Here is a 43,869-nt window from a genome sequence, read left to right on the forward strand (position 1 = left end):
TTTTACGCTTTACCCTGAGATTAAGCTTTAATTCACAATACACCCGATATACCCGTTTATGATTCCATTGATAGCCGAGCTTTCTGATACGATTAAAACATTTAGGAAAGCCCCAGCGTAAATGCCTATCTGTAATAGCATTCAACACCGAAACAATCACCGAATCATCCTACAACTTAGGTTGATAATAGTAAGCACAACGGCTTAAACCAACAATGGCACAACTCATTGCAATAGTAACCGAATGATTTTGTTGTAGTTGCTGTGCCCATGTTTTACGCGCCTTTGTGGGCACTAAAGCTTTTTTATGATTTCTTCCTGAAGCTGGGATTTTAAGCTCAGTTCGGCAAACATCTGTTTAAGCTTACGGTTTTCCGCTTCTAGCTCTTTTAAGCGTTTAATATTCGACGTTTCCATTCCGCCGTATTTTTCTCGCCATTTATAGAAAGTTGAATTACCCATGCCATATTTACGGCACAGTTCTTTAACAGGAATACCCGCTTCAGCTTCTTTTAAAATAGCGACGATTTGATGTTCAGTCATTTTTTTCATCATTAAATCCTCTTTTACTTTTATCATAGAGAATTTTCTACTTTTTAGTTGTACTATTTTAGGGGGTAGTTACAAGGTGGTTTATATCCCGTTTATCTTACTGATAAAAAGATTATTAATTCCCCTAAAGGCTAAGTCACCTCATCATTTAATTAATTAGGTTTTAACTATTAAGAAAGTACCCTTTGGGTGCTTTCTTCTATCTATTCCAAAAGAACCTCATGATTTGTAATACGACGAGAGAAGTTATGTTTGGTGTGTAAAACAAATATAACTAAGTATTTTTTTAATACCTAATTAGGTATATAATTAAATGAGTTAAATTTCCAATAAGGAGTCTATGATGCAATTAAGTGGACAAGTTAAATCTATCACGTATTTGAAAAATAATACAGGCGAAGTCATGAGCAAGTTAGCAGAGGAACGTCAACCCTTTGTTATTACACAAAACGGTGAAGCTAAAGCCGTTTTAATGGAAGTTAATGATTATGACGAGCAAATGCACAAAATTGCAATGTTACAACGGTTGCTTGTTGCTGCTCAAGAAATGGAACAAGGGCAATATCGTTCAGTCGATGAAGTCTTTGATGAAATTTTAGCGGCAGACAGCGAGAATTAACGATGACGGTTAATTATAGCGTAGTCATTGTTAAAAGTGCAGAACGAGACATTAAGCATATTTATAATTACATCAAAAAAAATGATTGTATTGAAAATGCAAAATATGTGTTTAATCAACTTTTAAAAACTATTAAAACACTTGAAATGTTTCCTCAACGAGGTGCTAATCTAGCAGAGTTTTATGGTACTCAGAAGGTTAGTTATCGGGAAATTAGTTTTAAAGTCTATCGAATCATTTATCAAATTAATGAAAACAAAAAAATAGTAGTTATTCAAATGGTGATAGATGGTCGTCGAAATTTAAAACCAATACTAGAAGAACGTTTCAAATAACAATCAATTTATATAATACTAATGCTCACTTGTGGGCATTAGTATTATAACTCCATTTTCACATATAAAAATAAACATTCCCTATTTTCTATTTAACCTCGTTCAAAACGCCTAATTCCGTTTAAATCTCATGCATTGCAATTACATTGAAGGCAATCCATGAGAATCAACCCTATATTACTTATCATCAGCTTACTGCTATGCAGCTTAAATGCTTACGCTTCAGTCACTATCGTGACGGACAGTGTACATCCTCTGCACAATATCCCCGATAATGCCAAAATCATTATGCTGGATGACAGCATCAAGCTTCATGCTTCCTTATCTGACAATCTGCCAAATGATCCTGTACAGGCTGAACAACTCGTCAAAGAACGATTAACGACGTTAGGAAGCAGCTACCAAAAAAACATGAAACAGACTTTACAAGATGCGTTAGCGGCTTATCAATTAGGTGTTATTAAAATTCCCGCGGTGATTCAAGATAATCGCTACGTGGTTTATGGCAAGTCCGATGTTTCGATTGCTTTACAGCTTATCAAGCAGCGAGGTCAGGATGAACCTTAAACAGACCTCAATGATGTTATTAACGGCCCTTTTTGTGACCTCTAGCGTTAATGCCAAAATTAACACGGTCAGTATTTCTGCCTCAATACTGTCTCCCGATTGCATTGGACAGGCTACACTAATTAGTACCAGTTTAATAAGGTCATTGTTATGATAACCAAAAAACAAAAGGAACCAACAATGACAAATCTCATTTCAAGAAGAGAAAAACGCAGTTTTAGTAATGAATTTAAAAAACAGAGGGTAATGTTATACCAAAATGGCAAAAAACGAGCGGATATTGTCACCGAATACGACCTGACTAAATCCGCATTAGATAAGTGGATAAAGCAATATCAAACTATTGGTGAGTTTACAGCTCAAGCTAATCGTAGTACTCAAGAAAATGAGCTCATAACCCTACGTAAAGAGAATAAGCGATTGTTAATGGAGAATGACATCCTAAAGCAAGCGGCGTTGATAATAGAACGAAAATCAAATTAATCACCGAGAATCAACATCGATATAGCTTACGTGCGTTATGTCGATGTTTACAAGTGTCAAGAAATCGATTTTATTATCAACAACCATTAACCAGTAAAAAAACAGACAAAGAGCTTAGTAAAAAAGTGAAAGCGATATTTAACGATAACTATCAAGCCTATGGAACAAGGCGACTACAAGCAGAGCTTAGGGAGAAAAGCATACTATTATCCCGTCGCCGAATTGGTAGAATCATGCAAGAAAACGGATTAGTATCAAAATATACCTGTAAAAAATATCGTGCTAATACAGAACAAAGCAACGAATCAACAGTAAGTAATCAACTTAATCGTGAGTTTACCGTAGGCCAACAACGAAAAGTGTTAGTGACTGATTTAACTTATGTGAGAGTAAAACAACAATGGCATTACCTTTGTGTGATTATTGATGTAAGCAATCGAGAAATCGTGGGACGAAGTGCTGGAAAACATAAAAATGCTCAACTGGTTATGGATGCTATCAGCCAAATCCCTATTAACTTAAATTCAGTTGAGTTATTTCATTCAGATAGAGGAAAAGAATTTGATAATCATCTCCTTAATGAATGTTTAAAGGAATTTGGCATTGAGCGTTCATTAAGCCATAAGGGATGCCCTTATGATAATGCTGTTGCTGAAGCAACATTTAAAGCGGTGAAAACTGAATTTGTGTCAAACACGATTTTTGATTCACTTGAACAACTCAGGTTACAATTTAACCACTATGTGGATTGGTTTAATTACAACAGGCTTCATTCGTCTTTAAATTACCAGTCACCCATTGAATATAAAATGAATCTATGACCTTATCTTTTTGGTACTAAAAAGTGTGGACATACCAGGACATACCACACTGTAAATACTTTTTTACACGTGAGATTAATTTTTTGGATATTATCTGGAACAAGTCTTCATTGAGTTTTAGGGGAAGGAGATAATATGCCCTTCAATTATTTCCACGCTGTGCCCAAATAAAAAGGCTATTGTTTTTAGTTAACCGACAAACCAAATGAAAATAGCAACCCTAAAATTGATGCCTTTTTATCCTTAACACCGAAAGGTGAGGTATCTATATCAAATTCATATAAAAGCTCGTTTTTTTTTAATAAAACAAAATTATTAGAAGATAGTATATCCATTAAGTTAGTAAATAATTGATAAACATCATCATTGCTATCAATAACTTTATCATCATAAAGTAAAAAAGCATATGTTGACACTAAGGACAAATATAAAAACATTGATTTATTTAGATAATCAAATTCTAATGATATGCAAACATCATAATTTAAATCGGTATTATCTTTAACTTTAAATCTAAATAAAGAATAAATATCATTTATTACCTCTTTATATTTTAGTGAATTATATGTTTCCATCACGAAATGGAAATCTGTTTTTTTTAAATCATGATATGCATTTAGAATATCACATAAGATCCTTTCTTTTTTTTGTTTATACATTAATGTCAAAGCTCCCTTCTTGCAGGATGTCCATGTGCTTCGCCTTTAAAGTCGATATGAACCCTGACTTTAGTTTGGCTCCTTTATTAGGGCCCGTTCCAACATGACTACCAGTTTCCAAATCGTAGCTTACGCAGTTGATTTGGTATTGGAGGAGTACCTTGGATATGTCACGCTTGTTTTTGAGGATTAATTCTTGTCGCCTTAGCTGATTCGGCTCTAGAAATAAATCGACCATTTTCCCCATAAAATCTTTGAGCTCTACCATTCCATTTTACACAACTCAATCCCCACGGATCTATCCAAGCCAACTCAACCCATTGAGGCACATACTGATAAAGATTAATGCCACCGGCTAAGCCTATCGGGTTGGGTAAACCTACCTATATCCGGATCATAGTACCTGAAAGTATTGTAATGTCAGCTGGTTTCTCTGCCTAAATATTGCCTCTGATATCTGAGGTTTTGCTCTATTGATTGGCGTTCAGTTTCCTGAATCTTCTTACCTCAGAGCTGATAACTACATTCTCAGACGATGTCGCCGTTTGCATCGGTAAGTTCTTCCGAACAGCCGTTCAGGTCATTTTGGAAGTAGCGGATATGTTGTTCATGGTTGCCGTCTGTGTCTATACTTGCTAGCGGCTCGTAGCTACTCTGGTTGGTATAGATATACAGGCTGTTGATGGTGCGCCTATCTAGCAGGGGGCGATGTGGTTGACGATTAGACAATCACGTAACGTTAATATTCTGATTTTATTTTAATACGGCTACTAGTGGCAGTAATTGAGAATGGAAGAAACATTTATTATGCCCTTTTGGTTAGGAAAAGCTTAATTTTACAATTGTGCTAATAACTTTTATTGTTTTTTTAAACTACCGTATTTTATATAACCATAATGACTCTTTTTTTGTTTTAAAAAAATTAGAGGAAGTCAATATCATTCTTTTTTGCATATGAAAGTAATAGATCATAGGTAACCCTATCTCTAATTCGTTTTTTATTATATTGTTCTTTGTCTTCAAACCATAAAAGATCACCTTTTTCATAGAAAAGCCATTTATCTTCTTTCATTGCTCTAACTAAGCGGACAGTTTTTCCAGAATCGATAAAACTCATCTCTACTAAGGGGTAAGCTCCAAGTAGTATCCTAAATGATAGATAACTTGAATGGTTTGCTTCCGTTATACAATAGAGTAAGGAATCCCAACCATCAGATAAATTAGATACAAAGATTAGTTTATTATCATTCACACATGAATAATAAAAAGCGCCTACTGGTGGTAAAGCGCTGCCTTTTTGAACATTCAAATGTATTTCTTCAATTCGTTTTCTACTTTTTTGCGGTTCACACGACCAGTTTAATCCATTTTGAATAATGCTTTCAATCTCGGTGAGATTACTATTAACTATGGAAAACGCTAACATCTTATTAGTATCTTGAAAAGCCATTTAAAATATTTCCTAAATTATCAATTAATCAAAATGTATTTCTGGCATTAGGATCAAGTCTTGGAATTATATTTTTGATATCCAAAACTCCCCCTTTAATGTTGTATCCAATTAAATATTATAGTGTTTTAAATATTATAGTGTTTACCATCTAAATCAAATTGAATATCTGGCTTATTTTTACTAACTTCATTACCTTTTATATCTACTTGGCGTTGATTTTTTCGGATGTTTTCAGCACTTTATTTTTTAGCATTCTAATTTAGTTTTTCTTTTTATATTCATCTAATTGATTAATTGCCACTTTGACCGCATCTCTTATATCAATATTTTTAGATTGCAAAGATACTTGAAGTCCATATTCTTAATATTTCATCACTAAAAGCTGCGGCTATTTGTGTAACCCAATATCTAATACTGTCTGGTATTGTTATATCTTCAAGAACTTTTTGGATTTCTTTTTTTACATCAATATTACAGCATTGATAAAAGAAATCTTCTACCAACTGATATACGCCCCATCCATCACCTTCACCAAAAGATCTTAAAAATAACTCAATTGCTTTTCTATCTGGATTTTTAATAAAAAACTTTCGTACGTCATCATATTTGTTAATAATATCTTGAGTTAGATCTTTATCAGAAGGCATGGGTTGATGTCTTAATAAGAAATTTAATGCGTCATCTTTAGTCATAGTTTTAATCATTCCAAGATTTTTGTTTTGCCTAATTATTTCACTTAATTGTCTGTTTATTACCTCACAACTATATTCAGCATTGTTTAATATTTTTTTAAGGTCACGAATATCTCTTGTTAAATATTCTCGATTGTTTAATCTTGAAATAATAGGCTTTCTATAAGCCCAAGTTAATTCATGAAGATATTTTGTTAAATCAATAGTTATTCCTTTTCTATGAGTTGTTGGGCTTACTGCATTTTGAACTACATGATGTGGAGTATGAGTTGGATTAAGTCCGCTTTTTATATTAGCTGCTCTAGATTTGCCATATGTTCCGATGTATAAATCTTGGACAGGTTTAGCTAATTTTGTGAATCAGAACCACATCCTGCGGATAATCCCCCCACGGATCAATCCAAGTCAACCCACTAAGCGCATAATGATACAGATTAAATCTAATCGTATCAGACTAGGTAAATCTATCTAATTCGCCGTTTGCAGCGGTAAGCTCTTCTGGTTCTTTCTAGTATTAATGAATAAGCTTTTATTTTGTTAACTATTTATTGATTAAGAATTTTTATTGATAAATAACATGGTAATAGTATTTCTAAATACCAATTCAAGACATATAAAGGTTTAGATCTAATATTATTTATATCTTTACTTATCTGAACTTGTATTTTTTCTAAAATCATCTAGTCCATCACTTGAGAAGTCATCAATATACATTAATGTTGGTATACTGGTTTTATTATTTACTTCTATTAACCATTTACAAAAATTATCAAATATAATATCGTCACTTTCTTCTTGGAATAAAAATCCATTACCTCCCGTATGAGAGTCAGATAATTGCTCTAAAGCATGAATAAATTCGTCTTTATTTTTAATGAGCCAACTCATAGGTAGTTTAGTCATAATGCTTATTAGTTTTATTTCATCGTCATAATCTAAATAGGAGGGTTTATTTTTCAAAAAATTGTATAGTATATTTTCGTTCATAAATTAATATCCTGATCCACCTAATGGAATATAAGCTGCATTTCTATCACTGTGAAATTTTCCCCATGTTCCATCTGTTCTATAATTTTGCTTATTTGTAGTATTTGTAATTCTAAATATTGTCCCTGATAGCTGAGGTTTTGCTCTGTTGATTCGTGCTCAATTTCATGAATCTGCTTTCCCCATAGCTGAAAGCTGCATTCCCAGAGTAATTCGCTGTTTGCATCGGTAAGTTCTTCTAAACAACCGTTCAGGTTGGTGTGGATGAGCATTACCCTTTCGGGTTCATTACCTGGTTTATCTATCCGCGCCAGTGACTCATGAATATGACGATTTTTATATTAATTAACTATTCGGATATTTATCTAAATAACCCCTACTTGAGGGGTATTTTGTAAAAAAAGAAATTTTATTTTTATCAATAAATTCAATATCAAAAATTCTAGAACAACTGTTTTCTAAACCAATATCATAAGAATATAATTTTTCTTCAATCTCATCCAAAAGGGATATCGCCATATCATTAATAATCAAATTACATTCATTAATAAAAAAAGTTACTGCTTTCGGAAAATGAGATTCAATAATCACGCCTTCATAATAATGATCAAACTTTTTAATTTTTTTATATTCTATAAGAGCATATCTCTGTTTATCTCTAAATGAAACAATATAGTCTTTCACCATTACCCTTTACATCCTTTGAAAATGCCCAATAGTTTACTTTTATAGCTTCTATTTATCGAGGATTGAAATCAAATCCGTACTCATTCTATAAATTTTAGTAGCATCAGAAAGTGGTAGGCTCTTTTCTAGACGGCGGGCAGTCCCCCCACACAATCCACCCAGGTCAACTCGTTTAAGCGCATACTGATACCGATTAATCACCCAGCAATCTAATCGGGTGTAGCTAGGTAAAGTAGCCTATATCCAGCTCATAGTACCTGAACGTATTGTAATGTAAGTCGGTTTTTCTGTCTAAATATTGTTCCTGATATCTGAGGTTTTGCTTTATTGATTGGAGTTCAATTTCCTGATCCCGTTTTCCCCATAACTGAAAGCTACATTCCCACAGTATGTTACCGTTTTCGTCGGTCAACTCTTCCGGATAGCCATTCAGAGATGAGGGGGGGGGGTAAGACGCTATAGGCATCGTAGTTAAAGCCGAGTTTGCGTCAGGTAGCATCAATGCGGGTGTGCACTAGTCCGCAAGGGGCGTGCTGGTAGTGGATGCAGTGGACGCGGGGGTCGGTATAGGTCAGTAGCTGTTTAGCAGTATTAAATAATATATAACAAAATTTTTTATGTGATTATTGTACTTTGTACTAAGTATGGGATATTTACAGTTTTTATTGACATTAAAAACGTTGCCGTCTTCTACAATAGATATGATATTTTGCTCTAAATCAGGATCTACATTCGAAAGTTCTTTCATACTTATCTCACTTTATTAAAATTATTAAAAATAGGCTGATTTTTCAGCTTGGCCAATAAAATATTCAGTTTTTATGTGGTTGCCCTCATTTTTTTTGTGACCGATTATGTGTAACGTATTCTAAGTCATAATTATTAGGCGCTCTTATAAAACCGCTAGTTGATTCTCGCCAAAATATTAGACAGTACTCGCTTCTATAAATATGTTATTAACGTAATACTGCTTTTTATATTGTTCAGGCGATATCTAACCATGAGTTAAATGTCAGCAAACTTGATTATAATCAGTTTCAATATATTCAAATAGCTTTTTATTGGCTGCTTCCTGTGTTTTGTCATCATGAATAATACGGTTTTTCACGTATGAAAAACTTTCGGTAATGGCATTATCCTAACAATTGCCTGCTCGGAGCATACTTTGGCTAAGTCCATGTTGTAACACTCACTGCTTAAAATTAGCACTGCAATATTGGGTTTTCTTGGTCACTGGTAATAATATCCCTTTAGGAAATCGACAACAAAATAAAGTATTTTTGAGCGAGTTACAAATTAAATACTTATTAATATACTTTATGTATTAGCCAGCACATCATAATAATAGGTTTGTAGCAAAAGGATTAATGTGATTATTTTTTATTATGTCACAAAATAAAAACTTGAATAAAATCAATGACTTTTCTGACTGATTTTTATCATACTCAACTAACCTTTCTGTATGATACATCCTAGCCCTTGCCCCCTGATATCATGTACTAAGCTTGGTGCATCTAAACGGGCTTCATGTTGCCAATAAAGTGCTTTGATATTCTCAAATAGCTCATTTAATTTGGTTCATGCTTTAGCCAAACAGAATAACCTGATACGCTAACTTTTAACTGACGGCAGATTAGCGGTAATGGGTATGGTAACAGATGTTGCTTCATATATTGGTACTTCTATTGGTACCTCGCCGACTTGTGCACTAAATTTTTTGATACATAATGTGTTCTCCTATAATTGTTAGTTATATCATAAAGGTGACATTTGTCCGTTTTTTGGGCGAGGATCACATGATAGAAAACAATCATTAATGTTGGACAAATTGTTGAGAACTGTTCATTGATAATGACAATAGGTAACGACGATGCACCCGATTATTATCGTTGTGAAAGCAGTGATGGTTCAACATATCGAAAAGATAGGGCTGGTAATATTATAAAATAAGGTCGATGTACATGAGTATTTTAGTCTGTATGAGTTATTATTTTTTATCTATTATTGGATTTTTTATTCGGTATTATTTTTCGGGATATATTGCAACGGTCTATACTAATGATAAAACGTTAAATCGTAAACGACATTGGGCTCTTTTAATTCTTATTTTGTATATTTATTTCATCGATTTTCTCGTTCGACCGAAACGCTATAAAAAAAGAAAAAAATGGAACTAATATTATAATTATTTTACAAAATAACAAAAAATTATATTAAATCGATTCGCAATTAAAAGTATTCCGTTAAAGTTTAGTTTTTTTAATTAAAGATATTATTGTTTATAAATTGAATGTTTATTTTAAGTTATATCTCTCTATGTTATGCTAGCATTAATATTTGAGCACAGGATATTCCCTTATGATAAAAGATCCCTTTTATGCCCGCGAAGCCGAAAAGTACGATTCCCCCATTGCCAGCCGTGAACTTATTTTAGATTACCTTAAACAAGAAGCGAAACCCGCAAGCCTAGAAAAAATTGCCCAAGCGGTAGCAATTAAAAACGAAGAACAAAAAATAGCGTTACATCGTCGCTTACGGGCAATGGAGCGTGACGGTCAAGTGGTATTTACTCGACGTAAATGTTATGCGCTGCCTGAAAAATTAGATATGGTCAAAGGTAGCGTGATTGCACACCGTGATGGTTTTGGTTTTTTACGAGTAGAAGGCAACCCTGAAGACTATTTTTTATCACCAGAACAGATGAAAAAAGTGTTACAAGGAGATGTGATTTTAGCACAGCCAATGGGAACACAATATCGTGGTAAAATGGAAGCTCGTGTTGTGCGGATTTTAGAGCCACGCAATAATCAAATTGTCGGGCGATATTTTATCGAACAAAGCGTAGGCTTTGTTGTTCCTGATGACAGCCGTTTAAACTTCGATATTTTAATTGCAGGTAAACCCAATCGTACAGTTCGAATGGGAACCGTGGTCGTCGTCGAGTTACAAAAGCGCCCAGAACGCCATCAAAAAGCTGTTGGTATCATAAAAGAAGTGCTTGGTGAAATAATGGGTACCAATTTAGCTATTGATATTGCCTTGCGTAATCACGAAATTCCTTACGAACTACCTAAAACAGTCGAAAAAGAGGTAAGTAAATTTACTGAACACGTACCAGAAAGCGCTAAAAAAGGGCGAAAGGATTTACGCCAATTGCCTTTAGTTACTATTGATGGCGAAGATGCACGTGATTTTGATGATGCCGTTTATTGTCAAAAAAATCGTGGTGGTGGCTATCGTTTATGGGTTGCCATTGCCGATGTCAGTTATTATGTCAGATTAGGCAAAGCGTTGGATAAAGAGGCCTGCTTGCGTGGTACATCGGTTTATTTTCCATCACGAGTTGTACCTATGTTGCCAGAACAGCTATCAAATGGGCTGTGTTCGTTAAATCCACAAGTTGATCGTTTATGTTTAGTTTGCGAAATGACCGTATCAAATAAAGGACGTTTAACAGGGTATGAGTTTTACGAAGCCGTGATGAATTCACATGCTCGATTAACTTATACTAAAGTGGCTAAAATTTTAGACGGTGATGAGCAATTGCGTGAGCATTACCACGAATTGGTACCGCATCTTGAGAACCTTTATGGCTTATATCAGGTGCTTGATAAAGCCCGTATCACTCGCGGTGCGATAGGTTTTGAGTCTGAAGAGCCGAAATTTGTTTTTAACGCCGATAAGCGCATCGAAAGTATCGAAATTGCTCAGCGAAATGTGGCACATAAAATCATTGAAGAATGTATGATTTTAGCTAATGTTTCGGCAGCAAAACTGGTGATTAATGCTCAAGTACCTTCATTATTTCGAGTGCATGACAGACCAGATGAAGACAGAATAAATAACTTGCGTAGCATTCTAAGTGAACTTGGATTATCACTTGGTGGCGGGGTTAGCCCAAAACCTAAAGATATTGCCGAATTAATGGCGATAGTTGAAACTCGCCCAGATCATGACATGTTGCAAACGGTAATTTTACGCTCTATGAAGCAAGCTATTTATGATCCAGAAAACCGTGGTCATTTTGGTTTAGCACTTGAAGAATATGCACATTTTACCTCGCCAATTCGTCGTTATCCTGATTTATTATTACACCGAACGATTAAATGGATTTTAGCAGACAAACAGCATAAAACCAGTAAAACTGGCGGGTATTGTTATACCACAAATGAAATGCTCTATTTCGGTGAACATTGTTCAATGACTGAACGTCGTGCTGACGAAGCGGTGCGTGATGTGGTCGATTGGCTTAAATGTGATTATATGCAAGATCATGTTGGTGAAGTATTTAATGGTACCATTTCAAGTGTCGTTAATTTTGGTTTCTTTGTTCGATTAGATGAATTGTTCATTGACGGTTTAGTGCATGTTTCGTCGTTAGAAAACGACTATTATCTTTTTGATGCTGCGCATAATCGCTTAATTGGCGAAAATACCCGTTTTACTTATCGCTTAGGCGATAAAGTGCAAGTTAAAGTCGATAATATTAATCCTGAAGAGCGTAAAATTGATTTTTCTTTAGTTGGCAGTAATAATAAGCCAAAACGCCAAGGCAAGACTGCCAAGGATAAATCAAAACAAGTAAAAAACGATCAGAAAGTTGATTTGCCTGTTAAACGAAAAAGCAAAAAATCAACCAATAAAAATAGTGCAAAACCGCTTACTAAAAAAGTTAAAGATAAAAGCAAAAGTAAAAGCAAAAAACGAAGTAAACCAAAATCAAGTAATAAAACAAAATCAGTTAATAAAATAAAAGAGTAGAACATAAATGAGTGAAACAGTTTACGGCTTGCACGCAATTGAAGCATTATTAGCTCGCTCGCCAGAAAGAATTATTGAAGTATTTATTATTAAAGGCCGAGAAGACAAACGTCTTATCGCTATTGTACGTCAATTAGAGCAACTAGGTTTGCCTGTTAAAGTTGCTCAACGTCAATGGTTAGATGAAAAAGCGAAAAATGGAGTACATCAAGGTATTTTGGCTATGGTTAAGCCTAATCGAGGTTATCAAGAAAATGATATTCCTCTACTTATGGAACGGCAGCCAAATCCTGTTATTTTAATTTTAGATGGCGTAACCGATCCACATAATTTAGGTGCTTGCATTCGAACGGCTGATGCAGCGGGTGTGGATTTTATTATTGTTCCCAAAGATCGCTCAGCACCACTCAACTCAACAGCCCAAAAAGTGGCGTGTGGCGCGGCAGAAAGTGTATCTGTGGTTAGAGTGACCAATTTGGCACGCACCATGCGAATGTTGCAAGACGAATATCAAGTTTGGATTGTTGGGACTGCTGGTGAAGCTAATAAAACACTTTATCAAACAAATTTTTATAAAACATCAAAAACAATTTCACTTGCGTTAGTTATGGGAGCTGAAGGTGAAGGTATGCGCCGTTTAACTAAAGAACACTGTGATGAATTAGTTAGCATTCCAATGGCGGGGATTGTCTCATCACTCAATGTCTCTGTTGCAACGGGGGTTTGTTTATTTGAAATTGTTCGCCAAAAAATAGATACCAAAATGTAAACTAAATAGCCTTAACTATAGTAGTTCAAATTTAATCAGACAAGCGCTAATGATTTATTAGGTTCGATTTTAGCAAATTGAGGGTTAACGAATAAAATAAATACTATAGTTAATGGCGTTGATAAAAACTAACAGTTAGTGCAATGTAAATTATAGTGCAATGTAAATTATTTCAATTAAAACATTAAGTAATGCTACATACCTAAAACCTCTTTTTAAAATACATATAATATTCCAGCTTATTCAATGGCTTTATTATCTCTTGTTAAAGTGATAATAAGAGATAAGTTTGAAACAAGCCGAAAACTGTATTTTAAAGGCAATTAAGTATATAATGTTACACAAACTTAACTAATCTCTATCAAAATATATTTTTATGAAACCTTCAATTATCAATAAGTTAGAAACACTACAAGAGCGTTATGAAGAGGTTCAAGCATTATTATCTGATCCTTCAGTTATAGCAGATCAAAATCGCTTTCGTACGCTATCTAAAGAATACTCACAATTAACTGCGGTGGTTAAGTGTTTTTCCGATTGGCAGCAAACCCAAGAAGATATCGAAACGGCTAAAATGATGCTATCAGATCCTGAAATGAGCGAAATGGCACAAGAGGAATTAAACGAAGCACTAAGCCAAGTTGAAGAGCAAGAAAAGCAATTACAAGTGTTATTATTACCTAAAGATCCTAATGACGATTATAACTGTTTTGTTGAAGTTAGAGCGGGAACAGGTGGTGATGAAGCCGCTATTTTTGCTGGTGACTTAGCCCGAATGTATACACGATATGCTGAATCACGCAATTGGCGCGTTGAAATTATGAGTGCGAGTGATGGTGAGCACGGTGGTTATAAAGAAGTCATTATGTTAGTCAGTGGTGATGGAGTTTATGGCAATTTGAAATTTGAATCAGGTGGTCACCGAGTTCAACGCGTGCCAGAAACTGAATCACAAGGGCGCATTCATACTTCGGCTTGTACTGTTGCTGTTTTACCAGAAGTTCCCGAGGCTGAAATGCCAGAAATCAACCCTGCTGATTTAAAAATTGATACCTATCGTTCATCTGGGGCTGGTGGTCAGCATGTTAACACGACGGATTCAGCGATTCGTATTACGCACCTTCCAACGGGTATTGTTGTTGAATGTCAAGATGAGCGCTCACAGCATAAAAATAGAGCTAAAGCAATGTCTGTATTGGCTGCACGAATTCAAGATGCCGAACTGCGCAAACGCCAACAAGAAGAAGCCTCAACAAGGCGTAATCTATTAGGCTCAGGTGATCGTTCTGACAGAATTAGAACATACAATTATCCTCAAGGACGTGTTACGGATCATCGTATTAACCTAACACTTTACCGATTGGATGAAGTCATGGCAGGAAAATTAGAGATGCTAATCGATCCAATTGTGCAGGAATATCAAGCAGATCAACTAGCCGCTTTATCGGAACAAGATGAATGACCTATTTACAATGGCTTAAAAGTGCATCTCAAACTTTAACTGATAGTGAAAGCCCAAAGCGTGATGCTGAAATTTTGCTGAGTTTTGTTACACACAAAACACGCACATTTTTAATGGCATTTAGTGAAACATTGCTTACTGATGATGAGCTGATTGCTTTATCTGAATGTTTAAAGCGCAGGCAAAATGGTGAGCCTATCGCTTATATTACTGGCGAAAAAGAATTTTGGTCTTTAAAGTTTAATGTCTCTAACGCTACATTAATCCCAAGACCGGATACTGAAAAATTAGTTGAATTAGGTTTAGAGTATCTACCTAAAGTGCCATGCGAAGTGTTGGATCTCGGTACGGGTACTGGTGCAATAGTTATCGCCATGGCAACGGAGCGTCAAGACTGTTTATTTACCGCAATTGAAAAAAATAAAGATGCGTTGATTTTAGCGCAACAAAATGCAACCCAAATAGGGGTCAACAATGTTTATTTTTTACAAGGTGACTGGTATAAGCCAATAAAAAATAGAAAATTTTCAATGATTATCAGTAACCCGCCTTATATTGAACCAACAGATATTCATCTAGCACAAGGCGATGTTCGTTACGAACCAAGAAGTGCATTAGTTTCAGAAGATGACGGTTTAGCCGATATTAAACTCATTGTCTATGGCGCAACTAAACATCTAAATCAATATGGTTGGTTACTGATAGAACATGGTTGGAAACAGGGTGAGGCAGTACAAACTATTTTTAAACAACACGGATTTCAATTAGTCGAAACCTTTGCAGACTATAGCGGTAATGATAGAGTTACTCTTGGTCGCTGGTTTAAACCCTAACTAGGAATATTTTATGATACAACAAAAAAAAGTAAATATTGGTGATATTACTGTCGCCAATGACCTACCATTTGTATTATTTGGTGGTATGAATGTGCTCGAATCTCGTGATTTAGCAATGAAAATCTGTGAACATTATGTTTCTGTCACCAATAAACTAAATATCCCTTATATTTTTAAAGCTTCATTTGATAAAGCTAATCGCTCTTCTGTTCATTCATATCGTGGACCAGGTTTAGAAGAAGGGCTTAAAATTTTCCAAGAACTTAAACAACAATTTGGCGTTAAAATTATTACTGATGTACATACCGAAGCACAATGCCAACCGGTCGCTGATGTAGTTGATGTTATTCAATTACCCGCTTTTTTAGCAAGACAAACCGATCTTGTTGTTGCAATGGCTAAAACTGGTGCGGTAATTAATGTTAAAAAACCACAATTTGTCAGCCCAGGTCAAATGGGTAATATTGTTGAAAAGTTTGAAGAAGCTGGTAATAACCAAATAATTCTTTGTGATCGTGGTAGTTGTTTTGGCTATGACAACTTAGTGGTTGATATGCTTGGTTTTAATATTATGAAAAAAGCAAGCAAAGGCTCTCCTGTTATTTTTGATGTTACTCATGCTCTACAATGCCGTGATCCAATGGGCGCAGCATCAGGTGGGCGTCGAGGTCAAGTAACCGAGCTTGCGCGTTCAGGTATGGCAGTTGGCATTGCTGGGCTATTTTTAGAATCACACCCAGATCCAAACCATGCAAAATGCGATGGTCCATCTGCGTTACCATTAGCAAAACTTGAGCCTTTCTTAAAGCAAATGAAAGCCATTGATGAGTTAGTAAAAAGTTTTGAAGAAATTGATACTGAAAATTAAGTTAAGATGACTTTTCAATAACTTATAATCAATAGCATTGATTGTGAATTAAATTTTATTTTTTTATATAGTAAAAAGAGAAATTTCAGTAGTTTCTCTTTTTTTATTTCATCCTTTTTCTTCTCTACGTCTACGCCATTTATCATTTTTACCACCATTTTTTATAATCTAAAATTTATATCATTACTTGTCATTTTGTAAATACCCCAAACTTAGTACACAACTCACGTAGAAAATTAAGCTACCCGTTTTAACGTTTTATATTCGAGCAGTGCCATGTTATTTAATGCCTGATGTGGTCTTTCAGTGTTATAAATGATTAGTCATTCTTCGGTTACCTTTCTTGCTTGTTCTAGATTATTAAATAGATATAAATCGAGTACCTCAGTACGATAGTTACAATTTGTTAAAACGATGTGCTTTGTTTTTATTTTTTAGAATAAAAAAAGTTGTGATTTTTCTCTAAAAATTTACATTAAAAATGTATTTTTTGGTGATTTTGATCACGATTTTAGATTGTTTAATTTGCTAGATAAAATATGTTTATGCATTATAAAAACGCGTATTCACAAACAAGTTATCAATTGAATGAGTTAGATCTTGATGAATTTAATTGTTAATTAAACAGAATAATTATAGGAATAACATATGAGTATCTATAATGCACAAATAATACCATGTCGATTTAATTTTTTAACTAAACTAATTTTATCCTTATCTGTTTTAACAAGTACAATTCCCGTTTATGCATCTAATGTTAATCAATTTATTGATGATTCTTCATTAACAGGTAATGTCTTTTTTTGGAATCGAGATCGAGAACGTAAAGATATTGATGAGCATAAGTACGAGAAAAATTTAAGACACACCTCATTTAACGCTAATTTAGATTTTAGATCAGGTTATATCGCAGATAAGTTTGCTATTGAACTTGGCGGTTATGGCGCATGGGAAGTGAATAATGGTGGAAATGGGCATCCCAATGAAATAGGATTCAGTGGGGCTAATACTCGTTGGGACGAGAATTGGAAAAAAGATGTTAGTGGGCTGAGCTTTTATAAAGCACAGGCAAATTTTAAAATTGATGAGTTATTCTGGATAAAAACGGGTTATATTCAACCTTCTGGGCAAACTTTGCTGGCTCCTCATTGGAGCTTATTACCAGGTACTTATCGTGGATTTGAACTTGGCTCAACAATTGATTTTGATACTTCTGGCGTGTTATCCATGTCGTATATGTGGGCTGATAAATATAAAGCACCATGGTATAAAAAGCTTTATGAGTTTCGTCAGTGGGGAGCAGGTAAAAAAATTGACTTTTTGCATTCTGCGGGTTTGAAGTACGATTTTAAAAATGATTTAGTATTAGAAAGCGCATTTGGGCTGGCACAAAATTATATGAACCAATTTTTTGGCAAAGCCTCTTATAAAACAAATCTACTGGATAATCCTCTCACTCTTAGCTATCAATTTTATGGCGCCAAAGATCAATCACATAAAGGTAAAGATGTTTACGATGGTTTAGCGTGGTTACAAGCAGCAACATTGGGTTATCAAGTAGGGCCAGTTAATTTTCGACTTGAAGGTGTAACAGTTAAAGCAGAAGGCGAACAAGGCTTTTTTTTACAACGTATGACACCTGATTATGCCTCATCAAATGGCCGTTTAGATATATGGTGGAATTCTCGTTCAGATTTTAATGCTAATGGCGAAAAGGCCGTATTTGCCGAAGTCACTTATGATTTAAGTGATGTATCTAATTATTTCGCCGGTTGGAAAACGGGTGCTTCTTATGCTTATGGTTGGGATGCAAAGCCAAATTCTACAGCAAAAAATCAAAAACAACGCTTAATTGAATCTGCTTATAATTTTGATTTAAGTTATAGCAGACAAAATGGTTTAGCAAAAGATACTTCATTCCAACTACATTATACCAAATATAATAATCACTCAAATAGTATACCAAGCTGGGGAGGAGGATACGGCAATATCTTCCAAGATGAGCGTGATATCAAGTTTATTGTGACTATTCCATTCACTGTATTTAATGCTAAACAAAAATAGGTAAAATTTTATGAAAAAGATTAAAACAGCAATATTAGCCACTTCAATCGCCTCTTTGTTAAATGTTTGTGCCGTTCAAGCTGTTTCAGCTTCTCAACAAATTGTTGATGTGATGAGTTCACAACTCAATGTTCAATATCAGGTAATCGATAATCAAGCAGGGGCACATGGTATAAATTGCTCGGCTTTAGGTGCCGATTGGGCTGCTTGTAACAAAATGATGATTTCACTAAAGAATAATGGCCCAGAAATTAAAGATAAAGATTGGGCTATTTATTTTAATAATATTCGCATGATTTTAGCAATAAACAATGATCAGTTTAAAATTACTCATATTACAGGCGATCTTCATAAAATTGAACCAACAGAAAAATTCACATCGATTCCTGCTAATTCCACGATTAATATTCCCATTATTGGCGAATATTGGGTTGTGAGTGAAAGCGATGCAATGCCTCGTTGGTATGTGACATCAAGTAATGCTAAACCCAAAATAATTGCTAATACAAATACAGATTCCGATGACTTATCGGCATTTGTAGCTCCAATTACACAGCAGTGGAAAAGGACCGCCGACGATCACAATACAATAATGAATCCAGTTAACCGTTTTCAATATAACTTGGATATTAAAACATTATCGGCTGAATCGCTACGTGGGCAAATTTTACCAACACCAACTAGAATCACATTAAATAAACAAGATATATCTATTGGTCAGCAAGGCGTTAATTTAATTCTTGATGGTTTAAATCAAGACAGTTTAGCTATTTTAAAGGCAGAATTTAACGCACTAAATATTCCTGTAACGGAAAATGGATACAAGATAAAAGCAATCATTGATCCTAAACAATTCAAGCAAGGGCAATTAGAAGCGTATCAATTAGATATTAAAAATGATGAAACGCTAATATCAGCTTATGACCAAAGAGGGATATTTTATGCTGTGCAATCTATTTTATCGTTGATTCCTGTAAACGATATCAAAACCATTCCATCACTTAATGCTTTTGATTCGCCACGTTTTGCCTATCGAGGCATTATGCTCGATATTGGTCGTAATTTTAAAACTAAAGAATCAATCATGCGCTTATTAGATCAAATGGCAAAATATAAAATGAATAAATTTCATTTTCATTTAAGTGATGATGAGGGGTGGCGTATTGAAATTCCTGGATTACCCGAGCTAACCGAAATCGGCAGTAAACGTTGTCATGATCTTAATGAACAGCAATGTTTATTGCCACAACTCGGTTCCGGTCCTGAAAACAATACCACCGGATCTGGTTTTTTAAGCCGTCAAGACTATATTGATATTGTTAAATATGCTAAAGCTCGTTTTATCGAGGTTATACCAGAAATTGACATGCCAGCTCATGCACGGGCTGCCATTGTGTCTATGGAGGCACGTTATAAACGTTTAATGGCAGAAGGAAAAGAAGCACAAGCCAATGAGTTTCGACTAGTTGATCCAACCGATACGTCAAATACCACCACAGTACAATTTTATAACCGTTTAAGCTATTTAAATCCTTGTCTTGATTCATCGAAACGTTTCGTAAATAAAATTATTGATGAGATCGCAAAAATGCATGTTGAGGCCGATCAACCGCTTAGAACTTGGCATTTTGGTGGCGATGAAGCAAAAAATATTCGCTTAGGCGCTGGGTATCAAGATATAAAAGCCAAAGATAAAACGGATGCTAAAGGCACAATAGATCAAAGTCAAGAAGATTACCCTTGGGCTAAATCACAAGCTTGCCAAACAATGGTAAATAATGGCATTGTTAACGATATTGAACACCTTCCTAGTTATTTTGCTCAAGAAGTTAGCTCAATAATTAAAAATCATGGTATAAACCATATGCAAGCTTGGCAAGATGGCATGAAGCACGCGACTAATGCAAAATCGTTTGCGGTAGATAAAGTTACGGTCAATTTTTGGGATACATTATATTGGGGCGGCTTTGACTCTGTGAACGAGTGGGCAAATAAAGGCTATAAAGTCATAATATCTAACCCTGATTATGTTTATTTAGATATGCCTTATGAAGTCAACCCAAAAGAAAGCGGTTATTATTGGGCAACGCGTTTTAATGATGAAAGAAAGATATTTAGTTTTGCGCCAAATAATTTACCACAAAATGCAGAAACATCTGTTGATCGCGATGGTAACCCATTTACAGCTAAAGGTACAATGAATTGGTCTGGCGCTTATGGGCTATCTGCTCAGATTTGGACCGAAGATATTCGTACCGATAAAAAAATGGAATACATGACTTTTCCCCGTTTGTTAGCCGTAGCTGAACGAGCTTGGCATCAAGCTGATTGGGAAATTGACTACCAGAAAGGTCGTGAATTTTCTCAAGCAACCACGCATTATGTTAATCAACAAAAATTACTAAATGATTGGACTCGATTTGCTAATTTAGTTGGGCAACGTGAGTTGCAAAAACTTGATTTAGCCAATATCAATTATCGCTTGCCTATACCGGGTGCTAAAATTGAAAATAATAAATTAATAGCAAATATTGTTTTTCCTGGCTTAACTATTGAATATTCAACCAACCAAGGAAAACAATGGCATCGTTATAATGAGCCAGTTAATATTAAAAAGGGTGAAACCGTTTGTGTGCGAAGTGTATCGCCAAATCAAAAAAGAACCAGTCGTATAGAGAAAGTAAAATAAGTTATGCTAGTCAACTACTGTTATCCGTTGTTTGATGGATAACAGTAGGTATTTAAAAAGATATGGATGATGTTTAGTGCACGGTTTCTATAAACTCAGCATCATCAAAATCGTCATCGTTGCCATCTTCAAAATACGTGCCCCAGCCATCATAATTGACGCCAAACTGGGCGGTAAGGTTGATTATTTCAGCAATTTGCGCATTGATTAATTCAGCATTAAGCGGGCTTTCGGCAATAATATCAAAACCAATAACAACGTTGCCTGCATCATCTACATCTTCATCAGGATCGGTTGCCTCATAACCCAATTTATAGGCTTCTACTGCTACTTTTTCTAATTTATCAAAATCTTGCGATGAAACATGGTGTTCAATAATATAAAGCGCATGAGGATCGCTACCATCTTCTAATAGTTCTTCAATAATAGCGTTAGTATCTTGCTGAGCAAGAATAATTTGATCTTTCATAATATACCTTTTCGTGGTCATGCAATTTGTGTGGTATATTACACGTTTCAAAATAATTTTCGAGAAAAAAGTGATTGTTGATTTACATTCTCATACCACTGCATCAGATGGTGTTTTAACGCCAAGCCAACTTATCAAAAGAGCGGTGGATAATCAAATCGCTCTTTTGGCTATTACTGATCATGATACCGTTAAAGGTTTACCTGAAGCGCAAAAAGTGATAGCTAATGAAAATTTACCCGTTAAATTAGTGTCTGGCGTTGAAATATCAACAGCGTGGAAAAACAGCGAAATTCATATTGTAGGGTTGAATATTGATATTGAAAATCCACAGTTATTGGCATTGCTATCTTCACAAGAACAAGGACGCATTAATCGAGCGTTAGCCATAAGTGATAAACTAGCTAAAGTCAGTATAGAAAATGCTTATCAACAAGCACAACACTTTGCTAAAGGTGATATTGTTTCACGTGCCCATTTTGCAAGATTTTTAGTTGCTAACGGTTATGTTAAGGATATCAAAAGAGCATTTAAAAAGTATTTAGGCAAAGGAGGGTATGCTTATGTGCCAGCAACATGGTGTTGCATTGCTGATGCGGTTAATGCTATTCGAGCCGCAGGTGGACAAGCGGTACTTGCTCACCCAAGTCGTTACGATCTAACCTTAACTAAATTGAAGCTATTAGTCAGTGAGTTTAAAGTTTGTGGTGGTGTGGCAATTGAAGTTTCGCAAAGCCGGCAAACGCAAGATGATTTAACTCGATTAGCTAAATTAGCCAATGAATTTGACCTGTTGGCATCACAAGGTTCGGATTTTCATGGCGTTGATACCTATTTAGATTTAGGTAAAACAACACCATTGCCTGATAGCGTTACACCAATTTGGCATAATTGGCAACGCTAATAATAACGGGTTAAAAAGGTTTGATATTTACGTTCCATCAAATACTTGATGGTATGATCTTCAACATTAAAATTATATTGATATAGAACAATTATGAGCCAAACTTTTTATATTCACCCTGATAACCCCCAAAAACGGCTATTAGAGCAAGTTGTTAATATATTAAATGATGGTGGTGTTATCGCTTTTCCAACCGATTCGGGTTATTCACTAGGGTGCTTGCTTGATAATAAACAAGGTGTTGATCGTATTTGTCAAATCCGCCAACTTGATAAGCGTCATCATTTTACGTTAATGTGCAGTGACCTTTCTGAACTGTCTTGTTATGCTTATGTGGATAATACCACTTTTCGGTTATTAAAAAATAATACACCAGGAAAATATGTCTTTATTTTACAAGCTAGCAAAGAAGTACCACGCCGATTATTGAATGAAAAGCGTAAAACAATAGGATTACGAATTCCAGATGATAAAATTGATTTAGCACTACTTGAATTATTAGGACAGCCATTAATGACCACCACGCTGATTTTACCTAATGATGATCAGGCACAATCAGATCCCGACGAGATAGAAGATAAAATAGGCCATCAGCTCGATGCAATTGTACATGGCGGTTATATTAGCCAGCAACCAACCAGCGTAATTGACTTAACTAATGACTATCCCGAAATTATTCGTAAAGGAAGTGGTGACACTAAACCATTTGAATAAGCAACCATTTTTTATTGCTGATATTTCGACAATAGTGTGAATAGATAAAATGATACCTGAGAAGGTAACAGCGAGGATAATATGAAACATAGCAGATCTACATTTTCACAAGTTAGTAAAAAAAATAATAAAATTAATGAAAAAGATAATCAATCCAATAAAAAAACGAAAGCGTTTTGCCCAGCAAGCGTAGCTCGTAAAAATTTGCCACCTGATAATACTGAAAAACTACAAAAGGTATTAGCTAATTTAGGAAATGGATCGCGCCGTGAAATTGAGGCAATGATTGCAGCAGGTAAAATCAGTGTGGATGGTAAAATTGCTACGTTAGGCGATCGCGTTGATGTTAATGCTAATCCTAAAATACGTATTAATGGGTATCTGGTTCAGCTTAGAAGTAAAGAAAAAGAAGTTTGCCGAGTCCTTGCTTATTATAAACCAGAAGGTGAAATCTGTTCACGTAACGATCCACAGGGGCGAGCAACGGTTTTTGAACGGTTGCCTCGCTTAAAAAATGCTCGCTGGATTAATATTGGTAGACTTGATATCAATACTTCTGGCTTACTATTATTTACCACTGATGGTGAACTGGCTAATCGGTTAATGCATCCACGGCATGAAATTGAGCGTGAGTATGCCGTTCGTGTATTTGGTAATGTGACTGATCAACAGATTAACCAACTTCGTAAAGGGGTACAACTCGAAGATGGTCCAGCTTCATTTCAATCAATTAAAGCACAAGGTGGTGATGGACTTAACCAATGGTTTAATGTGGTTATCACTGAAGGTCGCAATCGAGAAGTTCGCAGAATGTGGGAAGCTATTGAAGTACAAGTTAGCCGATTGCTGCGTATTCGTTATGGCAATATCACTTTACCTAAAGGGCTGTCACGTGGAACGTGGATGGAATTAGGTATCGACTCTGTGAATTATCTACGTGAACTTGTTGGATTACCGCCAGAAACCAAAAGCTTTACAACGGGATCATCGTCAGACAAACGTATAATAAGACCTAAGCGGGTTAAATTGACCAATTTGTCTAGAGCATCCCACGCGCCTCGTCAAGCGACAGCTAAAAAGCCAACTAGAAAATAGCATGTTATAACTCTCAATAAAGTTCATTTTATTGAGAGTATTGTCTGATCACTTTATCTTACCTTTTATATTCTCTAAAAATAAATATATTGATATTTTTTGAATAGAGACTATTTTTGTTCGCTTTTTTAGCAAAAATAGTTAATAAATTATTTAAAATTTTTTATACACTAATTTGCACTAATTAGTCGCAGATCAATTAGTTAAAAATAATAAAATGATTTTACCTGCAATGAATTGATAATTTAATTAAATCTATTTAAAGGAAATATTATGCGGATAGCCATAACAATTTTTTTTCTTTTTCTTTTATCTGCTTGTCATGCTCGAACGGCTGATCAAGCATATAAAGAAGGAAAGTATTTGGAAAGTATCAGTTTATTAACTGCCAGTATTGATGAAAAAGGGCAAGCGAAATTTGATAAAGGTAGAGCTGAAAAGTTACGCACTATAGTAAGTAATGTTATGGCTCATTATGAGGCGGATTTGGCTCACACAGCAAATACAGATTATCAACATCGTATTGACGCTTATCAAAGCTTACTTAAAATGAAAATGATGTTGAGCGATCGTTTTTATAGCCAAACTGTCAGCTTTTTTAATGATAAATACGATATCAAAAAGTTAGAAGAAACAATTGCTAAACAATATTATGATTATGGTAACTCTATAACTGGAACAGACAGCGAAAGTTACAGAAAAAGAGCTGATTTATATCAAAAAGGATTTGAGCAATATAACTATAAAAATATTGAAAGCTTATACAAAAATGCAAAAACAAAATATATGCAACTTGCAGCTAAAGATTATTATAATCAAGGCAAAATGTTAGAGCAGCAAGGTAACTATAAAGCTGCAGCAGAGGCATTTAATAATGCTTCAGAGGTATACCAACCGCTTGGGAAATACAAAGATAGTGGCAAGCTTGCTGTCGATAATGATCGAAAACACTGTGCACAAGAAGCAGAAAAATATTACCAGCAGGCACAACAACTTGCAAATACCGCAACGCACCGTTACGAATTTCGCGAAGTAGCCAAATACTATGCCTGGGCAGCTTCAGCTTACAGACAATACGGAGCTTATCGTGATGCAACTTTTCAATCTGACAAATATACAAACAAAGGAATAGTTAGAGTTTATTATAATTCTACAGAATTACGCTCTTATGTAAGAGATATTTTGCATAAAGATTTTATTCAATTTGTTATTTACAATCCGAGTGAAGCTGATGTTATCATGCGTATAAAAAGTAATGTTGAATTTTCAGACCTTGGACAATCAGTTAACAATCAAACTAAAACTGAAAAAGTATTTGATAAATTTATTGAAATGGTTGACGATAACGGTAATAAAAATCAAGTCAAAACCTACAAAGATCAGCAATATAATTTACAAACGGTGACCCACAGCAATAAATTAACATTGACTACTGAAATTGAAGCTCATGGTGCGTATAGTTACAGCCGATCTTTTAATATTGAGCAGACATCTGCAAAATATGATTATATTTATTCTGGTAACGTGCCATCAAATTTACATAATTACAGTGAAGGCACTTTACAAAGTAGAGAAAGATTGCTTGAACTAGCTCAAAAACAACAATTAAACGAAGTAAAATTAAGGCTAGAAGACATTATTAGGGATCTTTCATATCTATAGTTAATGTTAATGTGTATTTAAAATTCAGAGTATTCAATATGTTGTGTCAGTTTATTTTTATTTAATCTGACACGCCTTACATGAAAAGGGTTATCTCTGAGTTTAACATTGCACTTCGTGTTTTAATCCAAGTGTTTTAAAATAAATTAACAAGTTTAAGGAATATTTATTATGAAAAGAAGAAAAAATGCTCCATTTGTATTGATATATGATTCTGACGGTATGTTATGGCATTGCATAATGCAATAATATGATTTTGTTACTAATTTAGGTATAAAATCAAAATTATTTTGGCAGGAAGCTAATAAGATAGCAGAAGAAAAAAGCTGACGAGATCCTTGCACATATGCACTTAATGATTGAAAAGGCAAAGTAAAAAATTTGAATCAGTAAAAAATATTTTGAATCTTATGATAGCAATATTAGATTTATTGATGGCATAGATACATGGTTTGATCGGATAAATATGGAAAAACAAAAAATTTTGAGTATGTATGCGCTGGGTATGAGTTATAAAGACATCAGCCAGAATATTGTATTTATCTAAAAACGAATGAATTAATTTTTGGTTATCTGTTTTGACCGATTTGCAAAACAGAGTATTAAATGACATATTAATTTATCATTTCTTGATGAGTTAATGAATTAATGCATAGCATATTTGTAAACCTTATTTTTGGAATAATACAATGGATATAAATGAAATATTAGAACAACATAGGATTTATCTTAATAGCTTTGGCAAAACTGGTAAAATAGCTAATTTGAAAGGTGCCGATTTGAGATGTGCTAATTTGCATGGTACTAATTTACGGGGGGCTGATTTGAGCGATACCGATTTGAGGTGTTCTGATTTACGCAATATTGATTGGGCTAATGTCAATTTATGTGGCGCGAATTTGCAGAATGCCGATATGTGTGGCGCGAATTTGCTTAATGCTGGATTGTGTGATGCTAATTTACGTGGGGTCAACTTGTGTAATGCCGATTTGCGATCTGTTGATTTGTATAATGCTGATTTAAGTTGTTCTAATTTGAATAATGCTAATTTGTTTAAAGCTAATTTTGGTGACACTAATTTACGTAATGCTGATTTGCGTGGAGCTAATCTATGTTATACGGATTTGCGTGATGTTGATTTACGTGGGGCGGATTTGCATAATATTGATTTGAGCAACACGGATTTGCGTAATACTGATCTACCGGAATAGACATTCATAATCATAGGTAAAAAAATATTTGTTGGTTAAGTCGTAAAACTTTGTTGTTTAGGAAGAAGATTTAAGCACCAAATCGTTTGAAGCCAGTTAGTCATAATAGTGAATTGCTCAATCATTAATTTTTGGGATGATAAAATGGATATTAACAAAATTTTAGAACAAAACAAAATCTTCTTTGATAGTGGTGGGAGAATAGGCAAAAGAGCTAATTTATGTGAAGCTGATTTAAGCAGTCTTAATTTACGTGGACTTGATTTAAGCAGTCTTAATTTACGTGGTGCGACTTTGTGTGGCGCTGATTTGCGTGGTGCCGACTTAAGTCACGCTAAACTAATTAATGCTGATTTGCGCAATGCCGATTTACGTCATGCAAATTTGTATCGCTCTGATTTAAGTAGCGCTAATTTGTCTGATGCGGATTTACGTGGTACAAATTTATATGGTGCTAATTTGAGGGGGGCCAATTTGCGAAATGCTGATTTGCGCGATGCTAATTTACGTGAAGCTAATTTGCATGATGTGGATTTACGTAGTTCTCATTTGAGTGGAGCTGATCTGTATTGTGTTGATTTGAGTACTGTTAATTTGCGTAATACTGATTTACGCGGCGTTGATTTGAGCAGTGCTGAATTACCCGAATCAACATTCATAATCGTAGGTGAAAAATATTTTATATCAATTAGTCATGGTGAATATGTTCAAGTTGGTTGTCAACTACATACAATAGCTAAGTGGCGCCAATTTACGAAACAAGAAATAGCTAACTTGGGAGGGGATTCAATATTAGAATTTCACCATAGACTGATGAAAATCATTGATTTTTATTGTAAAGATGGTGAATGTATAGAATAATAAAACACAAATTTTTATTTTTGCAGGGCTATATAAACAACTTTTGCACCAAACCCTGCATGATATATTTGAATGTTATTTTAATTAACATGTGTAAAATATATTTGTTTCATCTTAATCTCATAGTTACGTAAAGAATATTACAAATCATCTGATAAAATAGGTGCTAAATTAGTGTAGCCTATCTCAATCCACTTTATTACTTACTCAAGCCCAAGCACCATTCTTCCATTTTTTGTCGCTACATTAATCACATTATCTAAATCAGTATAGCGGCATCCTGTTACTAACAGCTTAAGCTCTTCCCACATATTCCCCGTTGAAAATGGCAACATATAATCGCTGACGTTATCTGTACCGATTGCAACAGGAATACCTGCTGTGGCAAGTTCATCAACTGGGGTGAGTGAGTTACGAGTAGGGCCTTGTTCTTCACGGCGTGGGCTATCGATCCAAGCAAATGGGCAGGCAATGACCATCATTTTTGCTTCTTTCATTTTTTTATAGAGTTTTTGGCGATATTCTAAACTGTGGGCTGTGATCGAAATACTATGAATGGCAACAACGCGACCATGCATACCATGTTCAAGGGTTTTATCGGTAAGTTGTTCCGTTTCGATCTCATCTTGAGAATTAAACTGGTCAACATGTACGTGCACCATTTTGCCTAATGATTTACCCGTTTGCATTAACACATCAAGATGTTTCAGTCCCATTCCTTCACCATGATCGCGTTCATCACGACGAGGTAAACCGCCAATAATATCAACTAAATCAGCGCCTTTATCGAACCAATAACGAGCCTCTTTATCGATAACGCCTTTAAGTGTTTGATTGACTAATTTTATGGTGATGTCATTTTTATAGGTTTCGCGTGCTCTTAACGCCCCTTTAATTGCCCGTTCTTGAGCAATAGGGTCAATATCAACAAATGATCCCATTGCACTCACCCCTTGCTCAATCATCCGTTCAACCGCCATACTAAAATGGCGATAGTAATCATCTTCGCTCATTGATGCTTTGACTTTATCTAATGTATCCCATTTTTCAATTAAGGTCTGTTTTTGATAGACATCAAAACTATCAACTGAAATAGTAAAAGCACGATCGGCATGCATATGAGCATTAACCCATCCGCCATTTTGTTTAATTTTATTCATTAAATAGGCTTTTAAACTTTGGTCTCTTGTGGTTAACAACATTTTTTTATGCTCAATCATAATTAGCCTCTATAATTCAATTGCTTTAAATAGGAGTGAAATAATTGTATGGAATAGGTAAAAAAAATCCCCCAAAAAGGAGGATAATATGTAATACCAATAAATTGAGTGATTAAAATGATTGATTTACTAATGCTCATTACACTCACGCCTTATCAATTAAAAATTGAAGAAATTCTAATCAAAATAAACGTAATAGCAAGCACTATCATTTACAAAATATCTAAATAAATGAAAATGTTATAGTATTATTTTTTAGATTATTTACTTGCAAAGTGAAATTTTAACTACGCTAATAACCAATAAGATTTAAGCATAAAATTCTAACTAATTATTTAATAATGATAATTTATTGTCAAAAAAATGAGATTAATTATGTATTGTTATGTTTTAGACTATTTGTCATATAAGCTGATTTTAGCGCAAATGGTGTGTCCATACTTTTTTGACACAAATTTAGTCTTCACCGCTTTAAATGTCGCATCAGCAATCGCATTATCATAGGGTCATCCCTTATGACTTAATGACCGCTGAATGCTAAATTCCTTTAAACATTCATCAAATAAATGATTTCAAACTCTTTCTCAATTAACATTGTCGTATTCGTCGTACTAGTATAGTAAAAAATAACTTTTGGATATACTAAAAGGTTATTGTGTTATTTTTATAATAATTGTTCAGAAAAAATATTGATTTTATTTGATTTTTTAATAGGTGATAAAATTACAGAGTAAATAAGGAAAATCCTCGCTGTTTTAAAACGGGGATTTTATAATTACCACCACTTAGGATAATTGGTAAATTGTGATTTAACATAATTCAATGTATCTTCTGAAATAATGGTTTGATAACTTGACTGCACAATATCCTTAAATATTCCCTGACGAGTCACAGACCATGAATATTTAATGTTTTTTTCATCTTTTTCTATTTTTATAGAAAACATTTCATTCATATCATACAAAGTAGCTGTTTTTTTTAATGTAACCAGATCGTTAACAAAATTATCCCAAATTAAACAACTAATCCATATTTCACCACTATAGTTAAGAGAGTTCGAAAATTGTTCTACATTTGCTATAAAAATAAATTTAATAGAAGGTACTGTAACTATCCCCCTAAAATAGTACAGCAAAAAAGTAGAAAATTCTCTATGATAAAAGTAAAAGAGGATTCAATTATGAAAAAAATGACTGAACATCAAATCGTAGCTATTTTAAAAGAAGCAGAAGCGGGTATTCCCGTTAAAGAACTGTGCCGTAAATAGAGCATGGGTAATTCAACTTTCTATAAATGGCGAGAAAAATACGGCGGTATGGAAACTTCAGACATCAAACGTCTAAAAGAACTCGAAGCGGAAAACCGCAAGCTTAAGCAGATGTTTGCCGAACTGAGCTTAAAATCCCAGCTTCAGGAAGAAATCATAAAAAAGCTTTAGTGCCCACAAAGGCACGTAAAACGTGGGCACAGCAACAACAACAAAATCATTCGGTTACTATTGTTATGAGTTGTGCTATTGTTGGTTTAAGCCGTTGTGCTTACTATTATCAATCTAAGTTACAGGATGATTCGGTGATTGTTTCGGTGTTGAATGCTATCACAGACTGGCATTTACGCTGGGGCTTTCCTAAATGTTTTCATCGTATCAGAAAGCTCGGCTATCAATGGAATCATAAACGGGTATATCGGGTGTATTGTGAATTAAAGCTTAATCTCAGGGTAAAGCGTAAAAAACGCATTCCTCCACGATGCCCAGAAAGGTTATTAGTCCCCAATAAACAAGGTGAATGTTGGTCAATGGATTTTATGAGTGACAGTAGCCGTAATCAACGTCGCTTTAGAACATTCAATGTCATCGATGACTTTAATCGTGAGGCGTTAGGGATTGATATTGCAGTAAGCTTACCAGCAGGAAGGATTACCCGTTACTTAGATAAACTGGCCGAATATCATGGGTATCCATTAAAATACGGGTCGATAATGGGCCAGAATTTACAGGAAAAACCTTTATAAACTGAGCTAAATCACATGATATAACCATTGATTATATCCAGCCCGGTAGCCCTTATCAAAATGGCTATATTGAACGATTTAATCGTACCTATCGTACTGAAGTACTCGATTTATATCTTTTTAACAACTTAGCGCAAGCAAGGAGAATAACTGAAGAATGGTTAACGATTTATAACACCGAAAGACCGTATGAGGCATTAAATAACATGACACCGATTGAGTATAAAACACTAAAACAAGCAGCATGATTTTCTACGTGAGTTGTGTACTAAGTTTGGGGTATTTACAAGTGTAGATTTTTTCTGATTGTATTTTAGATAAACTCATTTTACAAATTCGTTAGTAATAGATTCAAATTTAATTGATAACTCATTATTAAATATTAATTTATAGATTTCGCATTGTAAGTTGAAAGTGTAAATACCCCAGGTTCATTAAAATTAGTTGATCGAAAAGATCACAATAAATATCATAAAATATATCACCCAGATGGTTCGGGGGGTCGCAAAAAATGAGGCGGTGGTACAATTTGTCGTAAATAATAATTGGAGATTATGAATGAAAATTATCGAAGGTATCAATGGACTATTAACTATTTATAAAGATCGTCCTGAATTATGGTATTTTTTATTTACAAATATTAAGATAGGTAATAAAAAAAAGGATATAAGAGAAGGTACTTTTTACCTTCCTGAAACTGATGATGATGATGATGAAATGGGTGAGCTGTGTGATAAGTACCCTGATAAATATCGAGATTGGTTGGAATATCAAACTTTTTTAGATATTATTGACAATAAATTAGATCATCATCCTAATGCTACAAAAGAAGATTTATTAGATGCTATTATTTACTACCTTGAAAATGATGATTTTTTAGATTAATAATACTGGAAAGGTCTTTTTTTGACTTTTCCAGTATTAATCATAAATCTGTAATAGTAAGATTTACCGTTGTCAATCGCATTAATGCAGCCTATTTAAAGCAGTTTTTATTGCTAAAGAGAGATTATGAAGAAACTTTTAGAATTACTAAATAAAAAAGGTATAAAGTATCTCATTCAAGACAATAAAATCACTATTGATGGTAATTTAAATTTAAGAAACAGAGGAATTAAAGCATTACCTGAGAACTTATCTATTAACGGTGATTTGATTTTAACTCATACAAAAATTGAAGCACTACCTAAAAATTTTTCTGTTAGTGGTGATTTAGATTTAAGAAATACAGAAATCAAAACTATACCTGAAAAGGTATTTATTGGAGGTTATTTATATTTAACAAATACGGAAATCAAAGCATTACCTAAAAATTTTTCTATTAGTGGCAGTCTAAATTTAGCGAATACAGAAATAACAGCACTACCAGAAAGCCTATTTGTTAAAGGTGATCTAAATTTAACAATGACAAAAATCAAAGTATTACCTAAAAATTTTTTATTGGAGGTAGTTTATATTTAGGGTTTACTGAAATAGAAGCGTTACCTGAAAATTTATCGATTGGAGGTAAATTAAATATAGAATCAACAAGTATTCGAGAATTACCTGACAATTTATCTGTTGGCACCGGTTTATATTTAGATATAGATAAAATACAAAATATAGCTTATTGCAAAAACTGCGAAGATAACTCACAAACTATTTTTGCTTGTTGGGTTAATAATGGATTCGCTATTCAAATGAATGACTTTTTTGGCACATTTCAAGAGTTTGAAAAAATAGTTGATGAGAAGTATTCAGGAAAAATTGCTATAGAATACAAAAAATTGGCAGACACATGTATAAAAGAGTTAACCGAAAAATTAAAAATATTGTAGTCTTTATTTGGTAAGGCTGATTAAAAGAGCAAACATTTCTCGGAAGAACGCAAATAAAATTTAGATTATGAACTACTCGACAACGTCAGCAATATACACTTTGCTGCCGGCAGCAGTGCCGAAATCATCCACCGTTTCAAACGCGATGCCATCGGCCGCCTGATCGGCAAATACACCACCGACGGCACCACCGCCTACCAGTACGACAAAGCCGACAACCTTATCAAAGTCGGCTACAAAAAAGCCGGCCTGCCCGCAGAAGCAGAACCCGACCTCATCGCCTTCAGCTACGATCTGCTGAGTAACCTGCTGAGCGAAACCACCGCACAGGGTACCCTCAGCCACCAGTACGACCCACTGGGCAACCGCATCGCCACCACCCTGCCGGATGGGCGCACCATCAACAGCCTGTATTACGGTTCCGGCCACCTGCACCAGATAAATATCGATGGCGATGGCGATGGCAACATCATCAGCGACATCGAACGCGGCAAGTTGCACCGCGAAGTATTACGCACTCAGGGACGGCTGAACACCCAGTTCAAATACGACCGTAACAGCCGCCTGCAACACAAACAGATATGGCGCAATCAGAATCCGATTCTGCCCGATATCCTCATCGAACACAGCTACCAGTACGACAACCTCGACCGGCTGGTAAGCAAAAAACACAGCAAACACGGACAGACCGATTACTACTATGATCGCACCGGCAGAATCGAAGGCTGCCGCAACCAGAGATACTGGGAAACCCTGCAATACGATGCCGCCGCCAACCTGTTAGACCACAGACGGCCAATAGAATTAGACCCCAGCAATCAGAATGTCATCCGCTGTAACCAGCTGCTGCATTTCAGAGAACACCGCTACCGCTACGACGAGCACGGCCGAACCCAGACCAAACAGACCATCGGTGCTATCCAGCACTACCACTACGACGCCGAGCACCGCCTGAGCGAAGTACGCATCGAACAAACAGACCGCAGCCTGTATATCTATACCGACCAGAACAGCTACGAACCACTGGCACGAATAGATAAAAGAGGTAATGACCCTGAAAAAGTCATGTACTTCCACACTGATCTGAACGGTGCACCAGAAGAGTTTACCACTGCAAACAGTGACATCGTCTGGGAATGCAGCTTTCAGTTATGGGGGAAACGGATTCATGAAATCGAACACGAACCCATAGAGCAAAACCTCAGATATCAGGGATAGTATTTAGGTAGAGAAACCAGCTTGCATTACAATACTTTCAGGTATTATGATCCGGATATAGGCCACTTTACCTAGCCAGATCCGATAGGATTGCTAGGTGGGTTTAATCTGTATCAGTATGCGCCTAATGGGTTAACTTGGGTTGATCCATGGAGGCTAGCATTACAAGGAATAGATTTTACAGATTCTCCAGATTATGCCCTGTAAAAGAAGGTCAAAAAAATATTGTTCAAATCACAATGCAAGGGACTAGGTCTAGAGATTTTGCTGCTGCATTTAAAGCGGCTGGAATCAAAAAGAAAGATGCCGTAGGATATACTTGGCATCATGTTGACGATTTTGATCCGAAAACTGGTAAAACTACTATGCAATTAATTAAAACGGAAACTCATGAAGCAATTCGTCATAAAGGTTCAGTTTCTCAATTTGGTGCACATTCGGGCACTAAATATGGCTCACCACAAGCAGTAGACTATTCATATACACAAGGGTGGTTAACAGGTAGAGTACCGAAGAGACTAAAAGAGCTAATAAGTAAATTTTGTTAATTAAAGACGCAATATAATTTGGGAATTAATATGATTAATATAGATAACTTTTATGACTGCGAAAAAAAGCTGACTGATAAAGATTTAAATGCTTGTGAAAAGAGGTTAGGTATCACAATTCCAGATTCTTTAAGACAGTTTTATCTTAATTGTAATGGAGGAATGGTATATAAAGATATTTGGAAAACAACTGTTCCTCCATACAAACTTAAAGTTTTTAATTTTATTCCTATAAAATATAATAAAGCATTTAGGAATGACCCAGATTTTATCATGGAAGGTATTGCTTTCAAACATTGGAATAATAAAAAGTTACCTAAGGAGCTGTTACCTTTTGCTCGCGATTTAAGTAATGGTTTTTTGTGTATGAATATTAATACTGGTGCGATATATCAATATCTCAGATTAGAATGGGATGACACCCTAAATACAGAGCAAAATTTTAAAAAAAATAGTATCTATTTATCTGATTCATTGGAAAATTTCTTAAATGCTTTAATTTGTGATGAAGATCAAGACAAAGTAGAAACCATTGAAGATGAAGATATTAAACCAAGAACAAGCAACAAATTCTACAATTCTCAACAAGCAATTAATACCACTGACCTAAATGAGGTTGAAAAACTTTTAAAGATAAAAATTCCTGTTCAACTAAGACAATTCCTGTTACAACACAATGGAGGAATGCCAGAGAATAATGCTTGTCTGGATCCTGAAAGTGAATTTGAATGGGTTGCAATTCATGAACTAATACCCGTTAAATACTATAAAAAGTTTAATAATGACAAGAACTATTTAATGCCTTCCAAAGCAGAAAATTTATGGAGTAGAAAGTTATTACCGGAAACTTTTTTACCTTTTGCGATTGATGCGGGTGGTAATTATTTCTGCATCGATATTAATAATGGGAAAATATACTACTATACTCTTGACACATGGTCTGATAATTTATCTTTAACGGATAATCAAGATAAGAGTACTCTTTTTCTATGCAATAGTTTTAATGAATTTATTTCTAAATTAGTGTGTGAAGATGATATAAATGATTTATATGGTTTATAAATAATAACCGTAAGGTTAACCGCATCCCTGTTGGTATTGAAAACAATATTTATACAGGGAAACCAGCTTATATTACAATACTTTCGGGTACTATGATCCGGATATTGGTCGTTTTACCCAGCTAGACCCGATAGGATTGCTAGGTGGGTTTAATCTGTATCAGTATGCGCCTAATGGGTTAACTTGGATTGATCCGTGGAGATGGATTTGTGAAGTAAAAGGTAAACGAGGAGCACAGGGGCAACCTCTTTCAGCAAAAGCGACAGTTTCAAGAGCTGATATAGGATCAGGCACAGCAACTAACCTTTTTCCAAGCGCATTTGCTCGAAGGTTAGGTAACGCAGATGATGATGCGGGATATATTTTAGCGAAAATATTAGGCGGTTCAGGAGGCATAGATAATGTTTTCTCTCAGTTAAAAGGAATAAATCGTGGTCAATATCGAGCTTTTGAAAAAACAATTAAACAGTATATTCAAGAATATGGAGCTGTGGATATTAAATGGAATTTTATTTATGGCAAAGAAGGCACAAGCCCCCCAAATAGAATACTCAGTTTTCCAAAAGTGGGAAGAATGTATTAAATAATATTTTTAAAAATTAGGTAAACTAAATGAATATTGAAATTGCGAAAAACATATTAAAAGAATTCATTATTGCGATGAATCATTGGGAAATACGTTGCTATCCAAAATTAAAAAGTGATTCTTCAGAAGAAGCTTATTTACAAATGACTAAAGATTTGAATTTTATATTTGATAAATTCTGTACAAAAAAGAACGAAAATATGATCGACAAGCAGCATTATCTTGTGGAAACCCACCAGAGTACTCACCAGATGAAGAAATATTAAAAATAGAAGAACTCAAAGGGAATAAAGTAGTTATTTACACGCAACAACAAAATCGTACAAAAAGTCAATTTCGTTATACCTTGCATTACAAAAAACATGAGTGGCGTATTGATAAAAAAGAGGTATATGATAAGTTTGATAATAATTGGGACAAATATCCATTGTAATAATTACTAGAATTCTATCGTAAATACGATTAAATATCTGGAAAAAGCAAAATAATAGCTAAGCATTAGATATATCAATTACTTTTTAAATTTAAATATTCTAATCCGCTATATAAAATTAAAATTTTGTTTACTGTTCTAAAAAGCTGTCAATTCAAAGCTGTTTATTAATTGAATTATATTGTTATCAACAATTCTATTTATGATTGATTAATTATATTTTAAAAAATCCAATGTGAGGAATTATTTTGTATTTATTTAGGAGTATGACTTAGATAAAACAGAAAGTATTATGGATCTAGCAATGGCTCAAGGGTAGATGCTTTTAACGAATAAGAGCCAGTCAAACTTGAATTAATTAGAAGTGTACTAGCAAAAAATATCTGGGCAAGCAAACACAGAGAAGAATACAGCAACCACAACCTGATCCGCTGTAACTAGCTACTTAAATTCAGAGACCAGAGCTACCGCTACGATGAGTACGGTCGAACCCAGAGCAAACAAACCATCGGCTCTACCCTGTACTACCACTACGACGTCGAACACCGCCTGAACAAAGTACGCATCGAACAATCAGACCGCAGTTAGCGTTACGGCTACATCTACAACGCCCTTGACCGGCGTATCGAAAAACATCAGCTAGACAACGCAGGCAAACCCTGCAACCGTACCCGCTTCCTGTGGGACGGGTTAAGAATGATTCAGGAAACCAGCCCGAATCAGCACAGCAGCCTGTATATCTATACCGACCAGAACAGCTACGAACCACTGGCACGCATAGACAAAAGAGGTAATGATCCTGAAAAAGTCATGTACTTCCACACTGATCTGAATGGGTGTCCGGAAGAGTTGACCGACGAAAACGGTAAAATACTGTGGGAATGCAGCTATCAGTTCTGGGGTAAACGGATTCATGAAATCGAACATCACTCAATAGAGCAAAACCTCAGATATCATGGACAATATTTAGACAGAAAAACCGACTTACATTACAATACCTTCAGGTATTATGATCTTGATATAGGACGCTTTACCTAGCCTGAGCCAATCGGGCTGATTGGTGACTTTAATCTGTATCAGTATGCGCCTAAATGGGTTGACTTGGATTGATCCGTGGGGACTTTCTGCTTATGCGCCGACCCATCATCTTGCCACAAACAAACACTCTTATTGGTCTGATCTATTTAGAGGCCTATTTAAAAAGAATGGGCTGGGTAAGTTTAAGAATGGAAATTGGCGAAAGGATGTTTTTAATGATCCACTAAATAAAATAGATGTTCTAGGACATAAAGGTCTATACCCAGAAGAAATGCATCAAGAAATATATAAACGTTTAAAACAAGCTAGTGATAAAAGTCCAGAAGCATTTAAAGAAGCTTTAGCAGAACTTGGTAAAGAAGCTGTGTCCCCCCAATTCATGGTTAAATAAAATATTAACTAAGAGTGATTAATAAATGAAATACTTTAAACTGAATCCAAATGTTAACAGCAAAAAGTGGCGAGGATGTATTATTCCACGTGATGGGTTGATTGATGATGGAGGTAATGTAATTCCCGTTGATTTTTTGTCTTTAATAAAAATACCTACAAACAAAAAGCTTTTTTAAAAAAAATTAAGGGATGGGTATTTCTCACCAATAAGTACAATTGGAGCTAAATATCTCCTTTTTGATAGTAAAATTAATAAAATAAACAATATATCAGGTAATGGTGTTAAATTAATTCTTATTTCTGATAGTGAGAAGCCAGAAAAAACATATTTAATAATGTACCCTTTTGAATGTGTTGATTGTGTTAACTGGGATTTATCTGAAATAGACTTATGGCCATCAGGCTATGTTCCAAAAGAATGGGAATCAAAACGTGAGCGTTTTTTTCTAAAACCAGCTATCCACGAAAATAAAATTCCTAAACATTTAGATGCATTTTGTTTAAATGAATGGGATGGGGCATTTAATATCATTATTTCAGAAAAACTTAAAAATAAAATATTATCACTTGATTTTGATCATTCATTTTTAGAATTTTATGAGCTAGTTCAAACGTAAATTAAATAGCAAAAATTTGTCTATAACCTTTAATTTTATCGTCATAATACAGACTTACATCCAGCCCGTTCATTATCTTACTTTAGCGTTTGATAATTTGATAGATGGAAAGTAGAAGTAGGGCTATATAGATAGCTACTAGTCCTAATTGATGATTTTGGGCTGTTGATAATATGACATCAATTACTGGTACAGGTGGTGATGCGGCTGATCACGATGCGAATAATAAATTCTTCTAAATAGGTTTAAAACTAGAGTTACTTACGCCCCACTAGGCAACCGCATCGCCACCACCCTGACGGATGGACGCTCCATCAACAGCCTGTATTACGTCTCCAGCCACCTGCACCAGATAAGTATCGATGGCCACATCATCAGCGACATCGAACGCGACAAGCTACACCACGAAGTATCACGCACTCAGGGTCAGGGATGCTTGAACACCGAATTCAAATACGGGACAATATTTAGACAGAGAAACTGGCTTACATTACAATACTTTCAGGTACTATAATCTGGATATAGGTCGCTTTACCCAGCCTGATCCGATAGGTTTAGCTGGCGGCTTTAATCTGTATCAGTATGCGCTTAATGGGTTAACTTGGTCGATCTGTGGGGGGGTAGCTAAATGTCCAATTACCAAAGTCTTCTAAGTTACCCCTAGTGTGGTTAAAAAAGCTTTAAAAGGAGGATGCTATGCAGACAACACAAGGAATCATTTTTCTTCCAGCAGTTCAACGTTATGTGGCTGAAAAAATTGTAGGCGTATTACCACCTAAAACTCAAGGAACACTTGCGCCAAGTAATATTCCAAAGATTAAACCTATGTCTGACACAAAAAATTGATCTTTTTGGCTAGGGAAATTATTAATGATTAAAATTCATTTTGAATCTGGTTGCACGCAAGAATTTGATGTAACAACATTTGAGGGATTCGATTTCAGTAGTTCGATATTACATACCGCTATATTTGCAGGGTATTCTTTGCGTAATGCAAATTTTAAATATGCTAATTTACGTAGTGCAAATTTTTCAGGTTGTATTTTAGATAATACTGATTTTACAAATTCATTATTAATGAATTCAAATTTAATGAATTCATCATTATTAAATGCTGATATGCCTAACTGTAAGTTAAATGGAGCTTTTTTACTAAATGCTAATTTGCAAGGAGTTAATTTATCAGGAGCTGATTTATTTAATGCAAATTTCAACGGAAGTAATTTAAAAGGTGCAAATGTAAATGCAATCAGAATAAATGAGGCTAGTTTTATAGGGGCAATATATGACAAATATACTATTTGGCCAAAATATTTCTCACCGGCAACTAAAAGAGCTATTTTACAACAAATACCATGAGTATTAATTTGCATATTATAGGCCACATCTTAATTTTTTGTGTATTTCTCTTTTACAGATAACCGTTAATTCTGTCACCAAATTCTGTCATAAAGCGGTTCATTATGCTTTCCAGTTGCAAGTCAATATCTGTTTATCTTCTTCATACTAATTTATATTGCTAAATAAATTACTTTCTTTACCAAATCATCAGCCGAGAAGACTTTATACTTTTTTGATGACGTAGCGTATTACGCTGTTAATTTATTCTCTGATATTTTGGTGTAAATTGCTTTACAGATGCCCTGTGGGTAAGCAAAAAAACAAACCGCCATCAGCATCCAACGCTACTACAACGATGCCGCACATCGCCTAAGCGGAGTATGTATAAAACCACTAAACCGCAGCCAGCGTTACGGCTATGCCTACGACGCCTTGGCTGGCGTATCGAAAAACTTCAGCGAGACAACGCAAGCAATCCCTACAATCTCGGTATGTGCCTAATGGGTTGAATTGGATTGATCCTTTAGGAATAAGCGGTGAAAATGTATTTATATATTATACCAATCTAGCAAGATTAGAAGGAATTCAAAATACTGGTATAATAGAAAAGCATGTAAAAGCTAAGGTTTACATGGCTAATATAAAAAAGTCATCAGAATTAGAATATTATCATACAGGTAAAATTAAATTAGAACGCTCTCAAATAATTCATATAGATAAAAACCCTTATGAAAGATTTAATAGCCTAAACTATGATAAAAGACTTAACATGATGCAAAATCAACTAAAAGCTAGAGGTTGTTATTAACATGAGTAATACTACAGAAAAATGTTTAGTTTTAAAACAAAGCGAAATCAACGCATTGAAAAAACTGATTATGTACATTAAATTTTCATGTGAAGAAGCAGAATCGCTATTATATGCAGGTAGCCCACTAATTAACAATATCTTTGATAAATTATTGGAAATTGATGATTTTAAAGCAGAATCTAAATATTTTTATAAACAAGAAAATGTGACTAATGAGCAATTTATCCGTAAAAAAATACAAAAAGATCAGGATGAAACGCTAAACAAAGCAGATGAAAAATTGATATTAGAATTATTTAAAGCATGTTTACATCCTTTCTCTTCAAGTAAAGATGTTTAAATAAAATATCATGTTAGCTGTCACGATTTCCAAAAATAGTACAGCCCAAAAGTAAAAAAATCCTCTGGTTTAATGCTTCAATGGTTAAGAAAATTAATTCGAACATTAAATTTATCAAGATTCTTTAATGAATGCTGACGGTAAATATTAAATACTTCATAATATATAGGCGTACTTAAGTTTTAATATCAACATGCAGATAGTTGGTAAGCTTTGCAATAATCTGCAACAAAAGTCTGAGTCTTACCACTCAGGCTTTTTAATTGAATTAATCTAGCAAACTACTTTAAGAATATAATCATTACAGTGCCTGCAACATAAACAGATACGGCGTAATCAGAATTTCACCTACCCGACATCCTCATCGAACACAGAAACCAATACGGCAACCTCGACCGTCTATTAAGCAAAAACAAAGTAAACACGGGCAAATCGATTACCACTATGATCGCACCGGCAGAATTGAAAGCTACAGTAACCAAAGATACTGAGAAACCCTGCAATATGATGATCCCTCCAACCTGTTAGACCTCAGACGGTCAATAGAAGAACTTTTTAATAGTGGTCAACCAAATACCTTGGCAGAGCACACGAGAATTGATGTAAGTGCTTTGAAAGCAGGTGAAGTTACTCATCAACAAGCAAAAAATCTTGTTGCCCAATCTTTATGGAATGTAAGCTCTCAAGGTGTCACTTCCCCATGAAATATCCCTTGGAATTAAACTGGAGAATATTAATATGTTAGATAAAGAATTACTTGATATTTTTGGTCAAAAGATCATTTGTAGTGTTAGAGATCAAGCCATTTTTGAATTTGAAGCAATGGTTCAAGGTAAAATGAAATCTGAAAATACGGTTAAATTAAATAATGAATTAAAAACATTTGACAAAAACCAGATTGAAATTTTAAAAAAAGTTGTTTTGACTGCTATTGATAGTGTTATTTACAATACATTAAATATGCTAGAACAAAATGAAGAAAATATAAAATTATTAATATCTCAAAATGGTAAAAATGAAAAAAACATTCTTGATATCAGTGATAGTTTATCTGGTGAACTGTTCACAAAAAAAAGGCTGGATAGAAAAATTTAGTAAATATAAATAAGCATTATATATTAGCAATATTTTGTGCTATAGCTATACGATCTAGAGCAAAAGGCAGACTATAAATGGGGTAAAACGAGTCAACTGGCACATAAACTAACAATGGAACAGTACATTTATTATGATAAATAGAGGCGGGAAAATATATCACAGTAGGCTTATTGTAAGACCAAATAATTGTTAGCGACAGTTAGCGTTACGACTACATCTACGATGCCTTAAGCCAGCGTATGGAAAAATATCGGCTAGACAGCGTCCCCTACAACAATACTCGCTTCCTGTAGGACGGCTTAAGCAACATATAGTAAAGACGGCATTCCAGATTTTAGTCCATATAAGGAACAATATGCAAAATCAAACAAGTTTAATGGCAATCGAAAACATGATAATAGGATAGCAAATAAACAAATTGGCTATTCTGGTGACAAGGCCCTTCCTGAAAAGGTTTGGCATCATGTTGATAAAGATTATATGATTATTCTGGATGCAGATTTGCATAACAGTTTTCCTCACACTGGCAGTGCATCCGTTCTTATACATGGTAATATTTAGGAGTTAGAATGTTTAAATCAAAATATAATGTTCCCAAAAACATTGATAAACGCATTTCAAAGTTAAAGTTAAAAATAGATTCAAACAATTCTTATATTGATTTTTTGAAAAAATATAATGTTGTTGTTTTTGATAATGAAGCCAATATTGACTACTGTATTGATTGTGAGGGCGAGTCATTGCCCTTAGAGGTCATTTTGGGTTTTTCAAAGAAAGATAGAGAAGATTTATTGGCTACCAACGATGGCTATTTAAATAGGATACCTGAGGATTATTTTGCCGTAGCAACACTTAATTACGGCGATTTGCTTTGCTTAAGCCCAAATGGTGAAGTCTATTATTGGGATCATGAAGTTAATGATCTCTATTTTGACATGTCTGTAAAAAATGGTTATCTAGAACAAAATACTAATCTGAAGTTTGTTGCAAATTCGTTTGATGCCTTTTTATCAATGATTATTAAAAGTGAAGTTGAGGATGATTATGATCCTGATGAAGATGAATATAATAATCCTAACATTCCTTTCCCAGATGAAGCATTACCGTCAATGCT

45 protein-coding genes and 8 pseudogenes are annotated in these 43,869 nt (G+C 34.6%); 38 read left to right on the forward strand and 15 right to left on the reverse strand.

Annotated features, from left to right (window positions below; translation table 11 throughout):
- The 3 genes and pseudogenes from A9G42_RS14670 to A9G42_RS04560 form a co-directional block, all read right to left on the reverse strand.
- Positions 1-136 (reverse strand): IS3 family transposase (locus tag A9G42_RS14670; RefSeq protein ID WP_442903190.1); only part of this gene is annotated, 136 nt, incomplete at its 3' end.
- Positions 137-169: 33 nt separating this feature from the next.
- The gene (locus A9G42_RS14260) at positions 170-295 is read right to left on the reverse strand and encodes a hypothetical protein (RefSeq protein ID WP_257006351.1); all 126 of its coding nucleotides are present in this window, start codon (positions 293-295) and stop codon (positions 170-172) included.
- 34 nt (positions 296-329) lie between these two features.
- Positions 330-555, reverse strand: a pseudogene (locus tag A9G42_RS04560) (transposase); the annotation flags it as partial.
- 340 nt (positions 556-895) lie between these two features.
- Between A9G42_RS04560 and A9G42_RS04565 the strand changes: the two are divergent.
- From A9G42_RS04565 to A9G42_RS04585, 4 genes are all read left to right on the forward strand, one after another.
- Positions 896-1,171 (forward strand): type II toxin-antitoxin system Phd/YefM family antitoxin, encoded by a 276-nt coding sequence (locus A9G42_RS04565; protein ID WP_065588882.1) that lies wholly within the window; start codon positions 896-898, stop codon positions 1,169-1,171.
- Positions 1,172-1,173: 2 nt separating this feature from the next.
- Positions 1,174-1,506: a type II toxin-antitoxin system RelE/ParE family toxin gene (locus A9G42_RS04570; RefSeq protein WP_065652763.1), complete on the forward strand. Its 333-nt coding sequence runs from the start codon at positions 1,174-1,176 to the stop codon at positions 1,504-1,506.
- A 159-nt stretch (positions 1,507-1,665) separates the two neighbouring features.
- Complete coding sequence (locus A9G42_RS04575) at positions 1,666-2,073, forward strand: TIGR03757 family integrating conjugative element protein (RefSeq protein WP_065652764.1); 408 nt, start codon at positions 1,666-1,668, stop codon at positions 2,071-2,073.
- Positions 2,074-2,265: 192 nt separating this feature from the next.
- A protein-coding gene (locus A9G42_RS04585; protein ID WP_143426099.1) for an IS3 family transposase occupies positions 2,266-3,377 on the forward strand; the annotation gives its coding sequence in 2 pieces (ribosomal slippage) (positions 2,266-2,515 and positions 2,515-3,377; 1,113 coding nt in all).
- Between the two features lie 185 nt (positions 3,378-3,562).
- Here A9G42_RS04585 and A9G42_RS04590 read toward each other — a convergent pair.
- The 9 genes and pseudogenes from A9G42_RS04590 to A9G42_RS14680 all read right to left on the reverse strand — a co-directional run.
- Positions 3,563-4,036, reverse strand: a complete 474-nt coding sequence (locus A9G42_RS04590) for a hypothetical protein (RefSeq protein WP_065652766.1) — start codon at positions 4,034-4,036, stop codon at positions 3,563-3,565.
- 170 nt (positions 4,037-4,206) lie between these two features.
- Positions 4,207-4,347 carry a hypothetical protein gene (locus A9G42_RS14070; RefSeq protein ID WP_218057848.1) on the reverse strand — a complete coding sequence of 47 codons (141 nt, stop codon included), beginning with the start codon at positions 4,345-4,347 and terminating at the stop codon, positions 4,207-4,209.
- A 611-nt stretch (positions 4,348-4,958) separates the two neighbouring features.
- Positions 4,959-5,486 carry a hypothetical protein gene (locus A9G42_RS04600; protein ID WP_065652768.1) on the reverse strand — a complete coding sequence of 176 codons (528 nt, stop codon included), beginning with the start codon at positions 5,484-5,486 and terminating at the stop codon, positions 4,959-4,961.
- Positions 5,487-5,748: 262 nt separating this feature from the next.
- A pseudogene (locus tag A9G42_RS04605) lies at positions 5,749-6,136 on the reverse strand (hypothetical protein).
- A 690-nt stretch (positions 6,137-6,826) separates the two neighbouring features.
- Positions 6,827-7,168, reverse strand: coding sequence for a hypothetical protein (locus A9G42_RS04610; RefSeq protein ID WP_065652769.1), 342 nt, complete (start codon positions 7,166-7,168; stop codon positions 6,827-6,829).
- 20 nt (positions 7,169-7,188) lie between these two features.
- A complete protein-coding gene (locus A9G42_RS04615) occupies positions 7,189-7,440 on the reverse strand; it encodes an RHS domain-containing protein (protein WP_065587842.1) in 252 nt (83 codons plus the stop codon).
- A gap of 73 nt (positions 7,441-7,513) precedes the next feature.
- The gene (locus A9G42_RS04620; protein ID WP_065587841.1) at positions 7,514-7,855 is read right to left on the reverse strand and encodes a hypothetical protein; all 342 of its coding nucleotides are present in this window, start codon (positions 7,853-7,855) and stop codon (positions 7,514-7,516) included.
- 226 nt (positions 7,856-8,081) lie between these two features.
- Positions 8,082-8,246 (reverse strand): annotated as a pseudogene (locus A9G42_RS14675) (RHS repeat-associated core domain-containing protein); the annotation flags it as partial.
- Positions 8,220-8,354, reverse strand: a pseudogene (locus A9G42_RS14680) (hypothetical protein); the annotation flags it as partial. The pseudogenes A9G42_RS14675 and A9G42_RS14680, both read right to left, overlap by 27 nt.
- A gap of 1,859 nt (positions 8,355-10,213) precedes the next feature.
- Here A9G42_RS14680 and rnr point away from each other — a divergent pair.
- The 7 genes from rnr (at position 10,214) to A9G42_RS04655 (ending at position 21,304) form a co-directional block, all read left to right on the forward strand.
- Positions 10,214-12,616, forward strand: coding sequence for a ribonuclease R (gene rnr, locus A9G42_RS04625; RefSeq protein WP_065652770.1), 2,403 nt, complete (start codon positions 10,214-10,216; stop codon positions 12,614-12,616).
- A gap of 7 nt (positions 12,617-12,623) precedes the next feature.
- Positions 12,624-13,385, forward strand: coding sequence for a 23S rRNA (guanosine(2251)-2'-O)-methyltransferase RlmB (gene rlmB, locus A9G42_RS04630; protein WP_065652771.1), 762 nt, complete (start codon positions 12,624-12,626; stop codon positions 13,383-13,385).
- Between the two features lie 376 nt (positions 13,386-13,761).
- Complete coding sequence (prfA, locus tag A9G42_RS04635) at positions 13,762-14,847, forward strand: peptide chain release factor 1 (RefSeq protein ID WP_065566429.1); 1,086 nt, start codon at positions 13,762-13,764, stop codon at positions 14,845-14,847.
- Positions 14,844-15,680, forward strand: coding sequence for a peptide chain release factor N(5)-glutamine methyltransferase (gene prmC / locus A9G42_RS04640; protein WP_065582279.1), 837 nt, complete (start codon positions 14,844-14,846; stop codon positions 15,678-15,680). The genes prfA and prmC overlap by 4 nt, the downstream gene beginning before the upstream one ends.
- Before the next feature lie 16 nt (positions 15,681-15,696).
- Positions 15,697-16,551 carry a 3-deoxy-8-phosphooctulonate synthase gene (gene kdsA / locus A9G42_RS04645; RefSeq protein WP_065652785.1) on the forward strand — a complete coding sequence of 285 codons (855 nt, stop codon included), beginning with the start codon at positions 15,697-15,699 and terminating at the stop codon, positions 16,549-16,551.
- A 648-nt stretch (positions 16,552-17,199) separates the two neighbouring features.
- On the forward strand, positions 17,200-18,615 hold the full coding sequence (locus tag A9G42_RS04650; RefSeq protein WP_065652772.1) for a chitoporin: 1,416 nt from the start codon (positions 17,200-17,202) through the stop codon (positions 18,613-18,615).
- Positions 18,616-18,625: 10 nt separating this feature from the next.
- Complete coding sequence (locus A9G42_RS04655) at positions 18,626-21,304, forward strand: beta-N-acetylhexosaminidase (RefSeq protein ID WP_065652773.1); 2,679 nt, start codon at positions 18,626-18,628, stop codon at positions 21,302-21,304.
- 73 nt (positions 21,305-21,377) lie between these two features.
- Here the strand turns inward: A9G42_RS04655 and rraB are convergent, their stop codons facing one another.
- Positions 21,378-21,773 carry a ribonuclease E inhibitor RraB gene (gene rraB / locus A9G42_RS04660; RefSeq protein ID WP_065587786.1) on the reverse strand — a complete coding sequence of 132 codons (396 nt, stop codon included), beginning with the start codon at positions 21,771-21,773 and terminating at the stop codon, positions 21,378-21,380.
- Between the two features lie 70 nt (positions 21,774-21,843).
- On the opposite strand from rraB, the gene rnm reads away from it, so the two are divergent.
- From rnm to A9G42_RS04690, 6 genes are all read left to right on the forward strand, one after another.
- Complete coding sequence (rnm, locus tag A9G42_RS04665; protein WP_218057676.1) at positions 21,844-22,677, forward strand: RNase RNM; 834 nt, start codon at positions 21,844-21,846, stop codon at positions 22,675-22,677.
- A gap of 93 nt (positions 22,678-22,770) precedes the next feature.
- A complete protein-coding gene (locus A9G42_RS04670) occupies positions 22,771-23,391 on the forward strand; it encodes an L-threonylcarbamoyladenylate synthase (RefSeq protein WP_065566756.1) in 621 nt (206 codons plus the stop codon).
- Between the two features lie 81 nt (positions 23,392-23,472).
- On the forward strand, positions 23,473-24,486 hold the full coding sequence (gene rluB / locus A9G42_RS04675) for a 23S rRNA pseudouridine(2605) synthase RluB (RefSeq protein WP_082211891.1): 1,014 nt from the start codon (positions 23,473-23,475) through the stop codon (positions 24,484-24,486).
- Between the two features lie 273 nt (positions 24,487-24,759).
- Positions 24,760-26,148 carry a hypothetical protein gene (locus A9G42_RS04680; protein ID WP_065582274.1) on the forward strand — a complete coding sequence of 463 codons (1,389 nt, stop codon included), beginning with the start codon at positions 24,760-24,762 and terminating at the stop codon, positions 26,146-26,148.
- Positions 26,149-26,837: 689 nt separating this feature from the next.
- The gene (locus A9G42_RS04685) at positions 26,838-27,359 is read left to right on the forward strand and encodes a pentapeptide repeat-containing protein (protein WP_065652774.1); all 522 of its coding nucleotides are present in this window, start codon (positions 26,838-26,840) and stop codon (positions 27,357-27,359) included.
- A gap of 144 nt (positions 27,360-27,503) precedes the next feature.
- A complete protein-coding gene (locus tag A9G42_RS04690) occupies positions 27,504-28,220 on the forward strand; it encodes a pentapeptide repeat-containing protein (protein ID WP_082211894.1) in 717 nt (238 codons plus the stop codon).
- Between the two features lie 203 nt (positions 28,221-28,423).
- On the opposite strand, the gene A9G42_RS04695 is transcribed toward A9G42_RS04690, so the two are convergent.
- Positions 28,424-29,440 carry an amidohydrolase family protein gene (locus A9G42_RS04695; RefSeq protein WP_218057716.1) on the reverse strand — a complete coding sequence of 339 codons (1,017 nt, stop codon included), beginning with the start codon at positions 29,438-29,440 and terminating at the stop codon, positions 28,424-28,426.
- 1,180 nt (positions 29,441-30,620) lie between these two features.
- Here A9G42_RS04695 and A9G42_RS13605 point away from each other — a divergent pair.
- The 4 genes and pseudogenes from A9G42_RS13605 to A9G42_RS13815 all read left to right on the forward strand — a co-directional run bounded on the left by A9G42_RS13605 (position 30,621) and on the right by A9G42_RS13815 (position 33,270).
- Positions 30,621-31,701: pseudogene (locus A9G42_RS13605) on the forward strand (IS3 family transposase).
- Between the two features lie 310 nt (positions 31,702-32,011).
- Entirely contained in the window at positions 32,012-32,338 is a 327-nt protein-coding gene (locus A9G42_RS04715) for a DUF7716 domain-containing protein (protein WP_065566438.1), read from the forward strand.
- 126 nt (positions 32,339-32,464) lie between these two features.
- Positions 32,465-32,914 carry a hypothetical protein gene (locus A9G42_RS04720; RefSeq protein ID WP_065652776.1) on the forward strand — a complete coding sequence of 150 codons (450 nt, stop codon included), beginning with the start codon at positions 32,465-32,467 and terminating at the stop codon, positions 32,912-32,914.
- Positions 32,915-33,132: 218 nt separating this feature from the next.
- Positions 33,133-33,270, forward strand: a complete 138-nt coding sequence (locus A9G42_RS13815) for a hypothetical protein (protein ID WP_179854599.1) — start codon at positions 33,133-33,135, stop codon at positions 33,268-33,270.
- A gap of 72 nt (positions 33,271-33,342) precedes the next feature.
- Here the strand turns inward: A9G42_RS13815 and A9G42_RS14265 are convergent, their stop codons facing one another.
- Positions 33,343-33,771 carry a hypothetical protein gene (locus tag A9G42_RS14265; protein ID WP_065652777.1) on the reverse strand — a complete coding sequence of 143 codons (429 nt, stop codon included), beginning with the start codon at positions 33,769-33,771 and terminating at the stop codon, positions 33,343-33,345.
- Here A9G42_RS14265 and A9G42_RS14080 point away from each other — a divergent pair.
- From A9G42_RS14080 to A9G42_RS04795, 17 genes and pseudogenes are all read left to right on the forward strand, one after another.
- Positions 33,766-34,488, forward strand: a complete 723-nt coding sequence (locus A9G42_RS14080) for an RHS repeat domain-containing protein (protein ID WP_218837766.1) — start codon at positions 33,766-33,768, stop codon at positions 34,486-34,488. The two genes, A9G42_RS14265 and A9G42_RS14080, sit on opposite strands and share 6 nt — an antisense overlap.
- A 239-nt stretch (positions 34,489-34,727) precedes the next feature.
- A complete protein-coding gene (locus tag A9G42_RS14085) occupies positions 34,728-35,036 on the forward strand; it encodes an HNH endonuclease signature motif containing protein (RefSeq protein WP_218057783.1) in 309 nt (102 codons plus the stop codon).
- Positions 35,037-35,066: 30 nt separating this feature from the next.
- Positions 35,067-36,098 (forward strand): SMI1/KNR4 family protein, encoded by a 1,032-nt coding sequence (locus A9G42_RS04745; RefSeq protein ID WP_065588628.1) that lies wholly within the window; start codon positions 35,067-35,069, stop codon positions 36,096-36,098.
- Between the two features lie 43 nt (positions 36,099-36,141).
- Positions 36,142-36,681, forward strand: a pseudogene (locus tag A9G42_RS14685) (RHS repeat-associated core domain-containing protein); the annotation flags it as partial.
- Between the two features lie 77 nt (positions 36,682-36,758).
- Positions 36,759-37,117: pseudogene (locus A9G42_RS14690) on the forward strand (NTF2 fold immunity protein).
- A 696-nt stretch (positions 37,118-37,813) separates the two neighbouring features.
- Positions 37,814-38,155, forward strand: a complete 342-nt coding sequence (locus A9G42_RS04760) for an RHS repeat domain-containing protein (RefSeq protein WP_065652779.1) — start codon at positions 37,814-37,816, stop codon at positions 38,153-38,155.
- A 22-nt stretch (positions 38,156-38,177) separates the two neighbouring features.
- On the forward strand, positions 38,178-38,546 hold the full coding sequence (locus A9G42_RS04765) for a hypothetical protein (protein WP_141672048.1): 369 nt from the start codon (positions 38,178-38,180) through the stop codon (positions 38,544-38,546).
- 25 nt (positions 38,547-38,571) lie between these two features.
- Positions 38,572-38,724, forward strand: a complete 153-nt coding sequence (locus A9G42_RS13820) for a hypothetical protein (protein WP_179854600.1) — start codon at positions 38,572-38,574, stop codon at positions 38,722-38,724.
- Between the two features lie 159 nt (positions 38,725-38,883).
- Positions 38,884-39,165, forward strand: a complete 282-nt coding sequence (locus tag A9G42_RS04770) for a hypothetical protein (RefSeq protein WP_065652780.1) — start codon at positions 38,884-38,886, stop codon at positions 39,163-39,165.
- Between the two features lie 458 nt (positions 39,166-39,623).
- Positions 39,624-39,797, forward strand: a pseudogene (locus tag A9G42_RS13240) (RHS repeat-associated core domain-containing protein); the annotation flags it as partial.
- A 64-nt stretch (positions 39,798-39,861) separates the two neighbouring features.
- The gene (locus tag A9G42_RS13825; RefSeq protein ID WP_176700881.1) at positions 39,862-40,011 is read left to right on the forward strand and encodes a hypothetical protein; all 150 of its coding nucleotides are present in this window, start codon (positions 39,862-39,864) and stop codon (positions 40,009-40,011) included.
- 24 nt (positions 40,012-40,035) lie between these two features.
- Entirely contained in the window at positions 40,036-40,524 is a 489-nt protein-coding gene (locus A9G42_RS13245; RefSeq protein ID WP_082211903.1) for a pentapeptide repeat-containing protein, read from the forward strand.
- Positions 40,525-41,011: 487 nt separating this feature from the next.
- Positions 41,012-41,314 carry a hypothetical protein gene (locus tag A9G42_RS04780; protein ID WP_141672057.1) on the forward strand — a complete coding sequence of 101 codons (303 nt, stop codon included), beginning with the start codon at positions 41,012-41,014 and terminating at the stop codon, positions 41,312-41,314.
- A gap of 1 nt (position 41,315) precedes the next feature.
- The gene (locus tag A9G42_RS04785) at positions 41,316-41,657 is read left to right on the forward strand and encodes a hypothetical protein (RefSeq protein ID WP_065652783.1); all 342 of its coding nucleotides are present in this window, start codon (positions 41,316-41,318) and stop codon (positions 41,655-41,657) included.
- 578 nt (positions 41,658-42,235) lie between these two features.
- The gene (locus tag A9G42_RS14275) at positions 42,236-42,361 is read left to right on the forward strand and encodes a hypothetical protein (protein ID WP_255307202.1); all 126 of its coding nucleotides are present in this window, start codon (positions 42,236-42,238) and stop codon (positions 42,359-42,361) included.
- Between the two features lie 34 nt (positions 42,362-42,395).
- Positions 42,396-42,752, forward strand: coding sequence for a hypothetical protein (locus tag A9G42_RS04790; RefSeq protein ID WP_082211906.1), 357 nt, complete (start codon positions 42,396-42,398; stop codon positions 42,750-42,752).
- Between the two features lie 572 nt (positions 42,753-43,324).
- On the forward strand, positions 43,325-43,869 hold a 545-nt coding region (locus tag A9G42_RS04795), incomplete at its 3' end, for an SMI1/KNR4 family protein (RefSeq protein WP_143426098.1).

The sequence above is a fragment of the Gilliamella sp. Nev6-6 genome (genome assembly GCF_001690605.1).
GTDB lineage: Bacteria > Pseudomonadota > Gammaproteobacteria > Enterobacterales > Orbaceae > Gilliamella > Gilliamella apicola_C.

Bases quoted from the DNA above. Each gene is read 5' to 3' on its own strand.
- A9G42_RS04565 (WP_065588882.1), top strand. From the start codon at position 896: ATGCAATTAAGTGGACAAGTTAAATCTATCACGTATTTGAAAAATAAT.
- A9G42_RS04570 (WP_065652763.1), top strand. From the start codon at position 1,174: ATGACGGTTAATTATAGCGTAGTCATTGTTAAAAGTGCAGAACGAGAC.
- A9G42_RS04575 (WP_065652764.1), top strand. From the start codon at position 1,666: ATGAGAATCAACCCTATATTACTTATCATCAGCTTACTGCTATGCAGC.
- A9G42_RS04590 (WP_065652766.1), bottom strand. From the start codon at position 4,036: ATGTATAAACAAAAAAAAGAAAGGATCTTATGTGATATTCTAAATGCA.
- A9G42_RS04600 (WP_065652768.1), bottom strand. From the start codon at position 5,486: ATGGCTTTTCAAGATACTAATAAGATGTTAGCGTTTTCCATAGTTAAT.
- A9G42_RS04610 (WP_065652769.1), bottom strand. From the start codon at position 7,168: ATGAACGAAAATATACTATACAATTTTTTGAAAAATAAACCCTCCTAT.
- A9G42_RS04615 (WP_065587842.1), bottom strand. From the start codon at position 7,440: ATGCTCATCCACACCAACCTGAACGGTTGTTTAGAAGAACTTACCGAT.
- A9G42_RS04620 (WP_065587841.1), bottom strand. From the start codon at position 7,855: ATGGTGAAAGACTATATTGTTTCATTTAGAGATAAACAGAGATATGCT.
- rnr (WP_065652770.1), top strand. From the start codon at position 10,214: ATGATAAAAGATCCCTTTTATGCCCGCGAAGCCGAAAAGTACGATTCC.
- rlmB (WP_065652771.1), top strand. From the start codon at position 12,624: ATGAGTGAAACAGTTTACGGCTTGCACGCAATTGAAGCATTATTAGCT.
- prfA (WP_065566429.1), top strand. From the start codon at position 13,762: ATGAAACCTTCAATTATCAATAAGTTAGAAACACTACAAGAGCGTTAT.
- prmC (WP_065582279.1), top strand. From the start codon at position 14,844: ATGACCTATTTACAATGGCTTAAAAGTGCATCTCAAACTTTAACTGAT.
- A9G42_RS04650 (WP_065652772.1), top strand. From the start codon at position 17,200: ATGAGTATCTATAATGCACAAATAATACCATGTCGATTTAATTTTTTA.
- A9G42_RS04655 (WP_065652773.1), top strand. From the start codon at position 18,626: ATGAAAAAGATTAAAACAGCAATATTAGCCACTTCAATCGCCTCTTTG.
- rraB (WP_065587786.1), bottom strand. From the start codon at position 21,773: ATGAAAGATCAAATTATTCTTGCTCAGCAAGATACTAACGCTATTATT.
- A9G42_RS04670 (WP_065566756.1), top strand. From the start codon at position 22,771: ATGAGCCAAACTTTTTATATTCACCCTGATAACCCCCAAAAACGGCTA.
- rluB (WP_082211891.1), top strand. From the start codon at position 23,473: ATGAAACATAGCAGATCTACATTTTCACAAGTTAGTAAAAAAAATAAT.
- A9G42_RS04680 (WP_065582274.1), top strand. From the start codon at position 24,760: ATGCGGATAGCCATAACAATTTTTTTTCTTTTTCTTTTATCTGCTTGT.
- A9G42_RS04685 (WP_065652774.1), top strand. From the start codon at position 26,838: ATGGATATAAATGAAATATTAGAACAACATAGGATTTATCTTAATAGC.
- A9G42_RS04690 (WP_082211894.1), top strand. From the start codon at position 27,504: ATGGATATTAACAAAATTTTAGAACAAAACAAAATCTTCTTTGATAGT.
- A9G42_RS04695 (WP_218057716.1), bottom strand. From the start codon at position 29,440: ATGATTGAGCATAAAAAAATGTTGTTAACCACAAGAGACCAAAGTTTA.
- A9G42_RS04715 (WP_065566438.1), top strand. From the start codon at position 32,012: ATGAAAATTATCGAAGGTATCAATGGACTATTAACTATTTATAAAGAT.
- A9G42_RS04720 (WP_065652776.1), top strand. From the start codon at position 32,465: ATGAAGAAACTTTTAGAATTACTAAATAAAAAAGGTATAAAGTATCTC.
- A9G42_RS13815 (WP_179854599.1), top strand. From the start codon at position 33,133: ATGAATGACTTTTTTGGCACATTTCAAGAGTTTGAAAAAATAGTTGAT.
- A9G42_RS14085 (WP_218057783.1), top strand. From the start codon at position 34,728: ATGCAAGGGACTAGGTCTAGAGATTTTGCTGCTGCATTTAAAGCGGCT.
- A9G42_RS04745 (WP_065588628.1), top strand. From the start codon at position 35,067: ATGATTAATATAGATAACTTTTATGACTGCGAAAAAAAGCTGACTGAT.
- A9G42_RS04760 (WP_065652779.1), top strand. From the start codon at position 37,814: ATGATTCAGGAAACCAGCCCGAATCAGCACAGCAGCCTGTATATCTAT.
- A9G42_RS13820 (WP_179854600.1), top strand. From the start codon at position 38,572: ATGAAATACTTTAAACTGAATCCAAATGTTAACAGCAAAAAGTGGCGA.
- A9G42_RS04770 (WP_065652780.1), top strand. From the start codon at position 38,884: ATGTACCCTTTTGAATGTGTTGATTGTGTTAACTGGGATTTATCTGAA.
- A9G42_RS13825 (WP_176700881.1), top strand. From the start codon at position 39,862: ATGCAGACAACACAAGGAATCATTTTTCTTCCAGCAGTTCAACGTTAT.
- A9G42_RS13245 (WP_082211903.1), top strand. From the start codon at position 40,036: ATGATTAAAATTCATTTTGAATCTGGTTGCACGCAAGAATTTGATGTA.
- A9G42_RS04785 (WP_065652783.1), top strand. From the start codon at position 41,316: ATGAGTAATACTACAGAAAAATGTTTAGTTTTAAAACAAAGCGAAATC.
- A9G42_RS04790 (WP_082211906.1), top strand. From the start codon at position 42,396: ATGTTAGATAAAGAATTACTTGATATTTTTGGTCAAAAGATCATTTGT.